We start from the raw sequence: 57671 nt of genomic DNA on the forward strand, positions 1-57671 counted from the left end.
AAAGACCTGGTGGCCCAACAGGGCGCCCTGCAAAGCATGAGCCGGCGCGGCAACTGCTACGACAACGCCCACGCCGAATCATTTTGGAGCCGCTTCAAAGCCGAACTGCTCGACGGCGGCTCCTTCCCTGGCCTAGCCGAAGCCCGGCTCGAAATCAGCCACCACATTGCCTATTACAACGCGGAACGCCGGCATTCCGCCCTCAATTACCAGTCGCCAAACCACTTCGAAACACAACTCCAAACAACGTCCCAACTCTGTCCAGCTTAGCTAGACCACCTCAATGAGAGTCGTAGTAAATCCTATATGGATTCGGAAGCTAATTAACGATAAGGCCCCACTATAGTAGTAAGATAGATTTCTCTGCATCTCACTACTATAGCGGGGCTTTCAATTCGCCGCACCCTCTTAATCAAACCGCCTCCCGGCCGCTCCGTTCTACCAGCGCCTGCACCTCGGCGTTGAAGCCGGCCTGCCCAACCAGCTCTTCCAGCGGCAGGTGGAAGCGGTACTTCCAGAAGTGGGTGGGGTTGCTGGGCACGTTGATTTGCTCGGCCTGCGGGTCCTGGCGGCGTAGGTCGGCGCTGAGCGCCACGATGTCCTGGAGCGGGAAGATGGCCCACATGGCGGGCGAGTGCAGGTGCTGCTCCAGTATTTCCCGCACTACCCAAGGCTCGCAGTAGAAGGGGGCCGCCTCGTGGTGGTGGCCCAGGATGGTTTCGAAGAAGCGCTGGGTGCGGGTTGGGTCTTCTTCCCACCAGCCGCGCAGCGTGCTCATGTCGTGCGAGCCGGGGCTGACCACGCTCAGGTAGGGCGCGCGGTCGGGGTGGCCGAACTCGGTGCTGGGGTCGGCGGGCATGCGCTGGATGTGTAGGCCCAGAATGCCCAGATCCTTCATCACCCCGGGTACTGAGGCGGGCACCATGCCGAGGTCTTCGCCACAGATGAGCATGTTGGTGGCCCAGCGCACGGGCGGCAACTTGGTGAGGCCCTGCTCGCGCCAGAAACCCTCGTGGCGCTGGTAGAAAAAGTCGTTGTAGAGGGCCTCCAGGCGGGGGCGGGTGGCCTCGTTGAGCTCCCGGAACGAGCGACTCAGCGTGAGGGTGATGCGCGGATGATAGTGGTCGGGCTGCTGGTCGTCGGGCACCAGCAGCACCTCGTTGGCCAGCCCGAACAGACCGGCGCGCAGCCAGTGGTAGTAGTCGGTCTGGGCTGGGTCGGCTTCGGTTTTCGCGTTGATAACGGCCTCCATCTGGCGCTGGGTGCGCACAAACTCCCGGAGGCGGATGGTGCCGAGCGCATCGGCTTCCATGAACTCATCGAACACCACCTGCGCCTGGCCACCGAATACCTCCTGCACCACGTGCCAGCGGATGTAGGGCTCACACAGCCGGCCGTAGTCGAACCACCCGATACGCTGCTCGATTTCTTGCTGCGAGAAGGGCAGCGCGGGCGAGAAGTGGCCCAGCAGGCCCTCCACCGAGTGCGCTGGAATTTCCCAGATGCGGAAGAAACCCAGAATGTGGTCGATGCGGAGCGCGTCGAAGTAGCGGGCCAGGTGGCCCATGCGCTGCTGCCACCACTGGTAGCCGTCGAGGGCCATCTGCTCCCAGTTGTAGGTCGGGAAGCGCCAGTTCTGACCGGTTGTGGAGAAGTCGTCGGGCGGGGCGCCGGCCTGCTGATGCAGGTGGTAAAGCTCGGGCTGGGTCCAGGCATCCACCGAGTGCCGGTAGATGCCGATGGGCAGGTCGCCCTTCACCACCACGCCCCGCTCGCGGGCGTAGGCCACGGCCTCGCGCAGCTGCTTATCCAGATGAAACTGCAGGAAGAAGAACAGCCCGAATTCGTCGAAATCAGGGTTGGTTTCGCTGGTAAGACGTTCTACCTCGGCCGGGGTGCGGTATTCGGCGGGCCACTGGTGGAAATCGGCCGTGCCGAACTGGTCGCGCAGACCGCAGAAGGCTGCGTAGGGCAGCAGCCAGGCCGCCTGCTCGTCGCGGAAGGCGTGGAAGTCCGCATCGGCCAGAAATGCCGCTTTCTCCTGCTGATAGAGCTGGCGCAGGAAGTGCCACTTGGCGGCCATCACGGGCTCGTAGTCCACGAAATCCTTCGCATTCAGCTCGTCGCGCAACTGCGCCAGTTGCTGGCGGGCAGCTGGGTCGCGCAGCTCGGCCACCGCCTCCAGGTTGAGGTACTGCGGGTGCAGAGCAAACACCGAAATGGCGGCGTAGGGGTAGCTGTCGACCCAGGTGTGGGTGGCCACCGTGTCGTTGATGGGCAGCACCTGCACCAGCTGCAGGCCGGCGGCTACGGCCCAATCTACCAGCAGCTTCAGGTCGGGGAATTCGCCCACGCCCAGGCCCCGGCGGCTGCGGAGCGAAAATACGGGCAGCGCTACGCCGGCCCCGCGCCAGGGCGCCGCCGCATAGTTGTACTGGTTATCAGCCTGCACGTGCAAGGTCTGCGGGTCGATTTCGGCCGGCAGCAGCCGATCGGCCCCGGCCTCCAGCTCCGTCAGCTGCCCGGTAGCCGGGTCCCGGATGCCATATTTATAGCGGGTTTCGGTGGCGAGCGTGGCCAGCGTTACCTCGGCCGTCCAGGTAGGGTAGTCGGCATCCGACAGCACCACGGCCCGGGCAGCGTCCCAGGCGCCCAGCGCGGCATCGGAGCCCAGCACGCACAGCTGCTGGCCGGGCGCCACGCGTGGGGCCGTTAGTTGAAAGCGTACGGCCGGACCAGCGGTGACGGGCACTGCCGGGGCCGCCGGGGCGGGGCGGCGGAACAGGGCCTCGGTGAAGGCGGCCGTGAACAGCTCGTTTTCGGGTTGCGCGGGGGCGCGCCACCAGTCGGCCAGCACCAGCCGGCCGAAGGAGGGCGCGGCAGTAGGCAGCGGACGGTCGGGGCCCCATTCCCAGTGGCGGCCGCCGTCGCGCTCATCGAGCAGCAGGTATTTATAGGCGCCATCTACCGAACCGGCGGGCAGTTCCAGCTCGCGGCTCCAGAGGCCGGAAACCTCGTCGTAGTGCAGGGGCAGGGCGGCTTCGGGCGCCCACTGGCCCAGGGCGGGCAGCGAGCCGCAAACCACCAGCCGCTGGCCCCATTCGGTGCGGTAGGGAAGCGTAAAACGAACAATCATCGGAAGCTAAATCAGGGATAAACCGGTCCGAAAGATACGGGTTAATAGCCTGTAACAGGCGCTCTTCGGAGCAAAAAACCACCGGTTCAGCCCCCAAACTACCGGTTCAACCCTCTAATTAATGCCGCATTAGCGGCTGGGCGGTGCCGGGTTGACAAATGCTGCTGGACCCGCAGCGGCCTACTTCTGGTCGCGGCGCGGCAGCCGGGGCTGTACCCGTTGCCCCCCGCTGCTGTCGTAGCCGGCGGCGGGGTTGCGGAAGAAAGCAAACCAGCAGATGATAAGCACGGCCCAGCCGACGGCCAGCACGACCAGCGTAGCGCCGCTGCGCAGTAGCGTGTCGTGGCTGACCAGGCTGATGCCCCAGATGCGCAGCACCAGCAGCCCGGCCAGCGCCAGGCCCACCAGGATAATAGCGAATCCAACTAGCTTTTTCATGGTCGAATGGGTTTAAAACCGGAGGGATTGGTACGGCCGAATTACGGCGCGCAACTCATAATTTATCGAGCCAAGTCCGCCGCTTGATGGCGTACTCTTCGGGGGTGAGAATGCCTTCGTCGAGCAGCAGTTTGAGCTTTTGCAGCTGCTGAACGGGGTCGGCATCGGGCGGGGCGCTGGTAGTGCTTTCGGTTTGGGAGGCGAAGACCTTGCCCAGCTCGGCGCCGGCAATCAGGCCGGGGCGGTTGGGCGTGGCCGGGGTGCCGAGCTTCCGCTCGGTATAGTTGATGTTGATGTCGTCGTTGTCGAGGAAGTATTCGGTGCCGCAATTGTCGCAGCGGAAATGCTCGGGGCGAACCTGCGTTTTCTGGGTGCTGCCGCACTGCGGACACTTGAGAGCTTTAATCGATTTGGCCATGCAGAAGGCAGTTCTTGGGGCAGCGGCGGGCCCGCGGCGGAAGAAGTACGGCTCCCAAAAATTACGCCCCCGCTATACTTTGGTTATGTTGCCGGCGTAACCGGTGGGGGCGGCCGGTAATAGACGCCCCCCGAACATAGTACGTTTTCAATCGGCTGAGCCAGGGGCCGGTCTTTTAGCAATACGGAGATAAACCCTATGACCTTACAAAGCGCGCTTGCTGAAATCGGCCAGCTCTGGCCTGGCAAACATCCCTTCGGGTTCGGCCACGGCGGCGCGGCGGCCCGGCTCGGTGCCGAATTCAACCAGCCCCTGCCGCCCGACCTGGTGGATTACCTCAACCGCGTAGCCCCGGCCGAAGACGTTTACTTTGACACGGTGGGCAATCCATTGGAGCTCTACGGGTTGCCCCGCTTAGGTGCACATCAGGACGGCTACAGCTGGAATTCTGTAGCTCAGCAGCCCATTCCCGACTGGAACCCCGACTTTTTCCTGCTCGGCGACGAGGGAGCCGACCCGGTGCTGCTGGACCTGGGGCACTCTGAAGCGGGCATCCAGCGGCTCCGGCACGGGGCCGGCGACTGGCAAACCGGCGACACCATGGCCGATACGCTGGGGCAGTTTCTGCTATGCGCCGCCGCCCGGCACCACGCGCTGAATGCCTTCGAAGCAGACCCTTTCGTAGACGACGACAAGGGCTTCAGCCTGGCCCCGCGGGCTGCCGAGTGGTTGTTCCCGCGCCTGCGCCGCTGGGCCGGACCGCACTATGCCGCCTGGGTCGAGGATTTCGACAACGCCTGAGTTTGTTGCGCAGAAAACCCCATCTTTCCCCTCTCAACCACGAATCACTATGCCCACGCTCACTATCCTCGACGAAACGGCCAGCGGCAGCATCATCAGCCGTCTGGAGCTGGAAATCAGCCAGGAAACCCTGACCGTCCGCGAAATGATTACCCGCCGCGTGCTGGGCGAAGTAGCGGCCTACAATGAGCGGCAGAACGGCGTGTTCCAGGGCCTGGTGCAGCCTACCGAATCGGAGCGGGCGCTCAACGGCTACAAGCTGCGGCCCACTAAACGCATCGACGGCGAACAGCAGGTGTACCGCGCCCTGGAGGCGTTTCAGCAAAACGGGTTCTTCGTGCTGGTGAACGACCGGCAGGCCGAAAGCCTGGACGACGCCGTGTGGCTGGGCGACGGGGCCACCGTTAGCTTCGTGAAGCTCACGCCGCTGGTCGGCGGCTGAGCCGTGCATCTGCTGAACCGTTTTCTTGCCTTGTTCAACAAACCGGCGGCCGCCCCAGCCGCTAATGAAACTGCTATGTCTAAAACCGAAGAAATTTCCCACACTATTTTAGAGGACCCCAGCCCCGAAGCTCAGGAGATGAAAGGTGTACTATCTGAACTACTGCGGCAAGCACTTGATGGCGGGTATAATTCGAAGCTCACAAGCCTATCTGCTTACCAGTCCGTGAGGGTCTGCGATGCTGCCTACCAAGGCCGGGTGATATTGGCGCTGGGAGCCGCATATGCACGTTCCCGTACTAATGAACACGATTACCGGCTCCACTATACGCTAGGCGAAATTCTGGCAGCACTGTTGCGAACTAAACTTAATCTTAATGAAGAAAATTTATTAAGACTTCTAAAAATTAGTGATTTAACAGGTGATGTATATCCTAGCGTAAGAGTGCTGATGACTTATAATTCCTTTCCGCTTGGTGCCGTCATAAATCATGTGGTTAAGCTGGCAAAGCAGCAGCGACTAAGTCAGCCTATGCAAGCACTTCTGGGTCAACTGAGCGACAACACTGCCGGCCAAACCGGGAATTTGCTTGAAATTCACCGCAAAATTCGGGGGGCGTTAGGCCAAACTAATAATGTACATGGCTTGTCTGTGGTGTTTGCCGATGGCGATCCACTGGGCCAAGCCCTACAACAGTTCTTAGCCAATCTCACCCCAACCGACTCCACCACATTGGCTTGGCTGCAACTGCTGCAACTCTGGCAGAAAGCCACAACTGGCCAGCCTACCGCCAAGTTGCGCAAAGGGCTGGATGATGCCACTGCCGCCGTGGGGGCCGAAGCTGTGCGCGAGCAAGGCCGTATTTGGCTGGATTTGCTGCTGTCTATGCCCGTGGAGCAGGAAAGCCACACCAGCCATAACTACACCTACACCTACCTGCTGGAGGCCAACGCCATAGCGGCCAAGGGCCTCGTCTGGACTATGCAGCCGCTGGCCGACGCGGCCGTGCTGACCCAGCTCACGGCACTGGTGGCCAAGTGCTTCCGTAAGATTCCGGGTAAGGGCCCGTTGGCCGAGGGGCTGGGCAACGCTGGCCTGTTGGCCCTCTCGCAGAACGGCCTGCCCGGCGTGGCGGCCCTGGCACGGGTGCGGGGCAAAATCCGCCAGAGCAACACCCAGGCGCTTATTGCCCGATACATTGAGCAGGAGTCGGTGAAGCTGGGCGTGAGTCCGGCCGAGATTGAGGACATGGCCGCGCCCGATTTCGGGCTGGAAAACGGCCGCCTGACCGAGGCGCTGGGCGACTACACCGCCACGCTGGAGTTGGCGGGGGGCAAGGCCGAGCTGCGCTGGCAGAAGGGCGACAAGGCTCTAAAAAGTGCCCCCGCCGCTCTCAAAGCCACCCATGCCGACGAGCTGAAGGAGCTGAAAGCGGCCCAGACCAACGCCCAGCAAACCTATACCGCCCAGCGCGACCGGCTCGACCGCAGTTTCGTGGCGGGCCGGCGCATTGCCTGGCCCTGGTTCGCGCAGTACTACCTCCACCACGGCCTGATGAGCCTGCTGGCCCGCCCCCTCATCTGGCGGCTGCACCAACCCGACGGCACGTTTCAGGACGCTATTTTTCGGGCGGACGCCTGGCAGGACGCGCAGGGCCGGCCGGTGCCCGCGCCGGCGGCCGACACCGAAATGCAGCTCTGGCACCCGGTGCTGGCCCCGGCCGAAGAGGTGCTGGCCTGGCGGCAGCTGCTGGACGGCTGGCAGCTGCGGCAGCCGCTCAGGCAGGCCTACCGCGAGGTGTACCTGCTCACGCCGCCCGAGGAGCGCACCAACACCTACTCCAACCGCATGGCGGCCCACGTGCTCAAGCAGCACCAGTTCAACAGCCTGGCCAAGCTGCGGGGCTGGCGCTACAGCCTGCTGGGCGCCTACGACAAAGGGTACGAATCCGACATGGCCAGCCTGCCCCTGCCCGCCCACAACCTCACGGCCGAGTTCTGGGTGAGTGAGGTGGATGCCGATGGCGAGTGGAACGACACCGGCATCTACAACTACGTGAGCACCGACCAGGTCCGGTTTGTGCGCAACGACGAGCCGGTGCCGCTGCCCCAGGTGCCGCCATTGGTGCTCTCGGAAGCCATGCGCGACGTGGACCTGTTCGTGGGCGTGGCCTCGGTGGGCAACGACCCGCAGTGGCGCGACAACGGTGGCCTGGTTCAGTACCGCACCTACTGGGAGCAGTACAGCTTCGGCGAGCTGGGCGAAGTGGCCAAAAACCGCAAGCTGGCCCTGGAACGCCTGGTGCCCCGCCTCAAAATCGGCAAGGTGAGCGAAATAAAGGGCAACTTCCTGGTGATGAAGGGCACGCGGCACGTCTACAAAATCCACCTCGGCTCGGGCAACATCCTCATGGAGCCCAACGACCAGTACCTGTGCATCGTGCCCGACCGCTCGGCCAAAACCATGGGCGCCACCGATGTTTTCCTGCCCTTCGAGGGCGACGCCGTGCTGTCTATCATCCTCAGCAAAGCCCTGCTGCTGATGGAGGACGACAAGATAACCGACGAAACCATCCTGCGTCAGCTATAGAGCGGCAACGTTATAGCGGTTTCGCGAACGATGTGTCCCGACCGATTCTACCTGATGCCCCAGGGCTAAACTCCTGGGCTATGTAGTGGCTTATCAAGGCTACATCGTTCACGAAACTGCTATATCCCAACTGCATGCGCAACGTCTACGCCCAATTGTTCCTCGTACTGCTGCTGCCGTTGGCTCTGCTGCTCGGCGGCTGCCAGGGCAAGCAGCCGGCCGGCCGCATCACGGCCGGGAACTACCTGACGGTTATTCCCGACCCCAAAAGCCTGGGCGAAACCTACGTGAGCGACCCCGACTCGTTGCTGCAACCCGGCACGGTAGCCGCCCTCAACGCCCGGCTGTCCGGCCTCGACCAGCGCGGGCGCGCCCATATTGATGTGGTGCTGGTGCAGAGCATCGGCGAAGAAGTACCCAAGACGGCGGCCACGGCCCTGTTCAACCAGTGGAAAATCGGCGACAAGGAGAAGAACAACGGCCTGCTGCTGCTGCTGGTAATGGACCAGCACCGGGTGGAGTTTGAAACCGGCTACGGCCTCGAAGGCGACCTGCCCGACGTTACCTGCTTTCGCATTCAGCAGCAGTACATGGTGCCCGAGCTGAAAGCCGGGCGCACCGATGCCGCCGTGCAGGCCGGCGTAGACGCCCTCATTCGCGAGCTGACGGGCTCGGTGACCACTCCCGCCCTCGTCCCCGATATCCCGCTCGGTCCGGATGCAGAGTTGGCCGCGCCCCCGCCGCCAATGGAGCAGGCCCCTTTGGAAGTAGCGCCCGAAGCCTACCAGCCGCAACCCGAAGCAGCTTCCCACGGCTACGATGAGGACACTAACCAGCTGGCCGGGCCGGCCCCGTCGTTTCTGGGCCAATGGGGCGGCTGGCTGCTCACCCTGGGAGTTCCGGCAGTAATTCTGCTGCTGATACTGCGCACTTCGGACCCCCAAAAGAAGAAGGAGCGCCTCGGGCAGTTTGGCTTCTGGACCTTGGTAATAGCGCTGTTTTCGCTCACCTGGGTGTCGTGGCTGGTGCTGGCCTACGTGCTGCCGCTGCTGGCGGTGCACGGCTATCTGTTCTATCAGTACCAGCTTAGCCAGCAGCCCCGGTGGCAGAAGCTTAGCCGGCGGCGGCAGTATAAGCGGCTGCGGCGGACGCACCGCTATCTGGGCTTCACGGCCTACCTGTTCCCGGTGGTGCTGGCTTGGTACTGGCCCTGGCACCGCCGCCGGCTGGCCCACCTGCGCGACGACCCCTACACCTGCCCCGACTGCGCCCAGCTCATGCACAAGCTCGACGGCACCGCCGAAAAGCCCTACCTCACGGCCGGCGAGCAGACCGAAGAAATGGTGGAGTCGGTTGACTATGACGTGTGGGCCTGCCCCAATGGCCACTACCTGCAACTGGCCTACGCCAACCCCGACAGCGCCCTGAAGCAGTGCTCGGCCTGCCACTACCTCACGCTGGAGCTCGAGAGTTCCGAAACGGTGAGGGCTGCCACTACCTCCACCTCCGGCTGGGGCTGGAACAGGTTCCGGTGTAAATTCTGCCAGCACGAGGAAAAGGCCCGGTTCACCATCGCGCGCAAGTCCGAAAGCAGCTCTTCCTCCGGGAGAAGCTACTCGTCGTCGTCCTCGTCCAGCAGCAGTAGCTCCAGCAGCAGCGGCGGTTCGTCGGGTGGCGGCGGGGCGGGCAGCAGCTGGTAAGCAGGCAGTAGTTTTGCGCCGGCTAGCAGCCTGATTTTGAGGCTGCTGATTTTTGGCTGCCTATCTTGCCGGCCCGTCCCGGCTGCGGTTGGAGCCAAGCTGAGCCGCAAATCGGGCGGATGGCGCAAACCCGGCGGCTGGTTTTTCCGTTTGGCTGACTTAGCTGTGGCCAACCGCAAAAACGTCCCGCCCCGTACCGGGAGCTGAAACGCGGCCGGCCGTCATCCGCCACGTCTGTCAGGCTTCGCCTTCTCTATTCCGACCTCTACTTTTCGTCTTTTGCCGGTTTACCTGCGTCGCATTTTATACGCCCTGCTGGGGCTGGTTGGGCTGATTCTGCTGCTGGCAGTCGGCCTGTTTTTGTACGTCCAGACGCCTTCGGGGCAGGATTTTGTGGCCAACCAGGCCCAGAAGTATCTGCGCGACAAGCTGCAGACCGACGTGCGCATCGGCAAGTTCCGCTCCGATTTGCGCAACACCATCAGCTTCGACGACGTGTTTCTGGCCGACCAGCAGGGCGACACGCTCGTGTCGGTGGGCCACCTGGGCGTCAACATCGACATTTTTGCGCTGCTCAAGTCGAAAATCAAGGTCAGCAGCCTGGAGCTCAATAATGGCCGCATTGCCATCAGCCGCACCGAGCCCGACAGCATCAGCAACTACGACTTCATCCTGAACGCCTTCGCCACCGGCGACACGGCCACGGTGGCTACCACGGCCGCCGACACCACCGGCTCGGGCTTCACCTACGACATCGGCGACGCCAAACTGACCAACATCCTGCTCACCTATAAAGATGAAGTGGATGGCCTCGACCTGCGCACCAAAGTGGGCGCGCTGGCTTTGAGCATGGACGAGGTGGACGTGGACAACTCCATCTATAAGGTGAACGAGGTGGCGCTGAAGAACACGACCATCAACTTCGCGCAAACCAAAATCCCGCCCGACTCGCCCGCCGACACGGCCGCCCTCACGTTGCAGTTCGGCCTCAACAAGGCCCGCCTCGACAACGTGGCGCTTACCTACCGCAACCGCCCCTCGGCGCAATACATCAGCACCCGCATCGGCGAAGCCGAGGTAACGGCCGATAACATCGACCTGATTAACAGCCGCGTGGCCCTCAACAAGCTCACGCTGCGCAACACCACGTTTGCCTACGCCCAGAACGAGGAAGTGCCCACCGAGCAGCGCGTGGTGAACCCCGCCGAAGCCGTGCGCGACCTCGACGCCTCGGTGAAGAACGCTACCGGCCAGGAGTCGAGCTGGGTGGTGAGCCTCAAGGAATCCGACATCAATGGGGTGGAGGTGGCCTTCGACAACTTCAACCAGCCCCGCCAGCGCACCAAGGTGAGCGGCATGGACTACAACCACCTCAAGTTCACCAACCTCACGCTGAACACCGAGAACCTGCGCTACTCGGAAAACAGCACCACCGGCCGCATTACGCAGCTTTCGGGCCAGGAGCAGAGCGGCTTCGCCGTAACCCGCGCCCAGGCCGACGTGGTGTTCGACTCGACCCAGACCCGCCTCGACAACCTCGACCTCGTCACGCCCCACACCCGCATCCGGCGCACGCTGGCCATGCAGTACAAGAGCCTCGACGCCATTGCCGACGACCTAGCCAACCTGCAAATTGAGGCCGACCTGCGCGACACCCGCCTGGGCTTCCGCGACATTCTGTATCTGGCGCCCGACCTGATTGACACCCCGCCCTTCACCACCGGCCCCAATCAGTCGGTGCTGCTGAGCGGCAAAGTGGGTGGTAAAGTGAGCGACCTGCGCATCAGCGGCCTGGAAGTGGTGGGGTTGCGCAACACCCAGCTCGTAGCCAGCGGCCGCATTCAGGGCCTGCCCGAAACCGACCGTCGCCTGTACGCCGACCTCAACATCCAGAAGTTCGTCACCACCAACGCCGACATCCGGAGCCTGGTGCCGCGCGGCACGATTCCGGCCGGCTACTCGCTGCCGCCGCTGATGACGGTGAGCGGCACGTTCAAGGGCCGGCCCACGGCGCTGGTCTTCGACACCGACCTCAAGGCCAAAACCACCTACGGCAACCTGGCCGCCAAAGTGAACGTGGGCGCCGGCCCCGTGGGCCAGGAACCGGTAAAGGCCGTGTTCAGCACTCAGGGGCTGAATGTGGGCAAGCTCATTGGCGACCCCACCATTGGCACCGTTACGGCCAGCGGCACGCTGACGGGCCGCGGCGGCCTCGACCCCAACCAGCTGCGGGGCCAGCTCACTGCCAACGTGCAGCAGGCCACCTACAACGGCTACACCTACCACGGCATCGTGGCTAAGGTCGACATCGACCGCAACCGCTATGTGGTGGACGCCAGCAGCAAGGACGACCCCAACCTCAACCTCGATGTGCTGGCTACCATCGACCTGCGCAACGCCTCCAACCCGACCTACCGCGTCGACCGGCTGAATCTGCGCGGGGCCAACCTGACGGCCCTGGGCTTCTACACCGGTGGCAACCTGAGCGTGCAGGGCGACCTGCAGGCCAACTTGAGCGGCTCCGACCTGAACACCATCAACGGCACGTTCTCGGGCAGCCGCATTGCCATTGTGAGCGACGGCAAGCCCTTCGTGCTCGATTCAGTGAGCGGCCGCATTGTGCAGCGCACCGGCCGCACCGAAGTGGACTTTGCCAGCTCGGTGGCCGACCTGACGCTGCGCGGCAACACCCGCCTCGGCGACATTGCCACGGCCCTGGAGCAGCACATCGACCGCTACTTCAACCTGCCCGGCGTGCAGTACCGCCCCGCCAGCAGCTACCAGCAGTTCACGTTCGAGGCCGAGGTGAAGGAGCCCAAGGTGTTCAGCGCCTTCGTGCCCGACTTACAACAGCTCACGCCCTTCAAGCTCACCGGCGGCTTCGACAGCCGCGAAGCCGACCTGCGCCTGAACACCCGTATTGCCCGCATCAAGTACGCCGGCTACCAGCTCGACTCGCTCCGTTTCTCGGTTTCCTCCGACCCGCAGAAGCTCGACTACGGCCTGCGGCTCGACCAGATCAGCCAGGACACGACCCTGAACCTGCCTAACCCCAGCCTCGTGGGCAGCATTGCCGACAACAAGGTGGGCACTCACCTGCGCATTGCCCGGAACGACAGCAGTACCAACCTCGATTTGGGCGGCGTGCTGCAGGTGTATGAGCGGGGCGATGCCTACGGCTTCAGCTTCGACCCCAAGCTGGTGCTCAACAACCAGCAGTGGGCCGTGCAGCCGGGCAACGAGCTGCGCTACAACGTGAACAGCGGCGCCATCCGGGCCGAAAACGTGCGTTTGAGCCAGGGCGACCAGAGCATTGCGCTGCAAACGCTGGCCGGGGCCGGCTACCCGCTGCAGGCCCAGTTCAGCAACCTCAACCTGAACGAGCTGGCCACGGCCGGCGGCCTGCAGGATTCGCTGGTGGGCGGCACGCTCAATGGCCAGGCCGTGGTGAAATCGTTGGGGCAGCCCAACATGGCCTTTACGGCCGACGCCAGCCTGCGGGGGCTGACCTACACCAAAACCCTGCTCGGTGATTTGGCCCTGAAAGCCAACAACGCCACCGCCGACCGCTACACCGTGGACCTGCGCCTGACCGGCGGCCCCAACGACAACAACGTGCGCGTGAGCGGCGACTACCTGGCTAGCGGCGCGCTGGCTATGAAGGCCGATGTAACCCGTTTCGCGCTGGGCACCATTGAGCCGTTTTCGCTGGGCGAAATTCGCGAAACGACTGGCTACCTCAGCGGCCAGCTCGACATTGCCGGCACCACCGCCGCCCCCGAGGTGCGCGGCCAGCTGACCACCAACGACGCCGGCTTCACGCTCACCCAGCTCGGCGCCCCCTTCACGCTGCCCCGCCAGGATATCACCTTCGACGAAAAGGGCATCCGCCTCAACGATTTCGTGATTCTGGATTCGCTGCGCAACCGCGCCGTGGTGGATGGCTACGTGCTGACTCAGACGTTCGTGGACTACGGCTTCCGGCTCGATGCCACCACCGAGGATTTCATTGCCGTGCAGAGCACCCAGCGCGACAACCCGCTGTTCTGGGGCAAGCTGATTGTCGATTCGAAGTCGCGCATTACGGGTGATTTGAACCTGATGAAAATCCGCACCACGGCCAGCGTCGTGGATGGCTCGAACTTCTTCGTGGCCGTGCCCAACGACGAGGCCGACAAGGTGAGTACCGAGGGCATTGTGGAGTTCATCGACAAGAGCGCCCCCATCGACACCCTGTTGCAGCAGCAGCTGGCCCGGCAGGACTCGGCCAAAACGGCCGCCGGCTACGACATTGCCGCCACCATCACCGTCACCGACGAAACCCCGTTTACGGTGGTGATTGACGAGGCTTCGGGCGACAACCTGAAGGTGCGGGCCAACGGCACGCTCAGCACGGCCATCGACCCGGCGGGCAACATCACGCTCAGCGGCCGGCTGGCCGTGCAGAGCGGTAGCTACCACCTCTCGCTCTACGACGTGACGGAGCGCGACTTCCAGATTGCCGAGGGCAGCACCATCACCTGGTCGGGCGACCCGTACAGCGGCATTGCCGACGTGTCGGCCATTTACGTGGCCAAAGCCGCGCCGGCCGAGCTGCTCTCGGGCCAGGGCGTGAGCGACGAAACGCTGAAGTCGACCGCCCGCAACACGCTGCCCTTCAACGTGTACCTGAACGTGGACGGGGAGCTGCTCAAGCCCGCCATCAGCTTCGATATCAAGCTGCCCGAAGACAGCCGCACCGAGCTGCGCAACCAGATTGAAACCCGCCTGACCCAGCTGCGCCAGCCCAGCCAGACCGACGAGCTGAACAAGCAGGTGTTTTCGCTGCTGGTACTCAACCGCTTCCTGGCCGAAAACCCGTTTGCGAGCAGCGGCGGCAGCATTGTGGCCGAGCAGCTACGCGGTAGCGCCAGCCAGGTGCTCACCGAGCAGCTCAACAAGCTCACGGGCTCCTACCTCTCCAACCTGGGCGTGGAGCTGGGCGTGAACTCGCAGGCCGATTTCTCGTCGGGCTCGGAGAAAACCCGCACCGACCTGAACGTGGCCGTGCGCCGCCAGCTGTTCAACGACCGCGTAACGGTGCGCCTGGGTACCGATGTGCCGCTGGCCAACGGCAACCGTACGGCGGGTGGCGAGGGGCAGAAAACCAGCGACTTCGCCGGCGACGTGAGCATCGAGTACGACATTCTGGCCAACGGCCGCCTGCGCCTGCGCGCCTACCGCAACAACGCCTACGCCGACATCGACGGGCCCTACGTGCGCAACGGCGCCTCGCTGATTTACCAGCGCGACTACCAGAACTTCGCCGACCTGTTCAAGGGCATCGACAAAGACGTGAAGCAGCGCAACAAGGAAATCCGCAAGCGGCAGAAGCAGCAAGAAAAGGCCACCGCCGACTCGGTAAAAACCACCGCCACCCAGCCCCCCCGCCGCGACTCGGCGCGGGTAGCCGGGCGGCCAACCAGCAGCAAGTAGAGAATCAGAAGAACGTCATGCAGAGCGGAGCGAAGCATCTCGCGTGCTCACATCCGTTAACTATTACAATGTGAGCACGCGAGATGCTTCGCTCCGCTCTGCATGACGTTCCAAAACGAATCAGCCAGTGCCCCAACTTCAACCTCACCGCCCTTTGTTCTCCCGCTTCATCCGCTCCGGCCGTCGGTGGGCGGCCAGCGGGCTGCTGCTGGCCGGGCTGGCCGGGTGCAGCGGCCTCAAGTTCATCCCCGACGATGCCCGCCTCTACACCGGCAGCACCGTCAAGCTCAAGTCGAACACCGGCACCGAAATACCGAACGAGGCCGTGGTGCAGACCGAGCTGGAGGCCGTAATTGCGCCCCCGCCGAACTCCTCCATTCTGGGCATGCGGCCCAAGCTGTATTTCTGGCACCTGGGCGAGGGCAAAACCAAGGGCCTGGGCCACTGGCTGGCCGATAAGTACGGCGAGAAGCCGGTGCTGTTCAGCGAGGTGGATACGGCCCGCGTGGCCGGCCTCATGCTCAACCGCCTCAACAACGACGGCTTTTTCAAGCCCGAAGTGCGCGCCAACGTCAAGCTCGAAGACCGCACGGCCTCCGTCGATTATGAGGCCCGCGTAAACCAGGTGTACCGCATCAAGGAGGTGTTCTTCCCCGAGCGCGACACGCTGCTCGACCGCGACATTCGGGCCACCCAGGCGGCTTCGCTGCTGAAAGTGGGCGACCCTTATAATTTACAGACGTTCGTGAATGAGCGGGTGCGGATTGATAACGAGCTCAAGAACAAGGGCTACTACTATTTCGCGCCCGATTACCTGCTGTTTCAGGTAGACAGTACGCTGGATAATCAGGTGAATGTATACCTGAAAGTGAAGGGCAGCATTCCGGCCAATGCCGCCCAGCCCTACGTGCTCAACCGCGTGGTGCTCAACACCGATTACACCCTAGAAGACACCACGACCAACAAAACGCCCATCAACTACCGGGGCTACCGCTACTACCCCGACGAGTCGGTGTTCAAGGCCAAGGCCATTGCCAACGCCGTGTTCCTGTACCCCGACAGCCTCTACCGCCGCCGCCGCGCCGACCAGACGCTGAGCCGCCTGATGAGCCTGGGAACCTTCCGCTTCGTCGACCAGCAGTTCCGGCCCGCCCGCAACAAGCCCGATTCGTTGCAGTACGGCTTCCTGAACGCCATTGTGCGCATGACGCAGGTGCCCAAGAAGTCGATTCGGGCCGAGCTGCAGATGAACACGTCGAACCTGTTTACCGGGCCGGCCGTGGTGGTGCAGTACCGCAACCGCTCGGCGTTGCGCGGGGCCGAGCAGCTGCTCATCAACGCCCAGGCCTCGGTAGAAACGGGCAAGGGCGCGCTGTCGGGCGTTACCTCCACCCAGTACGGCCTCGATGCCCAGCTGCTGGTGCCGCGCCTGATTACGCCGCCCTTCGATATCCGGCTGCGCAACTCCGATTTCCAGCCCCGTACCTTCTTCGAGGCCGGCGTTAAGTACGTCGACCGTACCAAGTATTTCCAGCAGAACGTGTTCAACCTGGGCTACGGCTACACCTGGAAAACCAAGCTCACCAACGAGCAGCGCCTGCAACCCATCGACCTGCAGTACGTGCGCCTGAGCAACACCCAGCCCGTATTCGAGCAATTGCTCAACGATAAGCCCTTCCTGCGCCAGAGCTTCCGCCAGCAGTTCATTCTGGGCAGCAACTACACCTACACCTACAACCAGCAGGTGCTGGAGCAGCGCCGCAACCAGATTTACTTCAGCGGCGGCCTGGAGTTGTCGGGCAACCTGGCCTACCTGCTCAAGAACCTGGGCGGAGCCAGCAAGGAAACCACCGACACGGGCGAGCAGGCTTACAAGCTATTCGGGCGCGAGTTCTCGCAGTATTCCAAGGTGAACCTGGAGCTGCGCAACTACTACCGCACCTCTGTCAATCCGGCCAGCGGCAACAAACTGGCGGCCCGCCTGCTCATCGGCGCGGGCGTTCCCTACCTCAACTCCAGCGTGCTGCCCTACCTGAAACAGTACGGCATCGGCGGCCCCAACAGCGTGCGGGCCTTTGCCGCCCGCGGTATCGGCCCCGGCACCTACCGCACCCCCGCCAACAGCGGCAACGGCGGCTTCTACGACCAGGTAGGCGACATTCGCCTCGAAGGTAATATCGAGTACCGCCAGGATTTGTTTCCGTACGTGAAGGGCGCCGTGTTCGTGGATGCGGGCAACATCTGGCTGGTAAACGGCGACCCCGCCCGCCCCACCTACGACAGCAAAGGCCAACCCGACGGCAAAAACGGGCAGTTCCAGTTCAACTCCTTCTTCAAGGAACTGGCCGTAGGTGCCGGCGTAGGCCTGCGCATCGACGTGCAGTTCTTCGTTATCCGCCTCGATGCCGCCGTGCCCCTGCGCTACCCCTACGCCAACACGGACTTCGACGTCCGGAAAAACCCGGAAATTCCCGTGCCGCCGGGCTTCAACGACGAATACCGGAAAAGCCCCATGCTGCTCGACGGCCTGCGCCTGAACCTGGGTATCGGCTATCCGTTTTAAAAATAAGCTGTTAGCTGTTAGCTGAGAGCTTATAGCTGTTAGCTAGGCAGCACTGTAAGCCCCAGCGGGGCGACATATCGGTAGCCGGCAATGCGCCAACAATTCTAAAGCCCCAGCGGGGCGACACCTTCGTTGAACGATTGGTGTCGCCCCGCTGGGGCTTTAGAATTGTTGGCGCATTGCCGGCTACCGATATGTCGCCCCGCTGGGGCTGGCGGCTTGACGGCTACCGATATGTTGCCCCGCTGGGGCTTGCGCATTGCCGACTACCGACATGTCGCCCCGCTGGGGCTTGCCGCTACGGAACTACACTTCCGCCTCCAGCCGCATCTCTACCGGGGCGCCGGTGGTTTTGCGGGTGGGTACCACGGTTACGCGCACGTATTTCGAGGTGGGCGTATTGCTCTTCTTGGCCACGCTGCCGATGGGCACCAGCGGGTTGGCCTCGGGGAAGTAGGCCGACACGTTGCCGCGCGGAATGTCGTAGGGCACGGCCACGAACTTCTCCACCGTGCGGTCCTGGCCGTTGTAGTGGCTGGTTATGTCGATGAGGTCCTTGGCCTGCAGGCCGCGGTCGGCCATATCCACCGGGTTCATGAACAGCACGCGCCGCTCGCCATGGATGCCGCGGTAGCGGTCGTTGTAGTCGTAGATAGTGGTGTTGAACTGGTCGTGACTGCGGATGGTCATCAGGATCAGCTCGTCGGGGCCCACTTCGTAGCGCTCCAGCTCGGTGGTCGTGAAGTGGGCCATGCCGTCCTTGGTCGTGAAGTTCCGGTCGCGGGGGCCGTTGGGCAGGTAGAAGCCGCCCGGCCGCCGCAGCTTCTCGTTGAAGTTCTCGAAGCCCGGAATCACCCGCGCAATATGGTCGCGGATAACGTCGTAGTTCTCCGTCATGGCCACCCAGTCGGCAATGTTGGTTTTCTCGCCCAGCGTGGCAATGGCCACGCCGGCCAGGATGGCTACTTCGCTCAGCATCTGTCCGCGCAACGGCTCCAGCACGCCCTTGTTCTGGCTCACCACGCCCATCGAGTTTTCGCACGAGGTCATCTGGTGGCCGCTGGCCTGCATGTCGATGTCGGCGTGGGTGAAGCAGGGCAGCAGCAGGCTCGTTTTGCCGGTGGTGAGGTGGCCGCGGTTGAGCTTGGTGCCCACGTACACCGTCAGGTTCTGCTTGCGCATGGCCTCGGCAATAAACTCGGTGTCGGGGCCGGCGCCTAGCAGGTTGCCGCCGAGGCCGAAGTACACCTTCACGTCGCCGCGGTGCATGGCCTTGATGGCGTCCACGGTGTCGTAGCCGTGCTCGGTGGGCGAGGTGAAGTTGAACTCGGCGCCCAGCTTGTCGAGGAAGCTCTGCGGCATCTGCTCCCAGATACCCATCGTGCGGTCGCCCTGCACGTTGGAGTGGCCGCGCACCGGGCAGGTGCCCGCGCCGGCCTTGCCGATGGCGCCCTTCAGCAGCAGCAGGTTCACCAGCTCCTGAATCGTCTGCACGCCCTGGCGCTGCTGCGTCAGGCCCATTGCCCAGCAAATGATGATTTTCTTCTTGGTTGCCAGCAGGTTGGCCGCCTCCAGCAGGTCGGCCCGCGAAATGCCGCTCAGCTCCTCAATATCCTCCCAACTCGTGTTGCGGATGTTTTCGATGGCCGACTCGTAGCCCTCGGTGTACTTATTGATGAAGTCGAAGTCGAACACCTGGCCGGGGTTGAGCTCCTCGGCCGCCAGCAGGTGCTTCATCAGCCCGCGCAGCAGCGCCATGTCGCCATCCACCCGCACCTGCAGGTACACGTCGGTTATCACCGTGCCGTTGCCCAGCAGCGTGCCCAGAGCCTTCAGCGGGTTCATGAAATCCTGGGGGTTCTTGAAGTGGTTCAGGCCGGCCTCAATCAGCGGGTTTACGCTGATGATTTTGGCGCCGTTCTGCTTGGCCAGCTGCAGGGCGCTCAGCATCCGCGGGTGGTTGGTGCCCGGGTTCTGGCCCATAATCATAATCACCTCGGCCTCGTGGATGTCGTTGAGCGTAACCGAGCCCTTGCCCAGGCCCAGCGTGCTGCTCAGGGCCGCGCCGCTGCTTTCGTGGCACATATTCGAGCAGTCGGGCAGGTTGTTGGTGCCGAACTGCCGGGCAAACAGCTGGAACAGAAACGCCGGCTCGTTGGGCACCTTGCCCGAGGTGTAGAACACGGCCTCGTCGGGCGAATCCAGCGCGTTGAGCTCGTCGGCAATCAGCTGGAAGGCGTCGGCCCACTCGATGGGCTTGTAGTGGTTGTCGCCGGGGCGCAGCACCAGCGGGTGGGTAAGGCGGCCGGCGTTGTTCTGGTCGCGGTCGGTCATCTTAGAAAGCTGGGCCAGGCTGTGGCGGGCGAAGAACTCGGGCCCGCAGGCCTTGTCGTCGGCATCCGACGCGGTGGCCTTGGCCCCGTTCTCGCAGAATTCGGCAATCGAGCGGTGGTGGTCGGGGTCGGGCCAGGCGCAGCTGGAGCAGTCGAAACCGTCCTTTTGGTTCATGTTCAGCAGGCCCTTGGTGCCGCGGTCGACGCCGCCCTCGCCCCAGCTAAACGACATGCTTTTGAGTACGGCCGTGACGCCGGCGGCCACCGTCTGGCGGGGCTCCAGGCGCAGGCCGGTCAACTCCTCGGGTGGCTGGGCCAGAATGGGGTGCTTATACTTGGCGTTGGCGACGTCGGGGGCTTGCAGGGGCTCGGGCACTTTGTTGCGGTTGGTGGGGTCGTAGTGGTCGGGGGCGGGCGCCTGGCCCTGGTCGGGCCGCTCGCCGCTTTTGGGCGCGTTCTGGGCCTGTTGCTCGTTGGGCTGGCCGGCTTTGCCGGGGTCGGTGGCGGGGGAATTCTCCATAGAAAGGCGGGTGTCAGGCGTGAGGGCAGTAGGAAAGCTCGGACCGGAGCGGCGCAGTCAGTGCGCGCAGCCCAGGTCCTTCTCTACCAAGATAAGCAGGAATTGGTTTTCAGCCACTTCCAATCTTGTGCGCAGGCTGATTTCCTCCGCCGACCCGGCCCAGGCCGTGGCCTGTGCCGCCGGCACCAGCACCCGGATGCGACCCGGCTCCGGGCGCACCGTCAGCGCGGGCACGGCGTCGTCGCGCTCCAGCGAATACCGCAGCTGCCCCGCCGTGCCCGGCCCCAGCGGCACGGCCGTTTCCAGCCGCCCGGTGGCGGCAAATTCGGTTACTTCTTCGGGTTGCAGGCGCAGGCGCAGGGAGGTTTCGTCGAGGCGGAGTTTCATGACGTTCAATTTAAAAGTTGGTTCTGCTGATGGCCCTGCGCGGGCGCCTCACCCCCTAGCCCCCTCTCCGAAAAAGGAGAGGGGGGACTAGAAGCTAGTTTTTAGTTTAGTGGCGGTTGCTCTAATTCTAGAAAGCTAAAAATTAGTCCCCCCTCTCCTTTTTCGGAGAGGGGGCTAGGGGGTGAGGCGCCCGCGGAGGGGTCACCCAATCCGCTCGGGGTGCGAATAAATGTTGAACCGCTGCTGGCGCACGAAGCCGCAGAGCGTGAGGCCAAAGTCGTGGGCGGCGGAAACGGCCAGCGAGGAGGGCGCACCCACGGCGGCCATCACGGGGATGCCAGCCACGGCGGCCTTCTGCACCAGCTCGAATGAGGCCCGGCCGCTTACCAGTAGCACCGCGTCGGAGAGTGGCAGCTGGCCGGCGAGCAGCGCGGCCCCGATGGCCTTGTCGAGGGCGTTGTGGCGGCCCACGTCTTCGCGCAGCAGCAGCAGTTCGCCGGTGGGCGAGAACAGGGCCGCCGCGTGCAGGCCGCCGGTTTGCTCGAACAGCTCCTGGGCCTGGCGCTGGCGCTCGGGCAGCTGATGAATCACGGCTATGGGCACCTGCCAGCCGGCCAGCGGCAGGCGGGGGCAGCCGGCGGCGTGCACGGCGGCAATGCTGGTTTTGCCGCACACCCCGCAGCTGCTGCTGGTGTAGAAGTGGCGCTCCAGCCGCGGCAAATCGGGCTGCACGCTGGGGGCCAGCTCGGCCCGCACCACGTTCTCGCGCTCCTCGTCTTTGCTTACGTCGGGGCAGTAGAGGATGCCCTGGAGGTCCTGGGGGCCGGTGAGCAGGCCTTCGGTGAGCAGGAAACCGGCGGCCAGCTCGAAATCGTGGCCGGGCGTACGCATGGTGATGGCCAGCGTGCGGTGCTGGCGCTGCCCCAGCGGCCCAAACCCCACCCGGATTTCGAGCGGCTCCTCGGCGGCCAGCACATCGGTGGCCGGCTGCGCGGTGGCGCCGCGCACCTGCTGCACGGTGGCGTATTCGTAGCTGGTGGGCGGGAGCAGGGGTTGCATGGCGAAGGAGGGAAGAGAAGGCGCGCGTCGGGAAACCAACATACGGGGTTGCCTTATGTTGCGCCGCCTTATGTTGCGCCGCCCGGCAAACGAAAAGCGCTGCCCCTGATTCCGCCGGGGCGGGGTGGCGCGGTTGGCGCGGTTGGCCGCATAGCCCTTCCAGCACCCAACTGGCCAGCCACCCCGCGGCACCAAACCCGCGCCAGCCAGGGCAAAGGGCACCGGCCGGAGCGGTTGCCGAAATAACCGGCCGGTAAGCACCAAATACTACAAAGCGAATGGCCCCAAAGTGGTAGTTTTACCCGGCTGCCGCCAGCGGCTACGTCCGATAGTATCTTTTCTCTTTCCGTTTCCCGTTATGTCTAGCCCGCTTGCCGTTGTTGAGCAGTATTTCGCCCTAGTTGATGCGTTTGAAACCAAGGTGGCCGCCTATGCCGCCGTGCTGCACCCCGAGGTGGTGCAGACCGAGTACCCCAACGGCCTCTATAAAACCACCCAAACCCGCTCGCTCACCGGCATCCTGGACAACCTGCGCCTGGGCCGCGAGCTGCTGGCGCAACCCCACTTCGAGGTGCACCACACGCGGCTCTGCGACGATGGCAGCGTGCACGTAGAGGGCCAGTGGCAGGCTACGGCCATTAGTGATGCCGGCCCGCTGCTGCGTGGCCAGCGCGTGAGTGCCCACCTCTGCCTCATCTTCGAATTCAGGGACGGCCTGATTTTCCGGCAGCGCCGCTACCCCTGCTACGAAATCCTGTAGCCCCGCCGCAGCATCCGCCCACCGGGCCCGCCCGACGCCTCTGGTGCCGGGCGGGCCCGTTTCGTTCCACCCTCCCCACGTAGCTTCTTAACTGTCCGGGAGCCTTCCACCGATTGGAACCATCCTCCCGCGCCCCTGCCGGGCCCGCAACCGAATAGTTCGGTGCCCCCGCATCTTCCGGCAGCTGCTGCTGGAGCGTATTCAGTCTGAATAAGGCACCCCCCAAACGCCCACCAGCCGCTACCGGAGGCGGCAGCGGCTGGGGAAGCGTCGTGGAACGGCCCCTAATAGTTTTCAGACCATTGCACCGGTTGTAGAGACGCGACCCATCGCGTCTCGTCGTTGAACAGCCAGTGCCCTGTCAGCAACATCAGCAACGCCGAGACGCGATGGGTCGCGTCTCTACAACCGGCCTGCCAACCAGCGCTACGTTGCCGACCAGGAGCTAACGCTACTTCCTGGCCTGCTTAGGCTGTATCTCCCACCCTAGTAGCCTTCCTTCTGGAAGCCGAACTCGCGCAGGCGGGCCTCGGCCGTGTCGGGGTAGTTGGCTTTGAGCTGGTGGACGAGGGCGCGCAGGGCCCGGCGCACCTGCTTTTCGGTCTGGTCTTTGGCCCCCACCTGGGTGCTGCGCTGGCCGGCGGTATCGGTGCTCTGCTGCACCAGCTGGGCGTATTCGGTGGCCAGGGGCTGCCAGTAGGCGGTGCCGTACTTCTTCTGGTCGAAGCTGTGGGCCTGGAGGGCAGCCAGCAGCTTGGGCAGCGCCTTGGCCCGCTCGGGACGGGCACTGGGCAGTTGATAGGTTTTGTTTTCGCGCTCGATGCCGAACTAGGGGAAGTAGGCGCGGCCCTGGTCCTGCTCGTGCTCCTCGGCCAGGTAGGCCTTCACGTAGCGCAGGTTCTTATCGAGCTGCTGGTCCAGCTCCTGGAGCCGGCGGGCCTGGGGGCTGCGCTGGTCGCCGGCGGCCTCGGCCGCGTCGCGGTTCTGGGCAAAGCTGGCGGCCAGGGCCGTGAAGTCGGCTTTGGCGAGCCACAGCAGCGCGGGCAGCTCCGAGGCGGCCCAGGCGCGGGCGGCATTGGTGGCCAGCGCGGCCAGCGGCACGGCGCTGGTGGGCAGCTGGCCGATGCGTTTTTTGGTAACCGGAGCCGGGTTCGGCTCCGCTGAGGCGGGAGGTAACATAAAAACGGGAATAAGGGAGAATGATGGGCCTAATGTATTGATTTGTTGGCAACTCCCTGCACTCCCCCGGACCTTTATCCAATGGTTTAGCTGCTCCCTAACCTTCCGGGAGCCCTTCACCAATCGTTTAGGTCCTCCCGGAAGGCCCGGGAAGGCAAAACCAATCGTTGGAAAACTCCCGAAAAGCCCGGGAGCCTCCCCCCAATTGCAGGAAAGCTCCCCCACCTTTCGGAAGCCTTCCAACGATTGGTGGAAGCCTCCCGGAAAGTGGGGGAGCAGCTAACCGGATGGTTCTGACCGGGCCAGCCGGCTGGAGAACCGCTTCCTAAGCAGCGCCCGTCGCCAGCGTCGTATCGGGCGGCACTCTGGCTGTGGCTATCGGGTGCGTTAGGAAACTCAGCACCTGCCTCGCTGAGTAGGGAAACTCCCGCACCACCGGCTGCCCGTGGTAAACTGGGTAGTCGATGGTGATGCGCCGATGCGCTGTTAAAACAGGAGTTGGCATGTGGCTGGGATGCAGAAGTGCCGGTTTGTTCTACATACTTGAATGCTAATTAGCCGTTCATATTCGTCGAAGCAGCATAGTCTATGCTTAATATCTTATCGTACTTTTACCAATATGATATGTTCTATTCCCAGTTAGTTGAAGTGCCCATCACAATCACTGGCACGGAGGGGCAAGAATGTGTCAACGCCTGTAATACTAGAGCGCGTTGCCATCTAAGTATTTCAACTTTTTCGCCTGATTTTCGTTCAAAAAAACTCACATCATTAACTAAAATTTTAAAAAATATGGCCGGTAAATTTATCTTCCGTAGAAACCTTGATATAGGTAGCTTAGAGGCTGAGACAGATTCTTTCCTTATAGAAACATTTACAGATAAAGGTGATTTTGAAGTTTTAAGGGACACACAGAACGGTAGATGCATATTGATAGGTCGTACAGGATCTGGAAAATCGGCTCTATTACGGTATCTTGAGGATCAAGAAGATAATGTGACTAGAATAAACCCTGAAGCTATGTCTCTTAAGTATCTGAGCAACTCAGATATAATAAATTACTTGAAAGCGCTAGGAACAAATTTAGATTTATTCTATAAAGTCTTATGGAAACATGTGTTTATTATAGAATTTTTAAAAATGCATACTGAAAATGATTCTTATAAACAAAGGGGTTTTCTAACAATGCTTAGTGATAAGTATTCGCTCAATAAAAAGAAAAAAGAAGCTTTAGAGTATTTAAAAAAAATATAAGGATGATTTTTGGGAAAAAACTGAAATACGTGTAAAAACGGTAGAGGAACAAATAAAGACAAAGTTAAGCAGTGAAATAGGGATAACCCCTCCAATATTAGATAAGCTAATTTCAGGGAAATTTAGTGGAGAACTTGAGCATTTAAGTCTCGAAAAAGCAGATATTGCCAATAAAGCCCAGAAAGTCATAAGCGAGTTGCAGGCTGATGCTATTTATAGTGTAGTGGATATTCTGAAGGATGATATATTTAAAATAAAAAATAAAAAATATTATATAGTCATAGATGATTTAGACAAGGATTGGGTTGATGTTTCAATTGTGTATGATTTAATTAGAGCTCTGATTGTTACAATAAATGAATTGAAATCAATTCCAGGCACAAAAATCATTATAGCTCTGCGTGACAATCTTTATGAAAAGACTTTCCAATTTGGAGATGTGCGTGGCATGCAAAGGGAAAAATACAGACAATTAAATCTTATTCTTGATTGGAATCATATCTATTTAAAAGAACTCCTTAACAGAAGGTTAGCAAGGTTAATGAAAAACCAGTATAGTAATAATGTTCCTACAATAGAGGATGTTATGCCAAAGGCTACCGGCAATAAATTATCGGGATTTGATTATCTTATCAAAAGAACCTTGCTAAGGCCAAGAGATGTAATTGCCTTTTTTAATAAGTGTATTGATAAAAGTAATGGTCAATCTACTATAACTAGAGAAACCTTAAGTTTAGCTGAGCCTGAATATTCACGTGAGAGATTAGAGGCAATTGAAGATGAATGGCTAGAGAATTTTGGATCTATTTTACCAATGACATTTTTTTTAAAAGGAACGATAGGGTATTTTAGATTTAGGGATATTAGAGAAATCGACATTGAAAAAACACTTCTTGCTAATGTTTTAGATAAACAATCTGCTCTGCAGAAAATACAAGATGATTACATATCTGGAACTATAGAATTTGATCTAGCAGTTAAACAAATATTATGCATTCTTTATAGAGTGGGAATATTAGGCGCAAAATTATCTGCAAGCGAAACTACATTATATGCCCACAGTTCAACAATGAATTTGGAACCAGCGGATATATTGGATGAAACTAAATTTTATGTTCATTTAATGTTTCACGCAGCTTTAAAAATAAACCCTAAAGCCACTACAGTTGATTAATAAATAAAGGGGGCGCTGTCCTCATGCGACAGCGCCCCCTTTATTTATTAATCAACTGTAACTCGGTCCGGCAACTATATCACTCCCAGAGATACTTTCCCTACGACCCGCAAGCCTCGCAGCCTTCCGGGTCGTCTAGCGAGCAGCTCATATCCGACTGGTTCTGGGCCGATACGGTGAGCGGCTCCAGGGTTTCGGCGGCCTGCTTCTGCACCGTGAACTTGATGGCGTCGGCGGCGGCTTTGGTACGCAGGTAGTACATGCCCGTTTTCAGGCCCTTCTTCCAGCTGTGGAAGTGCATGCTGGTGAGCTTGCCGAAGTTCACGTTCAGTACGTGCAGGTTCAGGCTCTGGCTCTGGCAGATGTACGCGCCCCGGTCGGCCGACATGTCGATGATGCGGCGCTGGGAAATCTCCCACACCGTTTTATACAGGTCCTTGATGTGCTGGGGGATGCTCGGGATGTCCTGCACCGAGCCGTTGGCGGCAATGATGGCCGTCTTCATCTGCTCGTTCCAGAGGCCGAGCTTGATGAGGTCTTTGAGCAGGTGTTTGTTCACCACCATAAACTCGCCGCTGAGCACCCGGCGCACGTAAATGTTGCTCGTGTAGGGCTCAAACGACTCGTTGTTGCCCAGAATCTGGGCGGTGCTGGCCGTGGGCATGGGGGCCACCAGCAGCGAGTTGCGGGCGCCAAACTCCATCACCTCGGCGCGCAGCGCGTCCCAGTCCCAGCGGCCCGAGTCGGGCGTGACGCCCCAGAGGTCGAACTGGAACTGGCCCTTGCTCAGGGGCGAGCCGGGGAAGGTTTCGTAGTGGCCGTCGCGCTTGGCCAGGTCCTTGGAGGCCGTCATGGCCGCGAAGTACAGCGTCTCGAAGATGTCCTTGTTAAGGCCGGTGGCTTCGTCGCTCTCGAAGGGCATGCGCAGGGCAATGAACGTATCGGCCAGGCCCTGCACGCCCAGCCCGATGGGGCGGTGGCGGCGGTTGCTGCGCTCGGCCTCGGGCACCGGGTAGTAGTTGATGTCGATGACCTTGTTCAGGTTCAGCGTGGCGTGGTAGGTAACCTCGTAGAGCTTCTGGTGGTCGAAGAACAGGTTGCCGGCTTCGTCGGGGCGCACGTAGCGGGGGAGGGCCAGCGAGGCCAGGTTGCACACGGCCACCTCGTTTTCGTCGGTGTACTCCATAATCTCGGTGCAGAGGTTGGAGCTCTTGATGGTGCCGAGGTTCTGCTGGTTGCTCTTGCCGTTGGCGGCGTCCTTGAACAGCATGTAGGGCGTGCCGGTCTCGGTCTGGCTTTCCAAGATGGCAAACCACAGCTCCTGGGCCTTAATGGTTTTGCGGCCCTTGCCTTCGCGCTCGTACTTCTGGTAGAGCTTCTCGAACTCGGCGCCGTGGCTGGTGTCGAGGCCGGGGCACTCGTGGGGGCACATCAGCGTCCAGTCGCCGTTGGCTTCCACCCGCTTCATGAACAAATCGGGCGTCCAGAGGGCGTAAAACAGGTCGCGGGCGCGCATTTCCTCCTTGCCGTGGTTCTTTTTCAGGTCGAGGAAGTCGAAAATATCGGCGTGCCAGGGCTCCAGGTAGATGGCAAAGGCGCCCTTGCGCTTGCCCCCGCCCTGGTCGACGTAGCGGGCCGTGTCGTTGAACACCTTGAGCATGGGCACGAGGCCGTTGGAGGTGCCGTTGGTACCTTTGATGTAGGTGCCGGTAGCGCGCACATTGTGCACCGCCAGCCCAATGCCGCCGGCGCTCTGCGAAATCAGGGCGCAGTTTTTCAGCGTGTCGTAAATGCCGTCGATGGAGTCGTCCTTCATCGTGAGCAGGAAGCAGGAGCTGAGCTGGGGCTTGGGCGTGCCGGCGTTGAAGAGCGTGGGCGTGGCGTGGGTAAACCACCGCTCGCTCATCAGCTCGTAGGTTTCGATGGCGGCGGCAATATCCTGCTTATGAATGCCCACGGCCACGCGCATCAGCATGTGCTGGGGCCGCTCGACTACCTTGCCATCGAGGCGCAGCAGGTAGCTGCGCTCCAGGGTCTTGAAGCCGAAGTAGTCGTAGTTGTAGTCCCGGTCGTAGATGATGGCCGAGTCGAGCGTGGCGGCGTTCTGGTGCACGATTTCCCACACGTCCTGGGCAATCAGCGAGGCATTCTCGCCCGTTTTGGGGTCCTCGTAGGTGTGCAGCCGCTTCATGGTGCTGCTGAACGACTTGCTCGTGACCTTGTGCAGGTTGCTCACGGCAATGCGGGCGGCCAGGATGGCGTAGTCGGGGTGCTTGGTGGTGAGCGAGGCGGCGGTTTCGGCGGCCAGGTTGTCGAGCTCCACGGTCGTTACGCCGTCGTAGATGCCGTCAATCACCTTTTTGGCCACCTCAATCGGGGCCACAAAGTTCATGTTCAGGCCGTAGCAGAGCTTTTCGATGCGGGCCGTAACCTTGTCGAACTTCACGGATTCGCGGCGGCCGTCGCGCTTGAGTACCAACATAAGCGTACTGGTTGAAGGGGTGAGGGAGGTAGAAAGAGGCCCCGGCTGATGGCAGTTGGCAATCAGCCGAGGCATGGAGTCTGGTTCAATCAAGCCCGGCGAACGGTCCGGACGCAGGCATTGATACCGGAAGATATTTCTATCTGGCGGGCTGCCCAAACCTTCTGTTAAGAAGTTTTCCACATACCCCTAAAACGGTGCAGTTCAGCCGCTTTTTGCCGTTCGGCTTTTGCTATATAGCCTGGCAGCGCGCCGGAATTTTGGGTTGGCGGATTGGTGCCGATGTGTTACGGGCCCCCGAAGGCCGACCCGGCCGCAACCAAAAAGCCCGCATCCTCCGGCGCACAAGGCGCCAAAGAATGCGGGCTTCAGTTACTTGAAAACCGGTGCCGGCCGGGGCCGCTTAGTTAATAAGCACCCGGGCCACGCGGGGCGCGGACTGGCCGGCAGTGCGCACAGTGGCGATGTACAGGCCCTTGGGCAGCTGGCGCACATCGAGGCGGGGCTTGGCGCCGTGCAGCGTGGTTTGCAGCACCACGCGGCCGCTCAGGTCGCGCAGCTGCAGCTCAGCGGGGCCGTTGCCGGCTGTTTCCACCGTAATAAAGTCGTTGGTGGGGTTGGGGTACACCGCCAGCCGCCCGGCCACCACGGCCGGCGCCGTGGCCGTCACGATATCGAAGGGCGCCCCGAACGCACCATCCAGAAAGCGCAGGCGGTTGGTTAGCCAGGTGCTGGTGTAGTCGAGCTGGGTAGCCATGGTGGCCGGCGCGAAATCAGCCCAGGCCAGCTGCTCGCGCTCATACACGGCGTTGCGCTGCAGCAGGCTCTGGTTTGCCCGGAACTTGCCCAAGATGTGCTCTTCGGTCAGAATGGTCCGGCGCAGCTCGGCCCAGCGGGTTTGCAGCGTGGCCCGGAAGCCGTTGGCCGTGCGGTCCTGCCACAGCCGGTTGTAGAAGCCGTTGGAGAGCAGGTCGGTGGTGGTATTGTTGTTGAGGCCGTCCCAGCCCGTACCGAACACGCCGTCGAGGTCCCAGGGCACGTAGAAGTACGGCTCGCCCTGCTTGTACTTGGCAATGTAGAGGTTCTTGCCAGTGTTGTCGGTGGCCCGCGTCAGGTTCAGAAACAGGTAGTAGTCAACGGCGTTCTGCAGGTTGAACTTCTGCTGGTAAGTGGCCAGAAACTCCCGCTCGGAGCTGTTGCGCACAAAGCCCACGAAGCCGTGCAGGCTGGTCCAGTCAATCTGCTCATCGGGGTGCTTGTACTCGAAGCCGGCCCAGATTTCGGAGCTGTTATCGAAGTCGGGCAGGCCGCTGAACGTCACGGCCGGACCCCAGTCGTCGCCCTTGTACAGCTCGCCGGTGATGCCGTTGCTGTACTTTTTCAGCTTGAGTTGCTTGCGGTCAATCCGCTCGGTAAGCGCGTACACGCCCCGGTAGGTGCCGTTCACGAACACCTCCACGTATTCGAGGGCAATGCCGCTTTTGGCGTCCGGCTCCTGCGCCCGGTAGGTGGGCTGGTGGATTTCCTGCCACAGCTCGTGGCTGCTTTTGTTGCGCACCCGCAGCGGCTCGTTGTACAGGGCCTGCAGGTTGTACTTGTTGTCGGAGCGCATACCCAGCAGCCGCACATCGCGCGACTTGGCGCCGGTGCTGTCCTGCCAGAAGCTCAGCTCGTACGACTTCTTGGGGTAGGTTTGCGAGAAGCCGCCGCGGTACTCAATGCCCAAATCGGCCGTCAGCGTCTGGCCCTGGCCATCCACCAGCGTCAGGCGGCCGGCAATGCTGGGCGTGTCCTGGATGGAGTCGCGGGTGGTAATGCTCAGGATGGGCAAATCGGTGAAATACACCGCGTACCGGGTGCCGTCGTGCTCGGCCTCGTAGCCCGTGCGGGTCGTGAGGCTCGCCACCGGCTTGGTGAACTGGTAGGTCTGGTCGAGGTTGAGGTGGCTGTTCTGTTCGCCGGGCTCAATCTGGGCCGCCGCCGGCTGCCTGTTAAGCAGAATCAGCTGCTTCTGCGTGTCGATGTTGTAGAAGGCGGGGGCCAGCGTCAGCGTATCGGCCTGGCCCGGCGTGGCAGCCAGCAGCCCACCCAACGACAGAAATAGGACAAGAGTAAAGTTTTTGCGCATCCGAATAAGTTAAAATTGCGGCCGCAAAAGTAAGATTAAATAAAGACGGGTCAAATGATGCGCAATGAATTAGCCGGTGCGCTTCCGCCATACTGCATCTGTAATTTAATATAGATGGAGCTAATATAGGGGGATTTCAGACTCTTGCCGATAATTGCGACCATAGCTATGCAGCCATTAAGTCGATGTGGCTGATTTGCACATTTGTAAGTTTAGTTGTGGCTCGATGGTGAAGTTGGATAAATTTGGACCCCAGGAGGAATAAAAAGCCTACGTTTATTGTCCGGCTGAGCCCTCTGCCTGCCTTGTTGTTACTTCAACCACTTGCCCGTTGCGTACGCTAAGTTCTTTTTTCCGGGTTGCCGGCCGCCGCGGGTGGAGTTACAGTCTGCTGAGCAGCCTGCTGCTGGCTGCCAGCCCGCTGGCCGCCCAGCGCTTCGCCGCCATCGGCGACTACGGCTACGCCGGCGCGGCGGAGCGCGACGTTTCGGAGCTGGTGAAAAGCTGGAATCCGGAGTTCATCATCACCCTGGGCGACAACAACTACGACCTGGGCGACTCCACCACCATCGACCAGAACATCGGCCAGTACTACCACGCCTACATCCACAACTACAAGGGCCGCTACGGCCCCCGCACGTCCACCGACCGGTTTTTCCCCTCGCTGGGCAACCACGATTACTACACCCGCAACGGCCAGGCCTACCGCGACTACTTCACGCTGCCCGGCAACGGCCGCTACTACGAGTTCGTGCGCGGCGACGTGCACCTGTTCGCCCTCAACAGCGACCCGGCCGAGCCCGACGGCATCAAGGCCAACTCGGTGCAGGCGCAGTGGTTGAAGGAGCGGATGGCCGCTTCGCGGGCCCGCTGGAAAGTGGTGTATTTCCACCACGCCCCCTACACTTCGGGCCTGCATGGCCCCGACGCCGACCTGCAGTGGCCCTTCCGCGAGTGGGGCGCCTCGGTGGTGCTGACCGGCCACGACCATATCTACGAGCGGCTGCAGCTTGACGGGCTGACCTACTTCGTGAACGGGCTGGGCGGCCGCAACATCCACGGCACCCGCCCGGCCCGGCGCCCCGAAAGCCAAGTGCTCTACAACGCCGATTACGGCGCCATGCTACTCAACGCCACCCCCGACAGCCTCACGCTGCAGTTCATCACCCGCACCCGCCGCGTGATTGACACCCACGTGCTACACCGCGAGGGCGGGCCCGCGCCAGTGCTGTATCCCATCAGCCCCAACCCGGCCAGCCCCGAAAGCCAAGTTGAGTTTTACCTGCCCGCCGCCGCGCGGGCCCAACTGCGGGTACTCGACGGCCTGGGCCGCGAGGTAGCCCGCCTGCACGACGGCCCCGCCGCCACCGGCTGGCACCGCCGCCCCCTCGGGGCCGCCGGGCTGGCGCCGGGCCTCTACTTCGTGCAGCTGCGGGGCCCCGGCTTCACCCAAACCAGCCGCTTCGTGGTGCAGTAAGCAGGATATCCTCGTAGTGTAAAGCGCAAAATGCCCCGCTTCCAAATCCGGAGGCGGGGCTTTTTGTAGGGTGGTAAATACGGGGGTGTTTAGAAATCCTCGTCGAGCGAGAAGGCGTTTTCGGTTCGCTCGCTCATCACGCCGGCCTTCTGGTACTCGGCCACGCGCTTCTCGAAGAAGTTGGTTTTGCCCTGCAGCGAAATCATTTCCATGAAATCGAAGGGGTTGGTGGCCCCATAGATGCGGTTGTAGCCCAACGATTCGAGCAGGCGGTCGGCCACGAACTCGATGTACTGGCTCATGGTTTTGGCGTTCATGCCAATCAGGTTCACGGGCAGCGCGTCGGTCACGAACTCCTGTTCAATCTGCACCGCGTCGCGGATGATTTCCTGCACGCGGGCCTCGGGCAGCTTGTTTTGCAGGTGGTCTTTGTAGAGCAGACAGGCGAAGTCGCAATGCAAGCCTTCGTCTCTGGAAATCAGCTCGTTGCTGAAGGTGAGGCCGGGCATCAGGCCGCGCTTCTTCAGCCAGAAAATGGAGCAGAACGAGCCGGAGAAAAAGATGCCCTCCACGGCAGCAAAGGCAATCAGGCGCTCGGTGAAGTTCTCCGAGTTGATCCACTTGAGAGCCCACTCGCCCTTTTTCTTCACGCAGGGTACCGTTTCGAGGGCGTTGAAGAGGTAGTCTTTCTGCTTGGGGTCTTTGATGTAGGTGTCAATCAGCAGCGAGTAGGTTTCGGAGTGGATGTTTTCCATCATCACCTGGAAACCGTAGAAGCAGCGGGCCTCGGCCATCTGCACTTCCTGCATAAAGTTGATGGCCAGGTTCTCGTTCACGATGCCATCGGAGGCCGCGAAGAAGGCCAGTACGTGCGAGATGAAGTGCCGCTCGCCGTCGTTGAGGTTGTCCCAGTCCTTCTGGTCCTGGCTCAGGTCGATTTCCTCGGCCGTCCAGAAAGAGGCCTCGGCCTTCTTGTAAAACTGCCACACATCATCGTGCTGAATCGGGAAAAGAACGAAGCGGTTGGGGTTTTCGGTGAGGAGCGGTTCCATGCAGTCGGGGTGAAAGGCGAAAAATAGCGGCGCGGTAAAGGCCGCGCCTAGCTAACTCAGGCTTAGAAGCAATGTTTGCCGATTTCCTCGGCGGGGCTTAAAACCAAAGATAGCCCACCGCACCGGGAAAGGCAGCCCCGCACCGGAATTTTTTGCCCTACTTGGTTAGGCCTGTCCTCAGTGCCCAACGCTCTGCTACTAACAAGGGCCGTTGAGTCTAAAAAGAACCGAATCAGGGTTTTGGATAGGGTGAGGGTAAGAAAAGCGGAAAAGTTATCCACATTTGGCGTGTGGACAAGGTAGGTTATCCACAAAAAAGCTATTCGCGTACCCGCTGGCGCGTTCGTTGGATAAGGGTGTTTGGGGCCTGCCAGGATAGGCGGTCTGCTATTTAGTTAGTTAGAGTTTGGATATGTAAAAGGTTACGGGTACTTTTGCCTTCCAATTTTCAGAAACACCAAGACGCCGATGTACGCAATTGTCAACATAGCCGGGAAGCAGACCAAGGTCGAAGCCAATAAATTTGTATACGCCCACCGTTTGGCTGGCAACGTTGGCGACGAGGTGCAGCTGGGCAAGGCCCTGCTGACCGATGATAACGGAACCCTCACCATTGGCTCGCCGCTGCTGGACGTGACCGTAACCGGCACCATCCTCGCCCACGTGAAGGGTGATAAGGTGCTCGTGTTCAAGAAGAAGCGCCGCAAGGGCTACAAGAAGCTGAACGGTCACCGTCAGCAGTTCACCAAAGTAATGATCAACAGCATCGGCTAGTTTTGGGAGCTGCAAGCTGCAAGCTATAAGCTGCAAGCCTGCTGTTCGAAAACTATCGGGCTTAATTCTATCATAAAGCTTGCAGCTTGTAGCTTGCAGCTTGAAGCTCTAAAAAAATGGCACACAAGAAAGGCGTAGGTAGCTCCAACAACGGCCGCGAATCGGAATCCAAGCGCTTGGGCGTGAAGATCTTCGGCGGTCAGTCCATCATTTCCGGCAACATCATCGTGCGTCAGCGCGGCACCAAGCACCACCCCGGCCAGAACGTGGGCATGGGCAAGGACCACACCCTGTTCGCCATGATCGACGGCACGGTGCAGTTCCGCAAGGGCCGCAAAGACCGCTCGTTCGTATCGGTAGTAGCCGGCGACGTAGTAGCCTCGGAGGTGCACACCTCGGCTCCTGCTTCGGCTGAAGCCCACGACAACGCATAGTTTTGAATTCTTAGCTGGTGGCTCTTAGCCGCTAGCTTGGTTCAGAAAGCAAAGCCCTGCCGGCTCTTTTCCTTCCGGGGATGAGGAGCCGACAGGGCTTTTGGCGTTGCGAGTTGATAGTTGGATTAGGAGAGTCTGAAAGGGCAAAAGCTATCCGCTAAAAGCTATTGGCTAACAGCTTCTTCCAAACACAAACACTTCATCCTCGCCCAAGCGGAACTGCTCTTGCAGACCGCTCAGGCCCATTTTTGGTGCCGGCACGCCACCACCCAGCCGCCTGGGCGCCCGGATGATGCGGGCTTCGTCCCAGAGGCCATCTTTGAGCAGGGAGTTGAGCACCGTCGTTCCGCCCTCGACCAGCACCGACTGCACCTGCCGCTTATGCAACTGCTGCAGCATCTGCGGAAACAGGTCTTCGGCTTCCGATAACACCACAAATTCCAGGTTGGGGCGGCTGGCTTGCTCGCGGTAAGTGAACACCAGCGTGGGCTGGCTGCCGTCGAACAGGTGGTGGGTGGGCGGCAGGCTCAGGTTTTTGTCGATAACCAAGCGCAGTGGGTTCTGGCCGGGCCACTCGCGCAGGTTCAGGCGGGGGTTGTCGTGCAGGGCCGTGCGGGTGCCCACCAGAATGGCCTGCTCCTCGGCCCGCCACCGGTGCACCGCTACCCGGCTCTGCTCGCCGCTGATGGGCACCGACTGGTAATAGGGTCCGGCCAGGTAACCGTCGGCGGTTTCGGCCCACTTGAGTACCACGTAGGGCCGCTGCCGCTCCTGGACCGTGAAAAAGCGCCGGTTCAGCCAACGGCCCTCCGCCTCCAGCACCCCGGTTTCCACCTTAATACCGGCTTCCCGCAGCCTAGCTATACCCCGGCCGGCTACCAGCGGGTTGGGGTCGGCGTTGCAGATGACCACTTCAGCCACTCGCTTTTCGATGAGCAAATCGGCGCAGGGGGGCGTTTTGCCGTGGTGGGCGCAGGGCTCCAGCGTTACGTACACGCAGCTTTGCGGCAGCAGTTCGGGCTGTTGCACGCTGTTGATGGCATTTACCTCGGCGTGCGGGCCGCCGTACTGCCGGTGCCAACCTTCGCCAATAATGCGGCCTTCGTGGGTGATAACGCAGCCGACCAAAGGGTTGGGCCGGGCAAAACCGGCGCCGAGCCGGGCCAGGTCGAGAGCCCGGCGCATCATCAGCTGGTCGAAATTGGGATTGGGGGCAAGCATGGACAAGGATTAAGAACGGGATGGGCGGGACGTTCAACGGTGAGACGCGATGGGTCGCGTTTCTACCGCCGCCACACAAATTGAGCTTGGAGGATGAAGATACGCGCCGGCCCTAAATGAGGACAGCGGGCCGGGCCGTACTTTTGCCCTATGCCCACGCTCCGCCAGCTCTCTGCCGACCTTCGCTCCGCCCTGCAGCCCATCTACGAAGCGCCCGAAGCCGAGGCCATGGCTGCTCAGGTACTCGAATACCTGCTCGGACTCACGCCCCTGCAACGCCGCATGCGGGCCGACGAGCCGTTAGCGCCCGCTGCTAGGCTGGATGCGCTGCCCGCTTTGCAGGCGCGGTTGCTGCGGCACGAGCCGCTGCAGTACGTGTTGGGTATGGCTCACTTTGCCGGCCTGGAGCTGGAGGTAACGCCCGCCACGCTCATCCCGCGCCCCGAAACCGAGGAACTGGTGGAGCTGATTGCCCGAGAGCAGCGGGGCCGGGTGGGCCTGCATGTGCTCGATGTGGGAACCGGCTCGGGCTGCATTCCGCTGGCGCTGGCCGCCCGGCTGCCGGGCGCCCGGCTAACGGCCGTCGATGTATCGGCCGAAGCCTTGTCGGTGGCCCGCCGCAATGCGGTGCGCTGCGGCGTGGCGGTCGATTTTCAGCAGGTAGATATTCTGCAGGCAGTGCCCCAACTGGCCGCGCCGCTCGATGTGCTGGTGAGCAACCCGCCCTACGTGCTGGAAAATGAACGCGCCCTGATGCGGCCCAACGTGCTGAAGTTTGAGCCCGCCACCGCCCTGTTCGTGCCCGACCACGACCCGCTGCTGTTCTACCGCCGCATTGCCGAACTCGGCCGGGAGTTGCTGACGACCGGCGGGGCGCTCTACTTCGAAATCAACGAGCAATATGCTGCCGAAACCCAGGAACTGCTACGCGGCCTGGGCTATGCATCTATTGCGAGCCACCTGGATATCTTCGACCGCCCGCGTATGGTGCGGGCTACCTGGCAAGGTGGGGTTTGCTGAAGGTAAAAAGTTGGGCAAATGGGGAAATGAAGGTCTTTGAGGTGCTACCTGCCGGATTCCTTGAGGTAACTTCCCAACAACTCAACGCGCTACCCTAAAACTTCCCCGCTCAAAGCCGTACCTTTGCCGGCTCAATTATTGCCGGCCCGCCTGCCGCTATGCCCCACCCGCTACCTGCCTACTACGCTCACCCAACGGCCGTCCTCGACGAGGGGTGCCAAATTGGGGCGGGGTGCCGTATCTGGCACTTTTGCCACGTGAGTGCCGGCGCCGTGCTGGGGGAGGGGTGTAACCTGGGCCAGAATGTTTTCGTAGCCGACGGCGTGCAGCTGGGTCGCAACGTGAAAGTGCAGAACAACGTGAGCCTCTACGCCGGCGTAGAGTGCGCCGACGACGTGTTTATAGGCCCTTCGGTTGTATTTACCAACGTGCGCAACCCCCGCGCCGCTGTGCCCCGCCGGGGCGAAGCGCATTACCTGCCCACCCGCCTCGGGCGCGGCGCCACCATCGGGGCCAACAGCACCCTGGTGTGCGGCGTAACGCTGGGCGAGTACGCCTTTGTGGGCGCCGGCTCGGTGGTAACGCGCGACGTGCTGCCCTACGCGCTGGTGTACGGCAACCCCGCCCGGCCCCGGGGCTGGATGAGCGCCCACGGCCATCTGCTGGCCTTCGACGACGCCGGCCGCGCCACCTGCCCCGAGAGCCGGCAGCAGTATCAGCTAACCGACGGCCGCGTTTCGGCGCTGGGCTCCTAGAAAAGCTGCCAGCGTATTATCTCCTTTAAGTCCTCAAGACCCCAAGCCCCAACTCCGTGTACGACCAATTAGTTAGTAAAAAGGCCAAGCTGGCCGTTATCGGCCTCGGCTATGTGGGCCTGCCCATTGCCCTGGAGTTTGCCCGCCGGATTCAGGTTATCGGCTTCGATATCAATGCCAAGCGGGTGGAGATGATGCGCAACCACGTGGACCCGAGCGGCGAGCTGGAAGCCAAGGACTTTGAAGGCTGCGACATTGAGTTCACCGATTCGCTCGATGTGCTGCGCGAGGCTACGTTCTTCATTGTAGCCGTGCCCACGCCCATCGACGAGCACGCCCAGCCCGACCTGAAGCCCCTGCTCGGCGCTTCGGCTTCGGTGGGTAAGGTGCTGAAAAAGGGCGACTACGTGGTGTTTGAAAGCACCGTGTACCCTGGCTGCACCGAGGACGACTGCATTCCGGTAATGGAGCAGCACTCGGGCCTGAGCTTCGCCAACGGCGACTTCAAAGTGGGCTACTCGCCCGAGCGCATCAATCCCGGCGACAAGGAGCACACGCTCAGCAGCATCGTGAAGGTGGTGGCCGGCTGCGATGCCGGGTCGCTGGAGGACATTGCCAAAACCTACGAGCTGGTGGTGCAGGCCGGTGTACACCGGGCCAGCTCCATCAAAGTAGCCGAGGCGGCCAAAATCATCGAAAACACCCAGCGCGACGTGAACATTGCGCTGATGAACGAGCTGTCGATGATTTTCGACCGCATGAACATCAACACCTACGAGGTGCTGGAAGCGGCCGGCACGAAGTGGAACTTCCTCAAATTTTCGCCCGGTCTGGTAGGCGGCCACTGCATCGGCGTCGACCCTTACTACCTCACCTACAAGGCCAAGGAGCTGGGCTATGATGCTAAGGTGATCCTGAGCGGGCGCACCACCAACGACAATATGGGGGCCTACATCGCCCGCAAAACGGTGCAGATGATGATCAAGAAGGGCAAGGACGTGGCCAAGAGCCGGGTGCTGGTGATGGGCGCCACCTTCAAGGAAAACGTGGAGGACATCCGCAACTCCAAGGTCGCCGACGTGATTCAGGAGCTGAAGAACTTCTCGGTCAACGTGGACATCGTGGACCCGCACGCCGATTCCGACGAGCTGTTTCACGAGTACGGCTTCCGCCTGACGCCCGCCGCCGACGTGCGCTCCGACTACGACGCCGTAGTAGTAGCCGTCGGCCACCAACCCTACACCGAGTGCGACGAGGCCTACTTCCAGTCGATAACCTCCGACGACGCCGTACTGGTCGACATCAAAGGGCTGTTCCGCGGCAAAGTGCGCGAAATGCAGTACTGGAGCCTCTAGCGGTGAAATGGTGAGATGGTGAGTTGACGTTTTATTTGCGCAACAAGTGCCGGTAGCGCCAGCCGAACATCAACTCACTATCTCACCATTTCACCATTTCACCATCTCACTACTAAATAGATGAATCGAACGAAAATACTGGTAACGGGTGGGGCGGGCTACATTGGCTCGCACGCGGTGGTGGAGTTATATCAGGCCGGTTTTCAGCCGGTTATCATTGATAACTTTGCCAATTCGCAGGAGTCAGCACTGCACGGGGTGGAAAGCATCCTGGGCGTGAAGGTGCCGCTGCACCGCATCGACTGCAACGACGCCGAGGCCTTGCGGGCCGTGTTTGCCGAGGAAGGCAACGTGCGCGGCGTGATTCACTTCGCAGCCTACAAGGCAGTGGGGGAATCGATGGAAAAGCCGTTGGAGTACTACCAGAACAACGTAGGTTCGCTCCTAACGCTGCTGACGGTGATGCGCGAGTTTGGGGTGGAGGCGCTGGTGTTCTCCTCGTCGTGCACCGTGTACGGCGTGCCTGACGCGCTGCCCGTAACCGAGCAGACGCCTACCAAAAAAGCCAACTCGCCCTACGGGGCCACCAAGCAGATGTGCGAGGACATTCTGCGCGATGTGGCCGCCGCCCCCGGCAACACGCTGCGTACCATTTTGCTGCGCTACTTCAACCCGATTGGCGCCCACGCCTCAGCTAAAATCGGGGAACTGCCGCTGGGCGTACCCCAGAACCTGATTCCGTACGTGGTGCAGACGGCCGCCGGCATCCGCGAGCAGCTTACCATCCACGGCGACACCTACGACACGCCCGACGGCACCAACATCCGCGACTACGTGCACGTGGTGGACCTGGCCAAGGCCCACGTGGTGGCCGTGCAGCGCCTGCTGGCCGGCACCGGCGAGCTGGTAGAAACCTTCAACGTGGGCACCGGCCGCGGCAATTCGGTGCTGGAAGTGGTGCAGGCCTTTGAAGGCGCCACTGGCGTCAAACTCAACTATAAGATAGGCCCGCCCCGCCCCGGCGACGTGCCCGCCATCTACGCCGACGTTACGAAATCGGTGGAAGTCCTGGGCTTCCAGACCTCGGCTTCGCTGGAAGAGGCGCTGGCCAGTTCCTGGAAATGGCAGTTGTCTTTAGCTGGCTCCTCAGCTGATAGCCAATAGCTGTTAGCTTTTCGAGCCAGATTAATCCTTCAATAGAAAGCTAACAGCTAACAACTGTCAGCTAAAAGCTCAAGAAAATGAAAATCATCATCACCGGCGGGGCCGGCTTTATTGGGTCGCACGTGGTGCGCCTGTTCGTATCCAAGTATCCGGAGTATCAGATTCTGAACCTGGATGCGCTGACGTACGCGGGCAACCTCGAAAACCTGCGCGACATCGAAACCGCGCCCAACTACCGCCTGGTGAAGGGCGACATCACCGACCAGGCGTTCGTGGACGAGCTGTTTGCCACCGAGGAGCCCGACGCCGTGATTCACCTGGCCGCCGAAAGCCACGTCGACCGGAGCATTACCGACCCGCTGGCCTTCGTGAAAACCAACGTGCTGGGCACGGTGCACCTGCTGAACGCCGCCAAAAACTTGTGGAAGCCGCTGGGCTACGAGGGCAAGGTGTTTTACCACGTAAGCACCGACGAGGTGTACGGCTCGCTGGATTTCGGCCCCGAAATGTTCACCGAGGACACCAGCTACGACCCCCGCTCGCCCTACTCGGCCAGCAAGGCGGCCTCCGACCACTTCGTGCGGGCCTGGCACCACACCTACCACATGCCCATCAAGCTGAGTAACTGCTCCAACAACTACGGCCCCAACCACTTCCCCGAGAAGCTTATTCCGCTGGCCATCCACCGCATCCAGAATGGCGAGGCCATTCCGGTGTACGGCAAGGGCGAAAACGTGCGCGACTGGCTGTTCGTGAAAGACCACGCCACCGCCATCGACGCCGTGTTCCACAAGGGTACCGTGGGCGAAACCTACAACATCGGCGGCGTGAACGAGTGGGCCAACCTGGAGCTCATCCATCTGCTCTGCGACACGCTGGACGAGAAAACCGGCAAGGAGAAAGGCACCTCGCGCCAGCTCATCAAGTTCGTAACCGACCGCGCCGGCCACGACCTGCGCTACGCCATCGACTCCAGCAAAATCATGAACGAGCTGGGCTGGAAACCGTCGGTGACCTTCGAGCAGGGCCTGAGCCAGACCGTAGACTGGTACCTCGAAAACCAGCAGTGGCTCGACAACGTGACCAGCGGCTCCTACCAGGATTACTACCAGAAACAATACGCTGCGCGTTAATTAATAATTAACAATTAGGAATTAATAATTGCGCTATTTGACGCCAGTGCATAATTCTTAATTGATAATTATTAATTACTAATTAAATAAAATGTACGAAACTCCTTTCCACGACCGGCCGCTCGATAACCTGGCTTTCCTCGTAACCGGCGGGGCCGGCTTCATCGGCTCGAACCTGGTGGAATACCTGCTCAAGTACGGCGCCAAAGAGGTGCGCGTGCTCGACAATTTCTCCAACGGCTTCCGCAAGAACGTGGCGCTGTTTGAAGGCAACCCGGCCCTGCGCGTGATTGAAGGCGACATCCGTGACCGGCAGACCTGCATTGATGCTTGTAAGGGCATTGACGTGGTACTGCACCAGGCGGCGCTGGGCTCCGTGCCTCGCTCCATCAACGACCCCATTACCAGCAACGATGTGAACGTGGGCGGCTTCGTGAACATGCTGGTGGGTGCCAAGGAAGCCGGCGTGAAGCGGTTCGTGTACGCGGCTTCCTCATCGACCTACGGCGACCATCAGGCCCTGCCCAAAGTGGAGGACCGCATCGGCAAGCCCCTCTCGCCCTACGCCGTGACCAAGTACGCCAACGAGCTGTACGCCGACGTGTTTGGCAAAACCTACGGCATGGAAATCATCGGCCTGCGCTACTTCAACATCTTCGGCCCGCGCCAGGACCCCAACGGCGCGTACGCGGCCGTTATTCCGCTCTTTATTGATGCCGTACTGGAAGGCCGCCCACCGCGCATGAACGGCGACGGCGGCCAGACCCGCGACTTCACGTTCGTGGAGAACTGCGTGCAGGCCAACATCAAGGCCGCGCTGGTCGATAGCAAAGAGGCCGTAAACCAAGTCTACAACGTCGCCGTGGCCGACCGCACCTCCCTCAACGACCTGTTCAACATCCTCAAGGCCGAAGCCAACTCCGACATCGTACCCGAATACGGCCCCGACCGCGCCGGCGACATCCGCGACTCGCTGGCTGACATTTCAAAGGCTAAAAACCTGCTCGGCTACGAACCCAAAGTACGGATTCAGGAAGGCCTGCAGAAGACGCTGGACTGGTTCAAGACCCACCAGGAGTTTATTGCGGAACGGAATTAGCACATAAACAACTGTCATCCTGAGCGGAGCGAAGGGCCTATACAGAAGGTAGTATCAAGTAATAGCTTCTGTATAGATCCTTCGCTCCGCTCAGGATGACAATCTATCATTCAAGTTCGCAAGTCCCTACAACATGAAAGGTATTATCCTCGCCGGCGGCTCCGGCACCCGCTTGCATCCGCTCACGCTGGCCGTGTCCAAGCAGATGATGCCCGTGTACGACAAGCCGATGGTGTACTACCCGCTGTCGATTCTGATGATGGCGGGCATCCGCGAAATCCTCATCATCACCACGCCCCACGACCAGGAGCAGTTCAAGCGCCTGCTCGGCGACGGCTCGCGGCTGGGCTGCCGCTTCGAGTACGTGGTGCAGGAAGTGCCCAACGGCCTCGCCCAGGCCTTCGTGCTCGGATCCGATTTTATCGGGACCGACAAGGTGGCGCTGGTGCTCGGCGACAACATCTTCCACGGCGAAGGCATGGAGGAGCTGCTCAAGAGCAACAACGACCCCCAGGGCGGCGTGGTGTACGCCTACCACGTGCACGACCCCGAGCGCTACGGCGTGGTCGAGTTCGACGCCGACAACAAAGCCCTCAGCATCGAGGAGAAGCCTGCCCAGCCCAAGAGCAACTACGCCGTGCCGGGCCTGTACTTCTACGACAACGACGTGGTGCAGATTGCCCGCGACCTGAAGCCCAGCCCGCGCGGCGAGTACGAAATCACCGACGTCAACCAGGAGTACCTGCGCCGGGGCAAGCTGAAAGTGGGCATCCTGGGCCGCGGCACCGCCTGGCTCGATACGGGCACTTTCGAGAGCCTGATGCAGGCCGGCGAGTTCGTGCGGGTACTGGAGCAGCGGCAGGGCCTGAAGGTGGGCTCGATTGAAGAGGTGGCCTACCGCCAGGGCTTCATCGACGCCGACCAGCTGCGCGCCATTGCCGAGCCGCTGCGCAAGAGCGGCTACGGTGACTACCTCATGCGCCTGCCCGAGCAGCTGCTGATGTAGCTTTCAGCAGGGAGTTGAATAAAGTGAGAGGCGAGGCTTTCGTGCTACTGGCGTAAACGGTCTGGTAACACGGAAGTCCCGCCTCTTACTCTTGCTGCTCACTTACCATGCAGGGCACGATTTTCGTAGATTCAACGCAACTAACCTTCCGATTCCATGAAAAAGCTCCTGTTTCTTGCGCCGTTGCTTGTGGCTCTTGCCCTGCTCGGCAGCTGCAAAAAAGTCCTGGGTTTTCTCGAATTCAATGTGGAAGATTCGCAGACGGTGGTGGTACCGAAAAGCTCGCCGCTGGGCCCCCTGACGCCGCTGGTACCCGTGCCGGTGTCGTCGAGCAGCCAGTCGACCTTTGCCAGCAACGGCACCAGCGCCGATTACGTGCAGGACGTAATGCTCGATAAGCTCACGCTCACCATCAGCAATCCGGCGGGCCAGAACTTCAACTTCCTCAAGCGCATCGAAATTTACATCAGCACCGATGCCAACAGCGCCGACCAGTTTCTGCTGGCCTCGCTCGACCAAGTGCCGGCCAACGTGAGCACCATCTCGCTCAAGCCCGCCGACCAGAAGCTCGACCTGTTTCTGCGGGGCGACTCCTACACGCTCACCACCAAAGTGCAGCTCAACACCCTGCTGGCCCAGGACGTGACCATCCGCGCCGACGAGCGGTTCAAAGTAAAAGCCCGCAAGCCGTAAGGTGATTTGGTGGGATGGTGATTTGGTGAGTTCTAAGTCCTTGTCATCCTGAGCGCAGCGAAGGACCTATATAGAGGCTATATCCATTGATTGGCTCCCGTATAGGTCCTTCGCTACGCTCAGGATGACAAGGGGCCCTGGAACATCAAACTCACCATCTCACCAAATCACCGATTCCGGCCGTACTGCTCGTGGCTGCTTACCCAATCGGAGCTGCTGATGGCTGAGCCCAGGCTGAGCTCACCGGCCAGCACCACGCCGGCCACGATTTCGGCGAACTTGTTGACCGTGCCGCGGCCCGTGCAGCCCAGCATCCGCAGGTACTCGTTTTGGGTGGCCAGGCCGGTGCCGCCGCCGTGGGTGGCCACAATCAGGCTCGGGATGGTGATGCTGATGTAGAGGTCTTTTTCGGGCGTGATTTCGGAGTAGAACACGCCCGCTGACGATTCTGAAACGTTAGCCACATCCTGGCCAGTGGCGATGAACATGGCCGTGATGCCGTTGGCCGAGTGCGCCCCGTTGTTGTTGGCCCCCGACATGAACGCGCCCACGTTGCTCACCTGCCCGTGGTAGGCCAGCTGCTCGGGCGTTACGCGCATGCGCTGTTGCAGCAGGTTGCGCGGAATGATGGCCTCGGCCACCACGCGCTTGCCCCGGGTACGCATCACGTTGATTTGGGAGGCCTTTTTGTCGGTGGCGAAGTTGGATTCGAGGTAGAAGTGGCGCACCGGCGCGCCCTGGTAGTTCTCCAGAATCCAGGAGCAGGCGGCGAAAGTGGCGCGACCCACCATGTTCTGGCCCGCCGCGTCGCCGGTGCTGTAGTTGAAGCGCAGGTAGGCGAACTTATTGCTCAGGTAGGTGTCGATGTATTGCAGCTTGGCCACGCTGGAGGTGCTTTCGGCCTCGGGCCGGATGCGGCCGATTTCCTCCTCCACCCAGCGCCCAAAGTCGCGGGCCCCGCGGGCATCATCGAACACGAACACCGGCGCCCGCTGCATGGCGTCGCCGATAACGGTGCATTTCACGCCACCACTGAGGTTAAGCAGCTGAATGCCGCGGTTGTAGCTGGCCACCAACGTGCCCTCGGTAGTCGCCAGCGGAATAAGAAAGTCACCCTGGGCGTGCTCGCCGTTTACGTGCAGCGGCCCGGCCAGGCCTACCGGAATCTGGGCAATGCCCGTGAAGTTTTCGCAGTTGCCCTGCAGCGCGTGGGCATCGAAGGAGTACTGCTTGAGGTGCTCGAACTGCTGGCCCGTGAACTCCTCGGCAAAGTCCTGGCGCTTCTTGATGGCCTCGTCGGAGTAATCGTCGTGGCTGGAGCGCGGGATGCGGGCGCGGTTGTCGGGCACGAGCGTGATGCTGTCCTCCACTTCCACGTTCAGGTCGCCAAACGGGTCGGCCGCGAACTGCACCTGGATGGTGTGCAGGCCCTCGGCCAGCTGGCTGGTGGCCAAATAAAACGTGGCCGACTGGCCCACCGGCAGCGTAAAACCCGCACTGTCGGCGTTGAACACCACGGCCGGCCGCACGTCGCCCTCGCCCAAATCAATGGCAATTTCGCTGACTCCTAGCCGCACATCGTCAATCTGCACAAAGTCGATGCGGGTGATGCGCACCGTGTCGAGGCGGTTTTTGATGCTGAAGGCCACGCCCTCGGGCGTGTTGCGCAGGCTGCCGCGGGTGTAAAGCAGCTTGAGCAGCATGGGGCTGGGCGTGAAAACCATAGGGGCGGGCGTTAGGGAGTTGGGATTTGCAAAGGGTAAAGTAGGAATGTTTTCGGATAGAAGCTGGGCGGTGGGGGGGTAGTAGCAATCCTCTCGTAAATCAGCGCCTCAATGGACTCGTTTTTTCGGTCGGTCTTCGCCATCATAAATAAAGGCTACTGGAATCGTCTGCTTTACCGCCATTGGCCGGCCTCGCGGGTCCAGGGCCGGCGTAAATCGCCCCAGCAGCCCGACGGCTCGCACGGCCGCCGAGTCGGCGTCGGGCTGCAGGCCCTGCTCTACGGTGGGGTTGCGTACTTGGCCCGTAGCATCAATCGTGAACCGCACGAACACGCGGCCATCTTTTTGTAGTTGGGGCGGAAAGCGTAGATTCTTGTTAATGTCTCGTAGCATCCCGCCAAAACCACCATTTAGATACACCGGATACTGACAGCTCCAGCAGTGCCACAGCGGGTCGTAGCCCAGGGGAGGGCCAAATGGCCGTGGCAGCTTCGAACTGTCCGGCGTTACCTGGGCGGCGGCCGTTAAGCCACTCAGCAGTAGTAGGCACAGTAGTAACAGCCAGTTACGCATCTTACTCGGCGCTGAAGGTGATGGGAATGATATAACTAACCGCATCGGCCTTGCCTCTACGGCCGGTTAGCACAAAATGCCCGCTTAACAATCCGGCCAGTCGGAGCGCCTCCGCGTCGGCCAGCGGATGCAGGCTTTTCAGCACAGTGGAACTACTGATTTTTCCATCCTCCTCGACCATTACCCGAACATAAACCTTTCCTGTAATGGAAAGAGGCAGTCCTTCGGGCCATTGCGCATACCGGCTCAGAAATGCTATTAAACTGTCGTTGCCGCCTTTAAAAGCCGGTGTTCCCGCGCCGGGCCCGAAACAGTCGATAGGAATAAGTTTTGGAGGTGGTTTAATTTTCTGCGCACTAACACTCTGCGAATCGGCAGTTTCAATTGCCATTCGGGGTAGCTGAATGGATGGGTCAGCAGTTGGTGGATCTTCTCCACGGCCACAACCCAGCAGCAACAGGCACAGCAGAAACCGGGCAGTCATAGCTATTCGGTGGTGAAGGTGATGGAAACGCACAAGAGCTGCAGACCTGGCCGGCGAGTTGCCGGCCGAGCCTGCAGCTACCGTTCAGCAACTCGCAGGCCGCAGCAAGCCGATGTTAATACAACGCCGCGCTACTGCCCAACCGGCTGTCCGCGCCCGCTACTTATCCGCCGTCGGCTCGGTGTCTTCCCAGAACTCGCGGCCCTCGGTGTCGATGTAGCCGACTGCGCCCGAGGGCGTTTGCACCCGGGCGACGCCGCCGAAGAAGGGTGCCGCCCGCAGGTAGCGCGGCTCGATGAGGCGGCGACCTTCGGGACCGAGGTAGCCCCAGCGGCCGTTGTGGCGCACGGCCGGCAACAACGGGCTGCCGCCGCGGCGCACCGAATCATACTGCACGGGCTGCACCAGCTTGCCCCGGCTGTCGAGCACTCCCCATTTTTCGCCCTGGCGCACCAGCAGCAGGCCGTTGTAGTTGTCCTTGATTTCGTCGTAGATGGCTGGAATGCGGGCCGTGCCTACGGTGAAGCGGAAGCCCACCTTGCCGTCGGGGCCGCGCACCAGGTCGCCCTGCTCAAGCGGGTCTTCGTCGGCTGGGTCGGCTACTTCGGCGGGCGGAAGGCGGCGGCCGGCAGGGTCGATGGCGAAGGTTTCACCGTTGAGCTCAACCAGCGCCTGGTTGCTTTGGAAGTTGCCAGCCCGCGTGTACTGCACCGGCGTTACGGGGTTGCCGGCCCCATCAATGTAGCCGTACAGACTGCCCACCCGCACCCAGGCCAGCTCGTCGGCGAACGGGCCCGCCTCGTCGTAGCGGGCGGGTAGCACCAGCCGGCCCCGGCGGTCGGCGTAGCCCCACTGGCGGCCCTGCCGGAAGGGCACCAGCCGGGCTTCGGCCGCCTGCGCCCAGGCGGAAAGCGGCAACAGCAGCACCGATAGCAACAGTAAAAGCGGCACTCGTGTCATGCAAAGAAAAACAGATGGGCAGGCCGAAGCCCTGCCCGGCTAAGATAGGCACTTTGCCTAAACCAATGGCCGGCCAATTGGTTGATTCACGCGCTCTTCATGCGGCCGCGGCCAGCTTGCTGGTTCGTGGGGCTCCACAGTAGCCCAGCCGGGGTGCTAGGCCACGCCAATTTACCCGCCGCGTGGCGTACCTTTGCGGCCGCTTAACCGGGCGGATATCCATTCGCTTTACCCTATGCCTTTATCTGTTCCATACCCGCGTTTCACGCTGGCCGATGCGCTGACACCGGAGCAGCTGGCGTTTTTTCAAGAACACGGCTTCCTGCATTTCCGCGGCTTCGTGGGGCCCGATACCGTGGCCGAGCTGCTGCGTGCCTCCGAGCAGGTGCAGCAGCGCTGGCTGGCCGACGACGTGAAGAAGGTCAACGGCGTGCCCATCAAGTACGGCCGCGATGTGGATGGCGCGCCCATTGTGCAGCGCTTCGCCTTCGCCTCGCACCACAGCCCCGTGCTGCACGAGTTTCTGCAGGACCCGCGCTTTACGGCCCTGTTCCCTTTGCTGGAGGCCCCCGGCGGCCGGGTGGGCGAAAACGAGAAGGACGGCCTCGTTATCAACCACTACGTGAACGTAACGGGCTCGGAATTTTCGCAGATGGGCTGGCACACTGACTCGCTGCGCGACGTGTTCTACGGCAAGAAAATTGGGCCGATGCTGAACGTGGGCGTGCACCTCGACGGTACGCCGGCCACCAACGGCGGCCTGCGCGTGCTGGCCGGCACCCACCGCCAAAGCCTGCGCGACATCCTGTTCCGCAAGAAATACTACAAAGACGTAGGCCCTGACCCCGACGAAATCGTCATCGAAACCGAGCCCGGTGACCTGACCGTGCACGACGGCCGCATGTGGCACCGCGTGGCCCGCTCGCCGCTGGTGGGCGAAGTGTCGCGCCGCCGCGTGATGTACGTGCCCATTCTGGCCGGCAAATACGAGCCCAAGCACGACAACAGCCCCACGCCCTTCTACCTGCGCTTTCTGCACCTGGTGAAATAGTTAGCGGTGAAATAGTGAGATGGTGAAATGGTGAGTTGCTGTTCAACGGCTCTGATTGCGCCATTTGCACTCCTTACGCCGTTGCTGCCCCGCGCCGCCCGAACATCAAACTCACCATCTCACTATTTCACCATCTCACCTTGAAAACTGCCCTTATCACCGGTGGCTCGCGCGGCATTGGCCGGGCCCTGGCCCTGGAGCTGGCCCGCCGCGGCTACGACCTGCTGCTCACGGCCCGCTCCGAATCTGACCTGGAGCAGGTAGCCGCCGAAGCCCGCCAGCTCGGCCGCGAGGCCCGCGTGCTGGCCCTCGATCTGGCCGCGCCCAACGCCGACGAAGACCTGGCCGCCTGGGCGCTGGCCCAGCCCGGCGAGCTGACGGTGCTGGTCAACAATGTAGGCTACGGTATCTGGGGCCGCTTCGAGGAGCTGCCGCTGGGCAACCAGCTGAACATGCTGCACCTGAATATGCAGCTGCCGGTGGCCCTCACGCACCGGCTGCTGCCCGCGCTGCACCGCGCTCCGAAGGCCTACATTCTTAACGTGGCCAGCACCGCCGCCTACCAGGCCGTGCCCACGTTCAGCCTGTATGCGGCCAGCAAGACGTTTCTGCTCAGCTTCAGCCGCGGCCTGCGCTACGAGCTGCGCGACTCGGGCGTGTCGGTCTGCTGCCTCAGCCCCGGCTCCACCGACACCAGCTTCACCGACCGGGCCGGTATGAGCGCCGAGCTGCAATCCAAGGCCAACCGGGTTTCCATGCTGCCCGAGCCGGTGGCGCAGGCCGGCATCCGGGCCCTGCTGGCCGGCGAGGCCGAAGTCATTCCGGGTGCCCTCAATAGCCTGTCGGCCACGCTCACCCGCTTCGTGCCCAAAAGTCTCACCGAGCGCATCGCGGCGGGTATCTACGAGACGAAAGGGGAGAAGTGAGAAATGAGAGCTTAGAACCGAGAGCTTAGCGCTTTGAAAGCACGGTCATTCTGAGCGCAGCGAAGAATCTCGCGTGCCAAAGTAATCCCTGATGATAGGTATACTACTGCACGCGAGATTCTTCGCTGCGCTCTGAATGACGGTGCTTTCTAAGCGCTAAGCCACTTACTGCCCCACCAAGCGAGCCAGACGAACAGCGGGGCGGCCAGCACGTCGTAGGTGTAGTGGGCGTGCTGCACCAGCACCAGCGCGGCCACGGCTACGGTGCCGAGCAGCAGCAGCCCGCGCCGCCAGCCGGGCGGTACGGCCAGTGCTAGTAGTAGCAGCGTGGCGGTGTGGCCCGAGAAAAACAGGTCTTTGGTAATGGGGGCGAGGGCGGCGTAGAAGAGCGCGTCCACCAGCGGGTCGCGTAGTAGCACCAGGCCCGGCGGCGGCTCCAGCGGCAGCAGGGCCAGCGTGGCGCAACGCAGCAGATGCAGCAGCAGGTAGGCCCAAAGCGCCCGCAGCAGCCGCGCCGGCCGCGGCAGCAGCGTGGCCACACCCAGCGCGATGCCCGCATAAATCACCGCAAATGTGGCCCCCGAAACATCGTGGGCGGGCAGCCAGGCCAGCAGCGGGTCGGGCAGATGGTAGCCGGGGCGGGCCTGCACCCAGGCAAAAAAGCGCGGCAGCTGGCTGGCCAGCGCCAGCAATAGCGCCAGCACCAGCCCCAGCCGCGCCAGGAAGGCCGGCCGCCGCCAGGCGGCCGGCCAGGTAAGCGGCAGGGCCGTGGGGCGGGCCAGCGGCCTGGCGGCTGGATTGGGGGCCGGGTCGCCGGGAAAATCGTGGGAAAGCATAGCGGGCAAAAGTAGCGCAAAGCAGCCAGCGTGCCGTTGGTGCGTCTGGTAGTTGCGGGTGCCGCTTCGGGCGGTGTATATTGGCCGGAGCGGCCCGCTGTCCGGCTGCTACTGGCCCTTGCTTATTCTGCTGCCCATGAAGAACTGCTACCCCCTGGCCGCCGCGCTGGCCCTCACGCTTTGGGCCGCCGGCCCGGCCTGCGCTCAAAAACGCAAGCCGGCCGCCTCCGCCGACCTAACGGCCCGCGTGGCCCAACTGGCCGAGCAGCAAAAGGCCCAGGTAATTGCCTGGCGGCGCGACCTGCACGAGCACCCCGAGCTGGGTAACCAGGAAACCCGCACCGCCGCCCTCGTGGCCGACCACCTGCGGAAGCTGGGTTTGGAGGTACAAACCGGCGTGGCCCGTACCGGCGTAGTGGCCCTGCTACGCGGTGGCCGCCCCGGCCCGGTAGTAGCCCTGCGCGCCGATATGGACGCGCTGCCCGTCACCGAAACCACCGGCCTGCCCTTCGCCTCCAAAGTGCGCACCGACTACAACGGCCAGCCGGTGGGCGTAATGCACGCCTGTGGCCACGACACCCACGTGGCCATGCTGCTGGGCGCGGCCGAAGTGCTGGTGAAAATGAAAAAGGACCTGCCCGGCACCGTCAAGTTCATCTTCCAGCCCGCCGAGGAAGGCTCGCTGCCGGGCATGGAGGGCGGCGCCCGGCTCATGGTGAAGGAAGGCGTACTCGAAAACCCCAAAGTCGATGCCGTGTTTGGCCTCCACATTCAGGCCCAGACCGAGGTGGGCCGCCTGAGCTACCGGCCGGGCGGCGAAATGGCGTCGTCCGATGTGTTCAGCATCAAAGTGAAAGGCAAATCGGCCCACGGCGCCTACCCCTGGCTGGCCATCGACCCGGTGGTAACGGCCGCCCAGATTATTCTGGGGCTGCAAACCATCGTCAGCCGCCAGGCCGAGCTGACCGAGGACGCCGTGGTGCTGACCGTGGGCATGGTGCACGGCGGCGTGCGCCACAACATCATCCCCGAGCAGGTGGAGCTGACCGGCACCATCCGCTGCCTCAACAAGCAGATGCAGCAGAAAGTGTGGGCCGCCGTGCGGCGCACGGCCACCGGCATTGCCGAAAGCGCCGGCGCCACCGCCGAGGTCGACATCACGCCCTACGCCCCCGTTACCTACAACGACCCGGCCCTGACCGCCCGCATGGTGCCCAGCCTGGAGCGCGCCGCCGGCCCGGCCAACGTAATGGTGCAAAAAGCCGTAACCGGGGCCGAGGACTTCGCTTTCTACCAGGAAAAAGTACCCGGCCTGTTCGTGTTCGTGGGGGGCATGGCCAAGGGCACGAACCCCGCCACCACCGCCCCGCACCACACCGCCGGCTTCTTCATCGACGAAAGCGGCCTGACGCTGGGCGTGCGCACCCTGGCCACCCTGGCCCTCGATTACCTCAATGGAAAGTGATTTTTGAGCTGTTAGCTGACAGCTGGTAGCTGTTAGCTTTGGGGCCGGGAAACCGCTTGCGGGTCCAGCCACCATTGGGTAGCGCCAGTCTCCGAAACGAATCTGCGTAATCAGCGCAAAAATCTGCGAAAATCTGTGATGAATATTGCCCTTGTAACCTGCGAAAGCCTGGCCCAGTACGGTGCGCCTAATGTTGACGACGAAGACGCGCTGCTCACCCGCTACCTGCGCGAGCAGGGCCACGACGTGGAGCCGCGCATCTGGAGCAATCCGACCGTGGAATGGAACCGCTACGACGTGGTGCTGCTCAAGTCGCCCTGGGATTATTTCGACCGCGTGGAGGAGTTTCTGCACTGGCTCGACCAGCTGGAGCGCCAGCAGGTGCGCCTGCTCAACCCGGTAAGTGTGGTGCGCTGGAACACCAACAAGCGGTATCTGCTGGAAATGGAGCGGGCCGGCGTGCGCATTGTGCCCACCCGGCTGCTGCCCCGCGGCGAGGCCGTAGATGCCGCCGCCCTGCTCGACGAAATGGGCCAGGACCAGATTGTGGTGAAGCCGGCCGTGAGCGGCGGCGCCAAAAACACGTTCATCATCGGCCGCCACGAAACGGCCGTGCGCCAGCCCCAGCTCACCGAGCTGGTGGCCCAGGAGGACTTTCTGGCCCAGCCTTTCCTGTCGCGCATTCAGGAAGAAGGCGAATGGTCGCTGCTCTATTACGGGGGCGAATTCAGCCACGCGGTGCTCAAAACGCCTAAATCGGGCGACTTTCGGGTGCAGCACTACCTGGGCGGCGCCATTGCCCCGCGCGAGGCGCCGGCCCACCTGCGCCAGGCCGCCGACCGCATCGTGCAGCAGTTCGCGCCCGGCTGCCTCTACGCCCGCGTCGATGGCCTCGACCAGGACGGCGAGCTGCTGCTTATGGAGCTGGAGCTTATCGAGCCGTTTCTCTACCTCGCCTCCGACCCCCAGGCCCTGCCCCGCTACGAGCAGGCTTTACGTCGGCTATTGCTGTAGGTCAAAAGGAAAAAAGTCCGTCTGTCATCCTGAGCGCAGCGAAGGACCTATACAGAAGCTAACCTCGAAAGAGAATGGCTTCTGTATAGGTCCTTCGCTGCGCTCAGGATGACAGACGGACTTTTTTCCTTTGACTTCTTACGAAAACCCATTCACCGTGAAGCCGCCGTCCACGGCCAGGGTTTGGCCGGTGATGTAGGCGGCGGCGGGCAGGCACAGGAAGGCCACGGCGGCCGCCACTTCTTCGGGCTCACCCACGCGGCCCATCGGCGTGCGGGCCAGCACACTGGCGCGGAAGGTATCATCCTTGAGCACGGTTTCGGCCAGCGGTGTGCGGATGTACCAGGGCGCCACGCAGTTCACCCGGATGCCCGCGCCCGCCCACTCGACGGCCAGGTTGCGCGTCAGCTGCACCAGCGCGGCCTTGGTCATGCCATAAATAGCGCCGGTGCGCACGTGCACAAGGCCCGCCACCGACGAGATATTGACGATGCTGCCGCCGCCGGCCGCCACCAGCCGCGGCTGCAAGCCCCGGCTCAGCTCCCAGGCCGAATCGAGATTGGTCGCCAGCAGCTGCCGGTATTCGTCGTCGGTGTAATCGAGGCTGGGTTTGCGGATGTTGGTGCCCACGTTGTTGACAAGGATATGCACCTGAGGCCAACGCTCGGCTATTTCGGCCAGTAGAGCGGTGCGGCCGGCGGGCGTGCTCACGTCGGCGGGCAGGGCGTGGGCGGGCAGCCCCTGCTGCTGCCACTCGGCTACCTGCTGCTCCAGGTCGGCGGCGGTGCGGGCCACGGCAATTACGGTGGCGCCCAGCGCCAGCAGCTCGGCTGCCACGGCCGCCCCGATGCCCTTGGAAGCGCCCGTTACCACGGCCGTCTGGCCCGCGAGGCGCCAGCGGGAAAGATGAAGATCAGATGAAGTTTTCATGTAGGTATCTTGAAATGTTTAAAATTCGGGCCGGCGCGCAGGTAGGCTTAGAAGGTTTCGGTTGTTGAAAGTAGTGAGTAATAATTTTAAATAGCTGAAATTCAGGATATTATAGAAGGTAGTGGTTTTGCTGAAGGTCAATAATATTGTCATTAAAAAAGGTGTTATAAGATAAATAATTTAATAAAAAGACGTTTATATTGATAAAAGTATAATTTGGACTCCGGATTGAGCTTCTGATTTTATCGAATCTCTTCCTTTTGTTCAAAATCTCACTTTCACAACCAACCCCAACGTATGCACAACAAATACTCGGTAGCAGCATTATTGTTGCTGGGTGGCCTGAGCTCTTCGGCCGCCTTCGCCCAGGATTACTCGCGGGTTCAAAGCAAGAACCTGCGCGACAACGGCACCCCCTACCTGGTGCAGTTCAAAGCGGCGGGCAACGCCTACAAGCTCAACGATGCCCCGGCCGTGCTACGCCAGCAGCTGGCCCTCGGCAGCGCCGACGAGCTGCTGTCGGTTGGCACCAAGGCCGATGAGCTGGGCTTTGTGCACGAGAAGTACCAGCAGTACTACAAGGGCATCAAGGTAGAGCACGCCATTTACGCGGTGCACGCCCGGCAGGGCAACGTGGAAAGCATCAGCGGGCAGATTGAGAAGGTGGAGAACCTGAACGTAACGCCCTCGCTCGATGCGGCCACCGGGTTGCAGCGGGCTATGGCCTTTGTGGGCGCCAGGGAATATATGTGGCAGGATGCCCGTGAGGAAGCCGGCCTGAAGCAGCAGGAAGCCAACCCCGATGCCACCTACAAGCCCCGCGGCGAGCTGGTGGTAATCCACGATGAAACCAGCGGCCAGCCGGCGTTGGCCTGGAAGTTCAACGTGTACGCCAAAGCGCCCGTCAGCCGGGCCTACATCTACGTCGATGCCCACTCGGGCCGCGTGATTTCGCAGGATGCCATCATCAAGCACGCCGCCGCTACCGGCACCTTTGCCACGGCCTACAGCGGCACCCGCACGCTGGCCACCGGCACCACCAGCGGCGGCTACTACCTGCGCGAAACCACCCGCGGCTCGGGCATCGAAACCTACAACTGCAAAAAGGGTAACAGCTACTCGGCCGCCACCGACTTCATCGACAACGACAACAACTGGACGGCCGCCGAGTACAACAACGCCAACTTCGACAACGTGGCCGGCGACGCCCACTTCGGCGCCCAGGCCACCTACGACTACTGGAAAACGGTACACAACCGCAACTCCTACAACAACGCCGGCGCCAAAATCAAGAGCTACGTGCATTTTGATGACCAGCCCGGCGGCGCCGGCTACGAAAACGCCTACTGGAACGGCTCGGTGATGACCTACGGCGACGGGGCCAGCACCTTCAAGCCCCTGACGGCCCTCGACGTGTGCGGCCACGAAATCGGGCACGCCGTGTGCGAAACCACCGCCAACCTCACCTACGCCAACGAGTCGGGCGCCATGAACGAGGGCTTCTCCGACATTTGGGGCGCCTGCGTGGAAGCCAAAGCGGTAACCGACTACGGCCTGACCGGCAAGAGCACCTGGGACATCGGCGAGCAGATTATGAAGAACGGCGGGGCCCTGCGCTCGATGAGCAACCCCAACCTCTACGGCCAGCCCGACACCTACAAAGGCAAGTACTGGCAGGCCACTACCGCCTCGCCCTCCAATGCCAACGACCAGGGCGGCGTGCACACCAACTCGGGCGTGCTCAACTACTGGTTCTACCTGCTCAGCCAGGGCGGTTCGGGCACCAACGACATCGGCAGCGCCTACTCGGTAACCGGCCAAGGCATCAGCAACGCGGCCAAAATTGCCTACCGCACCGAAAGCGTGTACCTGACGGCTTCCTCTACCTACGCGCAGGCCCGCACAGCTTCCATCTCGGCGGCTACCGATTTGTTCGGGGCCGGCTCGGCCCAGGTGACGGCCGTTACCAACGCCTGGTACGCCGTGGGCGTGGGCGCCGCCGCGGGTGGCGGGGGCACAACGCCGCCACCAACCGGCGTGACGTACTGCACCAGCAAAGGCAGCAACACGAGCTACGAGTGGATTGATTTGGTGAAGCTGGGCTCCATCAACCGCACTTCGGGTGCTAACGGTGGCTACTACGACGGCACGGCCCTGAGCACGACCCTGGCCGCCGGCTCGTCGCAGACCATCAACATCTCGGCTGGTTTTGCCTCGACGGCCTACACCGAAAACTGGCGCGTGTACATCGACTACAACCACGATGGCGACTTCACCGACGCCGGCGAAACAGTAGTGTCGGGCTCTTCGGCCAGCAGCGCCACGCTTTCGGCTACCTTCACGGTGCCTTCGTCGGCCCGGAGTGGTGCCACGCGCATGCGCATCACCATGAGCGACAACGCGGCCACCACCAGCTGCGGCAGCTTCAGCTACGGCGAAACCGAGGACTACACCGTCAACATCAGCGGCGGAACCGGCCTGACGGCGGGTGCCGGGGCTACCATAGCGGCCCAAAGTGCCTCGCTCGGCAGCAACAGCTTCGAGAAGGCCCTGACGCTGTATCCTAACCCGGCGGCCAACGTGCTCAACATCGTGCTGGCTGGTAAAGCGCCAGCCGTATCGGCCGTCGTGACCGACCTGCGCGGGGCGCGCGTGGCCAATGTGCGCTTCGAGAACGGCCAACTGGACGTGGCCAACCTGGCCGGCGGCGTCTACCTGCTCACCGTTTCCGATGGACAGAAAACCTTCCACGAGCGGTTCGTGAAGCAATAGGCTTGATTTTAAGCTGTTAGCTGAGAGCCATTAGCTGCTAGCTTCCGTTTTGGAGAAATCAACAACTCCAACTAAAAGAAGGCCCCGCGCTCAACTGAGTTCGGGGCCTTCTTCGTTTTTCAGCTAACAGCTCAACATTACCGCGCCCAGGGCGCGTACTCCAGCTTCAGCTCCAGCTGGCCGTAGTTGTCGTTGAGCGACGAAGCCGAGCGGCCCGTGTTGGAGTCGGGGCTGGGAACCGTGCTGATGTCGTCGAGCTGGTCGGTGGTGGTGAGCGAGTACGAACCTTCGAGCGAGGCGTTGAGCCGCGAGGTGAGCCGCACCGTCAGGCCGACGCCCACGGGCAGCGTCAGGGCCACGGCGGGGTAGTCGTAGCGCTCGGGCTCCAGGTAATTGGGCGTGGTGTTGCCGCTGGGCCGCTCGGTGCCGCGGTACGCTTTGGGGCTGTAGAGCGCCATGCCAACGCCCAGCTTCAGGTAGGGCTTGATGAGGGCCGACTGCCCGGCCGGCAGCGAGTAGGCGCCTGGGTCAGTGAGGGGTTCCCAGCGCACGAAGGCCGCCGCCAGGCCGTTTTTGCCCTGGAAAGCCAGGCCGCGGCCGGGCAGGTAGTCCTTGGCCCCAAGCTGCAGATACGACAGCTCGCCGCCCACCTGCCAGTGCGGGTGAAACTGGTAGAGCAGCCCCGCGCTCAGGCTGGGGCCCAGAAACTGGTCGCCCAGCCGGCTGGTCAGGTCGCCGTTGTAGTAGCCCACGCCGCCGCCTAGCGTGAAGCGCAACGGCCCCTTGTAATACAGGCGGCCCTGGTGGTCGTAGTGGCGCTGGCGGCGCTCGGGCCCAACCGACTGGGCCAGCGCCGAGTGCGTGGCGGCGGCCGTGAGCAGCAGCATCGCCGCGGGCAGAAAAGAGCGAAGGGTC

At 61.7% G+C, this 57671-nt stretch carries 45 protein-coding genes (1 of these 45 running past the window's edge); 26 read left to right on the forward strand and 19 right to left on the reverse strand.

What is annotated here, in order from left to right:
- Window positions 1–270: integrase core domain-containing protein (locus H145_RS0103845; RefSeq protein WP_019946817.1), on the forward strand; the 270-nt coding region annotated here is incomplete at its 5' end.
- Window positions 271–412: 142 nt separating this feature from the next.
- Here the strand turns inward: H145_RS0103845 and H145_RS0103850 are convergent.
- The 3 genes from H145_RS0103850 to H145_RS0103860 all read right to left on the reverse strand — a co-directional run bounded on the left by H145_RS0103850 (window position 413) and on the right by H145_RS0103860 (window position 3992).
- Complete coding sequence (locus H145_RS0103850) at window positions 413–3136, reverse strand: 4-alpha-glucanotransferase (RefSeq protein ID WP_019946818.1); 2724 nt, start codon at window positions 3134–3136, stop codon at window positions 413–415.
- A gap of 180 nt (window positions 3137–3316) precedes the next feature.
- The gene (locus H145_RS0103855; protein ID WP_019946819.1) at window positions 3317–3574 is read right to left on the reverse strand and encodes a hypothetical protein; all 258 of its coding nucleotides are present in this window, start codon (window positions 3572–3574) and stop codon (window positions 3317–3319) included.
- 55 nt (window positions 3575–3629) lie between these two features.
- A complete protein-coding gene (locus H145_RS0103860; RefSeq protein ID WP_019946820.1) occupies window positions 3630–3992 on the reverse strand; it encodes an SHOCT domain-containing protein in 363 nt (120 codons plus the stop codon).
- A 198-nt stretch (window positions 3993–4190) separates the two neighbouring features.
- Here H145_RS0103860 and H145_RS22505 point away from each other — a divergent pair, with 198 nt between their 5' ends.
- The 6 genes from H145_RS22505 to tamL all read left to right on the forward strand — a co-directional run bounded on the left by H145_RS22505 (window position 4191) and on the right by tamL (window position 17562).
- A complete protein-coding gene (locus H145_RS22505; protein ID WP_019946821.1) occupies window positions 4191–4793 on the forward strand; it encodes an SMI1/KNR4 family protein in 603 nt (200 codons plus the stop codon).
- A 49-nt stretch (window positions 4794–4842) separates the two neighbouring features.
- On the forward strand, window positions 4843–5235 hold the full coding sequence (locus H145_RS0103870) for a hypothetical protein (protein ID WP_019946822.1): 393 nt from the start codon (window positions 4843–4845) through the stop codon (window positions 5233–5235).
- A 732-nt stretch (window positions 5236–5967) separates the two neighbouring features.
- Window positions 5968–7824 carry a DUF4132 domain-containing protein gene (locus H145_RS19865; protein ID WP_019946823.1) on the forward strand — a complete coding sequence of 619 codons (1857 nt, stop codon included), beginning with the start codon at window positions 5968–5970 and terminating at the stop codon, window positions 7822–7824.
- Between the two features lie 134 nt (window positions 7825–7958).
- A complete protein-coding gene (locus H145_RS22510) occupies window positions 7959–9524 on the forward strand; it encodes a TPM domain-containing protein (protein WP_051102971.1) in 1566 nt (521 codons plus the stop codon).
- Between the two features lie 279 nt (window positions 9525–9803).
- Window positions 9804–14999, forward strand: a complete 5196-nt coding sequence (locus tag H145_RS0103885) for a translocation/assembly module TamB domain-containing protein (protein ID WP_019946824.1) — start codon at window positions 9804–9806, stop codon at window positions 14997–14999.
- A gap of 154 nt (window positions 15000–15153) precedes the next feature.
- Window positions 15154–17562: a translocation and assembly module lipoprotein TamL gene (gene tamL / locus H145_RS19875; protein ID WP_019946825.1), complete on the forward strand. Its 2409-nt coding sequence runs from the start codon at window positions 15154–15156 to the stop codon at window positions 17560–17562.
- Window positions 17563–17868: 306 nt separating this feature from the next.
- On the opposite strand, the gene H145_RS0103895 is transcribed toward tamL, so the two are convergent.
- The 3 genes from H145_RS0103895 to fdhD all read right to left on the reverse strand — a co-directional run bounded on the left by H145_RS0103895 (window position 17869) and on the right by fdhD (window position 21861).
- On the reverse strand, window positions 17869–20415 hold the full coding sequence (locus tag H145_RS0103895; protein ID WP_019946826.1) for an FdhF/YdeP family oxidoreductase: 2547 nt from the start codon (window positions 20413–20415) through the stop codon (window positions 17869–17871).
- Between the two features lie 57 nt (window positions 20416–20472).
- Window positions 20473–20802 (reverse strand): DUF7009 family protein, encoded by a 330-nt coding sequence (locus tag H145_RS23940; protein ID WP_019946827.1) that lies wholly within the window; start codon window positions 20800–20802, stop codon window positions 20473–20475.
- 201 nt (window positions 20803–21003) lie between these two features.
- Entirely contained in the window at window positions 21004–21861 is an 858-nt protein-coding gene (gene fdhD / locus H145_RS0103905; protein ID WP_019946828.1) for a formate dehydrogenase accessory sulfurtransferase FdhD, read from the reverse strand.
- 358 nt (window positions 21862–22219) lie between these two features.
- Here fdhD and H145_RS0103910 point away from each other — a divergent pair, with 358 nt between their 5' ends.
- The gene (locus H145_RS0103910; RefSeq protein ID WP_019946829.1) at window positions 22220–22621 is read left to right on the forward strand and encodes a nuclear transport factor 2 family protein; all 402 of its coding nucleotides are present in this window, start codon (window positions 22220–22222) and stop codon (window positions 22619–22621) included.
- A 486-nt stretch (window positions 22622–23107) separates the two neighbouring features.
- On the opposite strand, the gene H145_RS23945 is transcribed toward H145_RS0103910, so the two are convergent.
- Window positions 23108–23284, reverse strand: a complete 177-nt coding sequence (locus tag H145_RS23945) for a hypothetical protein (RefSeq protein WP_019946830.1) — start codon at window positions 23282–23284, stop codon at window positions 23108–23110.
- A 165-nt stretch (window positions 23285–23449) separates the two neighbouring features.
- A complete protein-coding gene (locus tag H145_RS0103920) occupies window positions 23450–23800 on the reverse strand; it encodes a hypothetical protein (RefSeq protein WP_019946831.1) in 351 nt (116 codons plus the stop codon).
- A 624-nt stretch (window positions 23801–24424) separates the two neighbouring features.
- Between H145_RS0103920 and H145_RS23950 the strand changes: the two genes are divergently transcribed.
- Together H145_RS23950 and H145_RS23955 are read left to right on the forward strand one after the other, a co-directional pair.
- Complete coding sequence (locus H145_RS23950) at window positions 24425–25054, forward strand: hypothetical protein (RefSeq protein ID WP_157541131.1); 630 nt, start codon at window positions 24425–24427, stop codon at window positions 25052–25054.
- 109 nt (window positions 25055–25163) lie between these two features.
- Entirely contained in the window at window positions 25164–26228 is a 1065-nt protein-coding gene (locus H145_RS23955; RefSeq protein ID WP_394330649.1) for a P-loop ATPase, Sll1717 family, read from the forward strand.
- A gap of 100 nt (window positions 26229–26328) precedes the next feature.
- On the opposite strand, the gene H145_RS0103925 is transcribed toward H145_RS23955, so the two are convergent.
- Both H145_RS0103925 and H145_RS22515 read right to left on the reverse strand, forming a co-directional pair.
- The gene (locus tag H145_RS0103925) at window positions 26329–28710 is read right to left on the reverse strand and encodes a ribonucleoside-diphosphate reductase subunit alpha (RefSeq protein ID WP_019946832.1); all 2382 of its coding nucleotides are present in this window, start codon (window positions 28708–28710) and stop codon (window positions 26329–26331) included.
- A 403-nt stretch (window positions 28711–29113) separates the two neighbouring features.
- Window positions 29114–30838 carry a CotH kinase family protein gene (locus tag H145_RS22515; RefSeq protein ID WP_019946833.1) on the reverse strand — a complete coding sequence of 575 codons (1725 nt, stop codon included), beginning with the start codon at window positions 30836–30838 and terminating at the stop codon, window positions 29114–29116.
- A gap of 331 nt (window positions 30839–31169) precedes the next feature.
- On the opposite strand from H145_RS22515, the gene H145_RS22520 reads away from it, so the two are divergent.
- On the forward strand, window positions 31170–32315 hold the full coding sequence (locus tag H145_RS22520; protein ID WP_019946834.1) for a metallophosphoesterase: 1146 nt from the start codon (window positions 31170–31172) through the stop codon (window positions 32313–32315).
- Window positions 32316–32404: 89 nt separating this feature from the next.
- Here H145_RS22520 and H145_RS0103940 read toward each other — a convergent pair whose 3' ends face one another.
- Complete coding sequence (locus H145_RS0103940; protein WP_019946835.1) at window positions 32405–33367, reverse strand: ribonucleoside-diphosphate reductase small subunit; 963 nt, start codon at window positions 33365–33367, stop codon at window positions 32405–32407.
- 468 nt (window positions 33368–33835) lie between these two features.
- Between H145_RS0103940 and rplU the strand changes: the two genes are divergently transcribed.
- Window positions 33836–34141 carry a 50S ribosomal protein L21 gene (rplU, locus tag H145_RS0103945; protein ID WP_019946836.1) on the forward strand — a complete coding sequence of 102 codons (306 nt, stop codon included), beginning with the start codon at window positions 33836–33838 and terminating at the stop codon, window positions 34139–34141.
- A 116-nt stretch (window positions 34142–34257) separates the two neighbouring features.
- Window positions 34258–34575, forward strand: coding sequence for a 50S ribosomal protein L27 (gene rpmA / locus H145_RS0103950; protein ID WP_019946837.1), 318 nt, complete (start codon window positions 34258–34260; stop codon window positions 34573–34575).
- A gap of 171 nt (window positions 34576–34746) precedes the next feature.
- On the opposite strand, the gene ribD is transcribed toward rpmA, so the two are convergent.
- Entirely contained in the window at window positions 34747–35796 is a 1050-nt protein-coding gene (gene ribD, locus H145_RS0103955; protein WP_019946838.1) for a bifunctional diaminohydroxyphosphoribosylaminopyrimidine deaminase/5-amino-6-(5-phosphoribosylamino)uracil reductase RibD, read from the reverse strand.
- Window positions 35797–35946: 150 nt separating this feature from the next.
- Between ribD and prmC the strand changes: the two genes are divergently transcribed.
- The 8 genes from prmC (at window position 35947) to H145_RS0103995 (ending at window position 44021) form a co-directional block, all read left to right on the forward strand.
- Window positions 35947–36816: a peptide chain release factor N(5)-glutamine methyltransferase gene (gene prmC / locus H145_RS0103960; RefSeq protein ID WP_019946839.1), complete on the forward strand. Its 870-nt coding sequence runs from the start codon at window positions 35947–35949 to the stop codon at window positions 36814–36816.
- Window positions 36817–36974: 158 nt separating this feature from the next.
- Complete coding sequence (locus H145_RS0103965) at window positions 36975–37571, forward strand: acyltransferase (RefSeq protein WP_026351234.1); 597 nt, start codon at window positions 36975–36977, stop codon at window positions 37569–37571.
- 56 nt (window positions 37572–37627) lie between these two features.
- On the forward strand, window positions 37628–38926 hold the full coding sequence (locus tag H145_RS0103970) for a nucleotide sugar dehydrogenase (protein ID WP_019946841.1): 1299 nt from the start codon (window positions 37628–37630) through the stop codon (window positions 38924–38926).
- A gap of 120 nt (window positions 38927–39046) precedes the next feature.
- Window positions 39047–40090 (forward strand): UDP-glucose 4-epimerase GalE, encoded by a 1044-nt coding sequence (galE, locus tag H145_RS0103975; RefSeq protein ID WP_019946842.1) that lies wholly within the window; start codon window positions 39047–39049, stop codon window positions 40088–40090.
- Between the two features lie 77 nt (window positions 40091–40167).
- Window positions 40168–41223 (forward strand): dTDP-glucose 4,6-dehydratase, encoded by a 1056-nt coding sequence (gene rfbB / locus H145_RS0103980; RefSeq protein ID WP_019946843.1) that lies wholly within the window; start codon window positions 40168–40170, stop codon window positions 41221–41223.
- A 91-nt stretch (window positions 41224–41314) separates the two neighbouring features.
- A complete protein-coding gene (locus H145_RS0103985; RefSeq protein WP_019946844.1) occupies window positions 41315–42322 on the forward strand; it encodes an SDR family oxidoreductase in 1008 nt (335 codons plus the stop codon).
- Between the two features lie 133 nt (window positions 42323–42455).
- Window positions 42456–43328, forward strand: coding sequence for a glucose-1-phosphate thymidylyltransferase RfbA (gene rfbA / locus H145_RS0103990; RefSeq protein WP_019946845.1), 873 nt, complete (start codon window positions 42456–42458; stop codon window positions 43326–43328).
- 156 nt (window positions 43329–43484) lie between these two features.
- A complete protein-coding gene (locus tag H145_RS0103995; protein WP_019946846.1) occupies window positions 43485–44021 on the forward strand; it encodes a hypothetical protein in 537 nt (178 codons plus the stop codon).
- Between the two features lie 167 nt (window positions 44022–44188).
- On the opposite strand, the gene H145_RS0104000 is transcribed toward H145_RS0103995, so the two are convergent.
- The 4 genes from H145_RS0104000 to H145_RS0104015 all read right to left on the reverse strand — a co-directional run bounded on the left by H145_RS0104000 (window position 44189) and on the right by H145_RS0104015 (window position 47753).
- Window positions 44189–45745, reverse strand: coding sequence for a hydroxymethylglutaryl-CoA reductase (locus tag H145_RS0104000; protein ID WP_019946847.1), 1557 nt, complete (start codon window positions 45743–45745; stop codon window positions 44189–44191).
- Window positions 45746–45853: 108 nt separating this feature from the next.
- Window positions 45854–46138 carry an energy transducer TonB gene (locus H145_RS24435; RefSeq protein ID WP_019946848.1) on the reverse strand — a complete coding sequence of 95 codons (285 nt, stop codon included), beginning with the start codon at window positions 46136–46138 and terminating at the stop codon, window positions 45854–45856.
- Between the two features lie 181 nt (window positions 46139–46319).
- Window positions 46320–46709, reverse strand: coding sequence for an energy transducer TonB (locus H145_RS23635; protein WP_169513157.1), 390 nt, complete (start codon window positions 46707–46709; stop codon window positions 46320–46322).
- A 252-nt stretch (window positions 46710–46961) separates the two neighbouring features.
- The gene (locus H145_RS0104015) at window positions 46962–47753 is read right to left on the reverse strand and encodes a WG repeat-containing protein (RefSeq protein WP_169513158.1); all 792 of its coding nucleotides are present in this window, start codon (window positions 47751–47753) and stop codon (window positions 46962–46964) included.
- Window positions 47754–47997: 244 nt separating this feature from the next.
- Here H145_RS0104015 and H145_RS0104020 point away from each other — a divergent pair, with 244 nt between their 5' ends.
- Window positions 47998–48813, forward strand: coding sequence for a phytanoyl-CoA dioxygenase family protein (locus H145_RS0104020; protein WP_019946851.1), 816 nt, complete (start codon window positions 47998–48000; stop codon window positions 48811–48813).
- Window positions 48814–48953: 140 nt separating this feature from the next.
- Complete coding sequence (locus H145_RS0104025) at window positions 48954–49739, forward strand: SDR family NAD(P)-dependent oxidoreductase (RefSeq protein ID WP_019946852.1); 786 nt, start codon at window positions 48954–48956, stop codon at window positions 49737–49739.
- A gap of 149 nt (window positions 49740–49888) precedes the next feature.
- Here H145_RS0104025 and H145_RS0104030 read toward each other — a convergent pair whose 3' ends face one another.
- Window positions 49889–50575, reverse strand: coding sequence for a phosphatase PAP2-related protein (locus H145_RS0104030; RefSeq protein WP_019946853.1), 687 nt, complete (start codon window positions 50573–50575; stop codon window positions 49889–49891).
- A 136-nt stretch (window positions 50576–50711) separates the two neighbouring features.
- Between H145_RS0104030 and H145_RS0104035 the strand changes: the two genes are divergently transcribed.
- Both H145_RS0104035 and H145_RS0104040 read left to right on the forward strand, forming a co-directional pair.
- Window positions 50712–52040 carry an amidohydrolase gene (locus tag H145_RS0104035; RefSeq protein WP_083937682.1) on the forward strand — a complete coding sequence of 443 codons (1329 nt, stop codon included), beginning with the start codon at window positions 50712–50714 and terminating at the stop codon, window positions 52038–52040.
- Window positions 52041–52178: 138 nt separating this feature from the next.
- Window positions 52179–53054, forward strand: a complete 876-nt coding sequence (locus H145_RS0104040) for an ATP-grasp domain-containing protein (RefSeq protein WP_019946855.1) — start codon at window positions 52179–52181, stop codon at window positions 53052–53054.
- Between the two features lie 138 nt (window positions 53055–53192).
- Here H145_RS0104040 and H145_RS0104045 read toward each other — a convergent pair whose 3' ends face one another.
- On the reverse strand, window positions 53193–53984 hold the full coding sequence (locus H145_RS0104045) for an SDR family oxidoreductase (protein WP_026351236.1): 792 nt from the start codon (window positions 53982–53984) through the stop codon (window positions 53193–53195).
- A gap of 297 nt (window positions 53985–54281) precedes the next feature.
- On the opposite strand from H145_RS0104045, the gene H145_RS0104050 reads away from it, so the two are divergent.
- Entirely contained in the window at window positions 54282–56756 is a 2475-nt protein-coding gene (locus tag H145_RS0104050) for a M4 family metallopeptidase (RefSeq protein WP_026351237.1), read from the forward strand.
- Window positions 56757–56893: 137 nt separating this feature from the next.
- Here H145_RS0104050 and H145_RS0104055 read toward each other — a convergent pair whose 3' ends face one another.
- Window positions 56894–57671, reverse strand: partial view of an outer membrane beta-barrel protein gene (locus tag H145_RS0104055; RefSeq protein WP_157541137.1) — the 3' portion only. Its footprint extends 2 nt past the window's final position; 778 of the gene's 780 nt are visible here — the last part of the coding sequence; the start codon is cut by the window's right edge — 1 of its three bases falls inside, at window position 57671; its stop codon occupies window positions 56894–56896.

The organism is Hymenobacter aerophilus DSM 13606 (assembly GCF_000382225.1).
Taxonomy (GTDB): Bacteria; Bacteroidota; Bacteroidia; order Cytophagales; family Hymenobacteraceae; genus Hymenobacter; species Hymenobacter aerophilus.

Coding starts and splice junctions, on each gene's coding strand:
- H145_RS0103850 (WP_019946818.1), bottom strand. CDS start 3,136: ATGATTGTTCGTTTTACGCTTCCCTACCGCACCGAATGGGGCCAGCGG.
- H145_RS0103855 (WP_019946819.1), bottom strand. CDS start 3,574: ATGAAAAAGCTAGTTGGATTCGCTATTATCCTGGTGGGCCTGGCGCTG.
- H145_RS0103860 (WP_019946820.1), bottom strand. CDS start 3,992: ATGGCCAAATCGATTAAAGCTCTCAAGTGTCCGCAGTGCGGCAGCACC.
- H145_RS22505 (WP_019946821.1), top strand. CDS start 4,191: ATGACCTTACAAAGCGCGCTTGCTGAAATCGGCCAGCTCTGGCCTGGC.
- H145_RS0103870 (WP_019946822.1), top strand. CDS start 4,843: ATGCCCACGCTCACTATCCTCGACGAAACGGCCAGCGGCAGCATCATC.
- H145_RS22510 (WP_051102971.1), top strand. CDS start 7,959: ATGCGCAACGTCTACGCCCAATTGTTCCTCGTACTGCTGCTGCCGTTG.
- H145_RS0103895 (WP_019946826.1), bottom strand. CDS start 20,415: ATGGAGAATTCCCCCGCCACCGACCCCGGCAAAGCCGGCCAGCCCAAC.
- H145_RS23940 (WP_019946827.1), bottom strand. CDS start 20,802: ATGAAACTCCGCCTCGACGAAACCTCCCTGCGCCTGCGCCTGCAACCC.
- fdhD (WP_019946828.1), bottom strand. CDS start 21,861: ATGCAACCCCTGCTCCCGCCCACCAGCTACGAATACGCCACCGTGCAG.
- H145_RS0103910 (WP_019946829.1), top strand. CDS start 22,220: ATGTCTAGCCCGCTTGCCGTTGTTGAGCAGTATTTCGCCCTAGTTGAT.
- H145_RS0103920 (WP_019946831.1), bottom strand. CDS start 23,800: ATGTTACCTCCCGCCTCAGCGGAGCCGAACCCGGCTCCGGTTACCAAA.
- H145_RS23950 (WP_157541131.1), top strand. CDS start 24,425: ATGTTCTATTCCCAGTTAGTTGAAGTGCCCATCACAATCACTGGCACG.
- H145_RS0103925 (WP_019946832.1), bottom strand. CDS start 28,710: ATGTTGGTACTCAAGCGCGACGGCCGCCGCGAATCCGTGAAGTTCGAC.
- H145_RS22515 (WP_019946833.1), bottom strand. CDS start 30,838: ATGCGCAAAAACTTTACTCTTGTCCTATTTCTGTCGTTGGGTGGGCTG.
- H145_RS0103940 (WP_019946835.1), bottom strand. CDS start 33,367: ATGGAACCGCTCCTCACCGAAAACCCCAACCGCTTCGTTCTTTTCCCG.
- rplU (WP_019946836.1), top strand. CDS start 33,836: ATGTACGCAATTGTCAACATAGCCGGGAAGCAGACCAAGGTCGAAGCC.
- rpmA (WP_019946837.1), top strand. CDS start 34,258: ATGGCACACAAGAAAGGCGTAGGTAGCTCCAACAACGGCCGCGAATCG.
- ribD (WP_019946838.1), bottom strand. CDS start 35,796: ATGCTTGCCCCCAATCCCAATTTCGACCAGCTGATGATGCGCCGGGCT.
- prmC (WP_019946839.1), top strand. CDS start 35,947: ATGCCCACGCTCCGCCAGCTCTCTGCCGACCTTCGCTCCGCCCTGCAG.
- H145_RS0103965 (WP_026351234.1), top strand. CDS start 36,975: ATGCCCCACCCGCTACCTGCCTACTACGCTCACCCAACGGCCGTCCTC.
- galE (WP_019946842.1), top strand. CDS start 39,047: ATGAATCGAACGAAAATACTGGTAACGGGTGGGGCGGGCTACATTGGC.
- rfbB (WP_019946843.1), top strand. CDS start 40,168: ATGAAAATCATCATCACCGGCGGGGCCGGCTTTATTGGGTCGCACGTG.
- H145_RS0103985 (WP_019946844.1), top strand. CDS start 41,315: ATGTACGAAACTCCTTTCCACGACCGGCCGCTCGATAACCTGGCTTTC.
- rfbA (WP_019946845.1), top strand. CDS start 42,456: ATGAAAGGTATTATCCTCGCCGGCGGCTCCGGCACCCGCTTGCATCCG.
- H145_RS0103995 (WP_019946846.1), top strand. CDS start 43,485: ATGAAAAAGCTCCTGTTTCTTGCGCCGTTGCTTGTGGCTCTTGCCCTG.
- H145_RS0104000 (WP_019946847.1), bottom strand. CDS start 45,745: ATGGTTTTCACGCCCAGCCCCATGCTGCTCAAGCTGCTTTACACCCGC.
- H145_RS24435 (WP_019946848.1), bottom strand. CDS start 46,138: ATGCTACGAGACATTAACAAGAATCTACGCTTTCCGCCCCAACTACAA.
- H145_RS23635 (WP_169513157.1), bottom strand. CDS start 46,709: ATGGCAATTGAAACTGCCGATTCGCAGAGTGTTAGTGCGCAGAAAATT.
- H145_RS0104020 (WP_019946851.1), top strand. CDS start 47,998: ATGCCTTTATCTGTTCCATACCCGCGTTTCACGCTGGCCGATGCGCTG.
- H145_RS0104030 (WP_019946853.1), bottom strand. CDS start 50,575: ATGCTTTCCCACGATTTTCCCGGCGACCCGGCCCCCAATCCAGCCGCC.
- H145_RS0104035 (WP_083937682.1), top strand. CDS start 50,712: ATGAAGAACTGCTACCCCCTGGCCGCCGCGCTGGCCCTCACGCTTTGG.
- H145_RS0104040 (WP_019946855.1), top strand. CDS start 52,179: ATGAATATTGCCCTTGTAACCTGCGAAAGCCTGGCCCAGTACGGTGCG.
- H145_RS0104045 (WP_026351236.1), bottom strand. CDS start 53,984: ATGAAAACTTCATCTGATCTTCATCTTTCCCGCTGGCGCCTCGCGGGC.
- H145_RS0104050 (WP_026351237.1), top strand. CDS start 54,282: ATGCACAACAAATACTCGGTAGCAGCATTATTGTTGCTGGGTGGCCTG.